This window comes from Variovorax sp. GW821-FHT10B04, assembly GCF_059415645.1.
Map to the genome: position 1 here is coordinate 280,755 of NZ_JBWKNQ010000006.1, position 56,117 is coordinate 336,871.

Sequence of the window (56,117 nt, forward strand, 5' to 3'; positions counted from 1 at the left end):
GCAGGATGTACTGGTGCGGCGACTTGCCCATCGCATCGCGGAACACCCGGCAGAAATGGAACTGGCTCATGCCGGCGATCGCGGCCAGGTCCGCGAGCAGCAGAGGCGACGCCAGGTTCGCCTCGATGTGGCATTGAACGGCGGCCACGGCGTCGGGCTCGGCGGCTGGCTGTGGCGATGCGCTCAGCTGCCTGGCGATGCGTGCCAGCAAGGCCTTCGCCAGGAACTCCGTTTCTCCCGCGCCATCGGGGCTGCCGTCGCCCAGGTCCGCCAGCAGCGCCTGCGCCAGCGACAGCAGCGCGCCGTTGGGCGGAATCGCCTGGTGCGCCATCAGCAGGTCGCGGCTGCGGATGCCGCGCTCGGCGCAGCAGGCGGCCAGCAACTCCAGCGAAATCACGAACACGACGAGCCTTGCGGTCGGCGGCACGCGCGGGACGCCCGCGATGTGCGCGGGCGCATGCCTGTGCCGCAGCGCGAGGTCCGGCGGCGTGATCAGCAGATCGTTCTGGCGGCAGAGCACGGCGCCGTTCGCGCCCGGGCCGTCCGTCTCGGTGCTGAACGCCGGCCCGATGTTGAGGCAGATGCGCAGGCTTTCCATGGGCGCCACCGCGTACTCGGCGCCCGCGATGTTCAGGATCGACAGCCGCACGTGCGGCGACGCCGATGGCACCCGGTGCGCGGCGCCAGGCGCGGCCAGCGGCTGCGTCACGGCCGTGCACCCGCGCACGATTGCGAAAGCCGTCGCACCGCACCGCACGATCGAAAGAGACGGCGCAGGCGATGGATCGAACAATTCATTCTCCGATTCCCCACTTGAAGTTCCTCCATGAGATTCATGCAACTACACAGCGCCGTCGGCGCGTTCGCCATCGTGCTCACCGGCGCGATACCCTTGCTCGCCCACGCCGACAAGCTGGACGACGTGCTCAAGCGCGGCTACCTGATCGTCGGCACGACCAGCGCCACGCCGCCCTTCGGATGGAAGGACGAGACGGGCGAGCTCAAGGGCTTCGACGTCGACATGAGCCGGCTCATCGCCAAGGCGCTGTTCGGCGACCCGAACAAGATCAAGTTCGAGCTCGTCAGCAACGACACCCGCTGGCCCGCGCTGCAGAACGACCAGGTCGACCTGCTCGCGCATTCGGCCACCATCACGCCGTCGCGGCTGGTGCGCGTCGGCTTCACGCCGCGCTACTTCGACACCGGCATCACCGTCGTCGTCAAGAGCGATTCGAAGATCAAGGCGCTGGCCGACCTGAACAATCCGGCCGTGACCATCGCGACGCTGACGGTTCCCGAGCAGATCGACCTGGTCAAGCGCATGGCGCCGAAGGCGACGGTGTCGAGCTTCGGCTCGGTCGACCAGCAGTCGCTGGCACTGCGTTCCGGCCGCGTGCAGGCGCTGTTCGTCGACCTGCCGATCGGCATGTGGTACGCCGCCACCAACCCCGACCTGAAGGTCGTGCCCGAGGTCTACGGCGGCTACCAGAACTACGGCCTGGTCTACAAGCTCGGCGAGCTGCGCTGGAAGCAGTTCCTCGATGGCTTCGTCACCGACCTGACGACGGGCTATTCGTACATCGAGTACTCGGCCATCTACAAGAAGTACTTCAAGATGGATCCGCCGCCGCAGCGCAGCTACAAGATCCCCGGCGCGAGCTGATCGATGTGATGGCGAGGGGGCGGGCATTCGCGGGTTCCGTTGGGTTCGCGAAGCCCGCCCGGCTCACGCCATCATGGAGATGGTCTTCGTCGACAGGAAGGCTTCCATCGCTTCGGGTCCGCCTTCGGAGCCGTAGCCCGAGTCCTTCACGCCGCCGAAGGGCATTTCCGGAAACGGCGTGGGCGGCTGGTTGATCCACACCATGCCCGCCTCGAGTCCCTGCGAGATCCGGCGCGCGTTGGCGATCGATCGCGTGAACGCATAGGCGCCGAGGCCATAGGGCAGCCGGTTCGCTTCGGCGATGGCCTCGTCGAGATCGTCGAAGCCGCGGATCGCCGCGATGGGGCCGAACGGTTCGTTGTTGAAGACGTCCGCCGTCAGCGGCACGTCGGTCAGCACCGTGGGTTCGAAGAAGTTGCCTTCCGTGCCGAGCCGTTGTCCGCCGGTGGCCAGGGTGGAGCCGCAGCGCAATGCGTCCTCGACGATGCGCTCCATGGCCGACACGCGGCGCGCGTTGGCCAGCGGCCCGAGCGTCGTGCCTTCGGCCAGCCCGTCGCCGGGCTTGAGGCTTCTTGCATAGCCCACCATGGCGCCTTCGAAGGTCTTGCGCAGGCTGTTGTGCACGAGGAAGCGCGTGGGCGATATGCAGGCCTGGCCGGCGTTGTGGAACTTGGTGCCCGCCAGGAAGCGCGTCGCGAGCACCACGTCGGCATCGCTCGCGACGATCACGGGCGCGTGGCCGCCGAGTTCCATGCTGGCGCGCTTCATGTGCTGCCCCGCGAGTGCCGCCAACTGCTTGCCGACGGTGGTCGATCCGGTGAAGGTGATCTTGCGGATCAGCGGGTGGGCGATCAGGAATTCGGAGATCCTCGCCGGGTCGCCGAACACCAGGCCGACCGTGCCGGCCGGCACGCCGGCATCGACGAAGGCGCGCAGCAGGGCCGCCGGCGACGCCGGCGTTTCTTCCGGTGCCTTCACCAGCAGCGAACAGCCGCATGCCAGCGCCGCCGCCAGCTTGCGCACGACCTGGTTCATCGGGTAGTTCCAGGGCGTGAACGCAGCGACCGGGCCGACCGGCTCCTTCGTCACCAGCTGCTGCATCGCGGGGTTGCGCGGCGGCACGATGCGCCCGTACACCCGCATGCCCTCGTCGGCGAACCAGTCGATGATGTCGGCCGACGAATGCACCTCCATCGTCGCTTCGGACAGCGGCTTGCCCTGCTCGGCCGTGAGCACCCTGGCGATCGACACGGCACGCTCGCGCAGCAGCGAAGCCGCCTTGCGCATGACGATGGCCCGCTGCACGGCGGGCACGGCGCGCCAGAGTTCGAAGCCCTTGCGTGCGGCCAGCGCCGCCTGTTCCAGGTCGTTGGGGCTGGCACAGGCGACCTGGCCGATCGTGCGGCCGGTGGCCGGGTTGAGCACCGGCATGACCTGGCCGTCGGCGGACGCGCGCCAGACGCCGTCGATCAGCAGCAGGGTGTCGGGGTAGTCGAGAAATTCCATGGATATGCGCCTGTTCAATTGCTCGCGCCACGCGCGGAGATGGGCCAGATGGCTTCGACGCGCCCGTTGCGGACGCAGACGTAGGCGTCATGCAGGTTCACCGTCGGGTCGCAATGCGAGGGGATCAGCTTGAGCTTGGTGCCCAGCGCAATCCGGGCGTCCGGCGCGAGCAGGGCGATCGTGCCGTGCTCGTCCGATGCGGCCACCAGTCGCGCCTCGGGATGGCCTTCGATGGTCGGCAGGCCCTTTTCCAGCGTGTACGACTTGAGCCCGGCATCGGCGATGACGCGGCCCTTGCCCGCGGTGCTCATCACCTCCGACAGCACGAACAGGCTGTGCTCGAATTCGGCATACGGCTTGCCGTCGCTCCCTTCGATGGCCGCGTATTCGCCATCCATGAAGACGTAGGAGCCGCATTGCAGTTCGGTCCACAGCTTCGACGCGCCTTCGAACATGAAGGTGCCGGTACCGCCACCGCCGATCACCTGACATTCGAGCCCGGCCTGGCGGATGGCGTCGATGCTGCGCTGCACCGCGTCCGATGCCACTCGGATGGCTTCGGCGCGTTCCTCGTGGGTCTTCAGGTGCTGCGCCTTGCCTTCGTAGGCCTGCAGTCCGTCGAAGCGCAGCCCCGGCGCATCGGCGATGTGCCGCGCCAGCACGGCAGCCGGTTCGCCGGGCGGCACGCCGCAGCGCCACATGCCCATGTCGATCTCGACCAGTGCGCCGAGCTCGACGCCGAATTCCTGCGCGGCGCGCGAGGCCGCGTCCACCTGCTCGACGGCATCGAAGCACAGCGAGATCCTCGCCTCCCTGGCCAGCCCCGCCAGGCGACGCAGCTTCTGGATGTCGAGCACCTGGTTGCTGACCAGCACGTCGCGCACGCCGCCGCGCACCAGCGCTTCGGCCTCGCCGACCTTCTGGCAGCACTGGCCGACGGCGCCCAGTTCGATCTGCCGGATGGCGATGGTGGCGCAGCGGTGCGTCTTGGCATGCGGGCGCAGGCGGATGCCCGCGGCCCGGGCGAAGTCCGCCATCTTCTTCATGTTCCGCTCGAAGGCATCGAGCTCGAGGATGAGTGCGGGCGTGTCGATCGCGCCCAGGTGATCGCCGACGCGTGTCGCGACATTGTTCATGTGGATTCCGGGAGAGGGGAGTGAAGCGGCATCGCGGATGCAGCCAGGGGAACGCGCCGGCCGCGGGCCGGTCGCCTGAGGCGATCAGCTCGCGGTCTGGATCTTGTAGCTGCGCTGCGGCGGCGGCGCGATCTTGAAGTACTTCTTGTAGATGGCCGTGTACTCGATGTACGAGTAGCCGGTCGTCAGGTCGGTGACGAAGCCATCAAGGAACTGGCTCCACGGCAGCTCGCCCATCTTGTAGGCGATGCCGTAGTTCTGGAAGCCGCCGAACACCTCGGGGATGACCTTCATCTCGGCGTTGGTGGCGCCGTACCACATGCCGATCGGCAGATCGACCAGGAAGGCCTGCGCGCGGCCGGAGCGCAGCGCCAGCGCCTGCTGGTCCACGCTGCTGAAGCTCACGATCTGTGCCTTGGGCGCCATGCGCTTGGCCAGGTCGATCTGCTCCGGCACGGTCAGCGTGGCGAAGGTGATGCTCGGGTCGTTGAGGTCGGCCAGCGTCTTGATCTTCGAATCCTTCAGCACGGCGGCCGTCATGCCGGTGTCGAAGTAGCGCGGCGTGAAGGCGACGCGCACCAGCCGCGACGGCGAGATGGTGGCGAACTGCGCCACCATGTCGACCTGGTCGTTCTGCAGCGCGGGCCAGCGCGCCTCGTTGGTCAACAGCTCGAACTTGATCTTGGTCGGGTCGCCGAACAGCGCCTTGGCCACGAGCCGGCTCATGTCGATGTCGAAGCCCTGCAGCTCGCCCTTGTCGTCCTTGAAACCGAAGGGCGGTGTGGAGCTGGTAGTGCCCACGATCAGATAGCCGCGCTTCAGGATGTCCTGGAGCTTGTCGGCATGGGCGGCCGGCGCGACGCAGGCCGCCAGCACGGTGGCTGCGATGGCGAGCCATTGACGAAATACGTGGAACTTCATGATGAACCTTGGTTGGTCGATGGAACGGAAGGAAGGGTGATCTGTCGGCTCGGCCGGTCTCAGGCCGGTGCGCGGCTGCTGCGGTTCTGGGCGTGGAAGCGTGTGAGGAACTTGCGCAGGCGCTCGGTGCGCGGGTTGGCCAGGATGTCCTCGGGCGCGCCTTCCTCGACGACCAGGCCTTCCTCCATGAAGATGACCTGGTCGGCCACGTCCTCGGCGAAATGGATCTCGTGCGTCACGCAGACCATGGTCAGCCCCCGGCGCTTCAGGTCGCGCACCACCTCCAGCACTTCGCCCACGAGTTCGGGGTCGAGCGCCGACGTGATCTCGTCGAGCAGCAGCACCGTGGGCTCCATCGCGAGTGCGCGCGCGATGGCCACGCGCTGCTGTTGGCCGCCCGACAGGAAGCCGGGGTAGGCGCTCTGCTTTTCCACCAGGCCGACCTGGTCGAGCAGTTCGAGGGCGATCTTCTTCGAGCTGGCCTCGTCCTTGCCGAGGATGCGCTTCGGGCCGCACATGACGTTCTGCAGCACGGTCATGTGGGGGAACAGGTTGAACTGCTGGAAGACCATGCCGATACGCTGGCGCGCCTCGGCCTCCTCGCGCGAGTTCCAGCGCCGCCAGTCGCCATTGGGCGTCCTGGCGCGGCCCAGCGCGGCGCCGTCGATCTCGACGTCGCCGCTGTCCCAGTGCTCGAGCAGGTTCAGGCAGCGCAGCATGGTGCTCTTGCCCGATCCGCTCTTGCCGAGCAGGACGGCGGTCTTGCCCTTGGCGACGTCGAAGGACAGGTCCTTCAGCACGGCGTTGGCGCCGAAGGACTTGGAAAGGTTGCGAACGGAGATCATGGTGTGGAGTGAATGAGTCAGGACCGTTGGGATCTGTTCAGGCGCTTCGAGAGCAGGGCGGCGCATCGCACGGTGCCGTAGCAAAGGACGAAGTACATGGCGAGCGCGGCGATGAAGAAGGTGAAGGGCGCCAGCGTGCGCATCACGGCCTCGTTGGTGGCGAGCGTGAGTTCCCACACGCCGATGATCGAGACCACGGAGGTCGCCTTGATCACGATGGCCGCGAGGTTCATCAGCGCCGGCAGCGCGATGCGCAGGGCCTGGGGCAGCAGCACGACGATCTGGATCTTCCAGTGGCCCATGCCGAGCGCCTTGCCGGCTTCGGTCTGCACCTTGGGGATCGTGCGGAACGCGCCGCGCAGGATCTCCGCGACATAGGTGGCGAAGAACAGCGCCAAGGCCACGCAGCCCGAATAGAAGGTGTCGATGAAGATGCCGAGCCTGGGCAGCAGGTAGTAGATGAGGAAGACGAACACCAGCAGCGGAATGCCGCGGATGCCTTCGATGACGCAGCGCAGCACGAAGGCCACCGCACGGCCGCCGACGATGCTGGCCTCGGCGATCAGGAAGCCGAGCACCAGGGCGAGCAGGGTCGTCACCAGCGCGAGGATCAGGGTCTGGCCGAGTGCCTGCAGGAGCAGCGGCGCAGCCTTTGCGAGAAGAGTCAGTTCCATGGCGTCGTTACCTCGCGATGCCGCTGCGGCGCTCGAAGAAGCCGCCCGCGCGGCTCAGCAGCCAGGACAGGATCGAATAGCAGACCGCGATGGCGACGAAGGGCTCGAAGCTGGCCGCGGTGCGTTGCGAGATCACCTTGGCGGCCATCGTCAGGTCGACCAGCGAAATGGCGGCGCCCAGCGACGTGTCGTGGATCAGCAGCACCAGCACCGACATCAACGCCGGCACCGATGCCGACCAGGCCTGCGGGAACTGCACGATGCGGAAGATCGCGAGTGGCCGCATGCCGAGCGCGCGGCCCGCTTCGATCTGCGCGAGCGGAACCGACAGGAACCCGCCGCGCAGCACTTCCGACACGAACACGCTGTGCTGCATGACCAGCACCACGACGACGCAGGTGAAGGTGGGAATCTGGAAACCCACCATCGGCAGCCCGAAGTAGATGAGATACAGCGTGATGAGCAGCGGCGTGTTGCGCATCAGCTCGACATAGGCCGTCAGCACCCAGGCGACGGGCCCGCGTGCCTTGAGCCGCGCCGCGCACAGCAGCAGGCCGCCGACGAGGCTGATCGCGCCGGCCAGGCACGCGAGCATCACCGTCAGGGTGAAGCCGTTGAGCAGGTCCTCGCGACTGCGGGCGATCACGGTCCAGTCAAACATGGGCGTGCCTCCGTGTGCAGGGGTGCCGTGGCAGCGGCCGTCGGCCGCGCAGGGAGTTCAATGACCATCGATTCACGGGGCTCGCTCTCTGAAACAACTGAATTACTGTACCGTCTGGACTGTACGGTAAACTATTTCCGAAGTAAACCCCTGAGAACCTTGGAGCAAGCCGATGGAGAGCGAGAACAACAAGCCAAAGCGCGGACGGCCCAGCGCGAGAGACAAGATCCTCGACGCTGCGCTTGCGCTGGTGCAGGAGGTCGGTGCGCCCGCGCTGACGCTCGATGCCGTGGCGGAGCGGGCCGGTGTCAGCAAGGGCGGCCTGCTGTATCACTTTCCCTTCAAGGAGGAGTTGCTCACCGCTGCGAACGAAGCCATTGCGCGGAGGCTGGCGGATGCGCGCCATGCCGAAGCGGCGCGCCTGCCCGACTCGCCGAACCGCGCGTTGAAGGCCTATGTGCTGGCCTCGGTCTACAACAGCGGAGACAACGACAAGATCACCACCAAGCTGCTCGCCGCCGGTTCGATGCTGAAGGAGTCCGCCGATCCCATCCGGGCCTACTGGAAGCAGCGCTTCCCCGAGATCGCGAAGGATTCGGGCTTCGATCGCGCCGCGCTGGTGCACGCGGCCACCGAAGGCCTGTGGTTCATGGAGATGCTGAAGCTGTCGCCGTTCTCGACCGAGCAGCGTGCGCGCCTGGTCGAGATCATCCTGGCGATCGCCGACGACACGTCGGCGATGCCGAGTGCCGACACCGCTGCGGCTGCGGTGCCGGCAGAAGCCCCGGCCCAGGGCGCACCCGCGGCCCGGAAGACGAGGCGCAAGGCCCGTTCCGGCGAATGAACCGGCCCGTGCCGGCTAGGCGTCGCCGAGCTGCAGGAACACGCGGCCGCCTTCCACGCGCACCGGGTAGCTGCGCACGTCGGCCGTGATCGGCGCGCAGGTGCCGCGGCCGTCGCGCACGTCGAACTTGCCCTGGTGCAGCGGGCACTCGATCTCGTAGCCGTCGAGAAAGCCGTCGCACAGGCGGGCATGGCCGTGCGTGCAGGTGTTGTCGGTGGCGAAGACGCTGCCGTCGACCTTGTACAGCGCGATGTCGCGGCCCGCGACCTGCACGCCGATCACGTCGTCATCGGGCACGCCGTCTTCCCCGGCGGCCTCGGTCCATTGGGTTTCGCTCATGGGATCAGATCGGATAGATGATGGAGTTCGGGATCATTTCGCTGTCGAACACGCACAGGCGCGACGCGAACTTCAGGCCTTCGGGCGTGCGCACGATGGTGTCGATGTAGCGGCCGACGTTGAACACCGTCGACGCCTTCGACAGCTTGGTGCGGAACACCGCGTAGTTGGCCTCGGTCTCGAAGCGGTCGGTGCCGGCGCTGTGGATCAGCGGCGCGCCGACCACGTGGCGCTGGTAGTACGGGTCGTGGAACAGCGTCTCCTGGATGCCGTAGACGCGGTCCTTCAGCATGCCCTTGCTCTCGAAGAACAGCGTGGCCAGCGGAAAGCCGCGCTCGTGGTTCTCGCGCGGGATCAGCTTGTAGATGCAGTCCTCGGTGAAGAACTCGGGCCACAGGTCCCAGTTGCCCGAATCCACGGCCTGGGCGTAGTCGGCGTACAGCCGCGTGATCGCGAAATAGTCCTCGAAGCCGACCTGCGGCGCGGTTGCTTTCATCCTGGTTGTCTCGGCCATGTCGTTCATCTCATTTCTCCATCACTTCGCGCCAGTATTCGTACATGCCGCGGATCAGCGTCTCCGTCACCATGTGGTCGGTGTCGCCCACCTCGCGCCCGCCGAGTTCGGCCAGCGTGCGGTGATAGGGCTTCTGCTCGAAGCCCTGCTGCGAGAACTCGATGACCTCGCCGTCGTCGGCCGACACGAAGCCGGCCGGGCCGAACAGGTTGGCCTGGCGCAGCCGGCGCTGCGTCATCTCCTCGGTGTCGTCCTCGAAGCCGAAGTGCGTCCACACGAAGTCGAACGCGCCATGGCCATCGGGCTGGATGTGCCGGGTCGACACGCTGTTGACCTGCTGCTGAAGGATCACGCTCGGGAACAGCGTCATCAGCACCGCGGTCGGTCCTTTCCACCAGGCCTCGGGCACGATGTCGAGAAAGCGCGGGTCGTGCAGCGCCATGCTTTCCTTGAAGCTCGACACCTGCGTCACCTGGTCGGCCTTGCCCGACTGGCCGCGCGTCGAGATCATGGCCGCGTGGCGGTGCCTCGCGTCCATCTTCAGTTCGCTCTTGTTGTCGGCACGCCAGAGCCCGAAGGTCACGAACCAGGTGTGCAGCAGGCCAGGGTGGTAGGGGTCCTTGATGTTCTCCTGCATCAGCTTCCAGTTGCCCGGAATGCGCTGTCGGTTGTAGCCGAGGATCTTCAGCTTGCGGCCGTCGAAGAGCCGGTCGAAGTAATGCAGGATCTCCGGCCCGAAGAAGTCCTCCAGCGCTTCGACCTCGTGGTCGAAGCTCGCGAACACCACGCCGCCGCGCACCGCGACCTTCAGCTTGTTGAGCCCGTGGTCGGCCGTCTTGAAGTCGGCCGGCATGCCGCCGTTGACCTTGCCGTCCTGCTTCACGCCGCGGCGGAAGGGCACGCCCTGCAGGTCGCCGTTCAGCGCGTAGCTCCACTGGTGGTACGGGCAGACGAAGTCCTTCTTGTTGCCATGGCGCTCGCGGCAGAACTGCATGCCGCGATGGGCACAGACGTTCTCGACCACGCCGATGCCGCCGTCGGCATCGCGCACCAGCAGCACCGAGCGCTCGCCGACCACGGTGCGCTTGAAGTCGCCGGGCTCGGGGATCTCGGCTTCCAGGCCGACATAGTTCCAGTGCCCGGTATAGAAGAAGCGCTCCAGCTCCTTCCTGTGTTGCTCGACGTCGGTGTACGCCATGAAGGGAATCCGGCTGGTGCCGTCGGACTCCCACTGCAGGTGGACGGGAAAGGTGGTCGCGGGGTTGCTCATCGTTCGTTTCCTTGCTCTCTTCTGTTGTCCTCAGGTGCCGCTCGCGTAGAAGGCGTCGGCGTAGATCTGCTCGGCATGGACGCCCATCCGGCGTATCAGCAGCGTGGTCGCTTCGACCATCGGCGGCGCGCCGCACAGGTAGGCGCGAAAGCCGTCGAGCCGCGGCCAGTCGTGCGCGATCGCCTCCGTCACCAGGCCCTGTCGCGCGTCGGCGGCCATGCCCGATCGGCCCGAGGCCACGATCACGTGCACATGCAGCTGCGGGTGCTGGCGCTGCAGTTCGGCCAGCCAGTCGCGGCCGTAGATGTCGCGTTCCGAGCGCACGCCGAAGTACAGGTGGATCGGGTTCGTCATGCGCTCGGCGATCACGCCGCGGATGATCGACAGGATCGGCGCAAGCCCGGTGCCGCCGGCCACGCAGAGCATCGGCCCTTCGTGGCGGCGCCGCAGGTACGCCGAGCCGAGCGGGCCGGTCACGCGCACCGCGTCGCCCACCTTCAGCGTGCCGGCGACGTAGCCGGTCACGCGGCCCTCGGGCACCAGGCGCACATGGAACTCCAGTTCGTCGTCGCCGGCCAGGCCGGCCATCGAATACGGGCGGATGTGCTCGGGCGTGAACTGCAGTTGCGCGTACTGGCCCGGCGAGAAGGCGATCGGCTTGGCCGGCTTCAGGCGAAGGCGCTTGATGTCGTGGGTCTGGTCCTCGATGGCGAGCACCGTGGCCTTGATGATCCGCGCCGGATGCACGACGACCTCGTCCGGCTCGGGTATCTCGATGGTGCAGGACTCGGTGAGATAGGTCTGGCAGGCGAGGACGTCTTCACCCTCGGCGGCCGGTGCGTGGCTGGCCATCACCTTGCAGCGGCAGGTGCCGCAGCGCCCCGCGAGGCAGCTGTACGACACCGGGATGTCGTTGGCCCGCAAGGCATCGAGCAGGTTGACGCCGGCCGCAACGCTGAGCGTGCGCTGCAGGGGTCGCACATGGATTTCCATCTTCTTTTTCGTCTTCTTGTCTCTCGTGGGGAACACCGCTTGCCGATGCGGGCAGTGCGATGGCGACGGGACCGATGGTCGAAGGATGGTGAAAATCAGTCAATACAATGATGTCAATGCTCTACATCACTGAGATCAATAGTCATCGGCGGCATGCATGGAGCTGAAGGACATCGACCTGAACCTGCTGGTCGTCTTCAACCAGCTGCTCACCGAGCGCAAGGTGTCGAAGGTCGCGGAAAACCTCGGCCTCGGCCAGCCGGCCGTGAGCAATGCGCTCGCGCGGCTGCGCAAGCTCTTCGGCGACGAGCTGTTCCTGCGCACCTCGAACGGCATGCAGCCCACGCCCTTCGCGGACCAGCTGGCGGAGTCGATCGGCTATGCGCTCGGCATGATCCACGGCGCGGTCAACGCGCGCAGTTCCTTCGATCCGCCCAGCAGCCGGCGCAGCTTCTCGATCGGCATGACCGACATCGGCGAGATCTACTTCCTGCCGCGGCTCATGCAGCGCATCCAGGAGGTCGCGCCCTCGGTGTCGATCAGCACGGTGCGCAACACCGCCGTGAACCTGAAGGACGCGATGGAAGCCGGCCACGTCGACCTGGCCATCGGACTGCTGCCGCAGCTGAAGGGCGGCTTCTTCCAGCGGCGGCTGTTCATGCAGAAGTACGTGTGCATGTTCCGCAGCGGACATGCGCTCGACAAGAAGAAGCTGTCGAGCGCCGACTTCTTTTCAGCCGACCACGTGGCCATCGTCTCGGCCGGCACCGGCCACGGGCAGGTCGACGAGATTCTCGACAAGCATTCGCCGCAGCGCAGGGTCAGGCTGAAGGTGCCGCACTTCGTGGCGATCGGCCACATCCTGCAGTCGACCGACCTGCTGGCCACCGTGCCGGAGCGGCTGGCCGAGCGCATGGCCGAACCCTTCGGCCTGCGCCACGTCGCGCATCCGGTGAAGCTGCCACCGATCGCCATCAACCTGTTCTGGCACGCCAAGTACCACAAGGACCCGGCCAACCAGTGGCTGCGCGGCCTGGTGTTCGAGATGCACGCTGACGCCGGCGCGGCGGCCTGAGCGCGCTGCGGTTCGCGCGCCAGCCTCAGCGCGCCTGGTATTGCGTCTTGCCGAACAGCACCTCGCGCTCGCTTGCGTCGTGCACCGGCTTGCGCAGATCGGCCATGAGCTTGACGGCGCGCTGCGTGGCCGGGCGTTCGGCGATGGTCTCGAACCAGCGCTTGAGTGCGGGGAAGTCGTCGAGCTGGATGCCCTGGCCCTGCCAGTTGCGCAGCCACGGAAAGATCGCCATGTCGGCCACCGTGTAGTCGTCGCCCGCAATCCAGCGCTTCGTGCCGAGCTGGCGGTCTATCACGCCATACAGCCGCTTCGCCTCGTTCGAATAGCGATCGATCGCATACGGGATCTTCTCGGCCGCGTACAGGCGGAAGTGGTGCGCCTGGCCGAGCATCGGCCCGACGCCGCCGACCTGGAACATCAGCCACTGCAGCACGGTGAAGCGGTCGCGGTCGGACGCCGGCAGAAAGCGGCCGGTCTTGCCGGCCAGGTACAGCAGGATCGCGCCGGACTCGAACAGCGAGATCGGCTGGCCGTCCGGCCCGTCGGGGTCGGTGATCGCCGGGATCTTGTTGTTCGGGCTGATCGCGAGGAAGTCCGGCGCGAACTGGTCGCCCTTGCCGATGTTCACCGGATGCAGCCGGTACGGCAGGCCGCATTCCTCCAGCATCAGGTGGACCTTGTGGCCGTTGGGCGTGGGCCAGGAATAGACGTCGATGGGTGCTGGTTTCATGGGGGTTCCGACAGGGCTAGCGACCGGTGAATTGTGGCGCCCGCTTCGCGGCCCATGCCGCCTGGCCTTCGCGGATGTCGCTCGATGCCGCGGCGCGCGCCATGTCGGCCTGGAGGTCGGCCGCGTCGAGCGTGCCGCGCGCGATGCGGTTCAGGTGGCGCTTCATGCCCAGCATGGCGATCGGTGCCATCGCGGCGCAGGTCGCGCTCAGTCGTTCGACCGCCGCGTCGAGTCCGTCGGCCTCCACCAGTTGCGTGAGAAAGCCGATCGCCTTCATCTCCTGCGCGCCGATGCGCTCGGCCGTGAGGAACAGGCGCTTCGCGTTGTCCAGGCCGAGCCGGCTCACGTAGCGTTCCAGGCCGCGGCGGTAGAAGTGCAGGCCGAGCCGCGCGGCGGGCATGAACATGTCGATGCACGGCCCGCCGAGCCTGAAGTCGCAGGCCAGCGCGAAGTCGGTGGCACCGCCGTACACGCTGCCGTGCAGCACCGCGATCGTGACCGGCCGCGCCTCTTCGAACGCGTCGACCACGCTCTCGAACCTCACGGCGCGCGCATCGCCGATCTGCGTGATGTCGTAGCCGCTGCAGAAGTACTTGCCGCGGCCGCGCAGCTGCAGCACCAGCACCTCGGGCATGGCGTTGATCTCGGCGATCTGGCCGGCCAGCGTGGCCAGGTCTTCCGGCGTGAGCCGGTTGGCCTGGTCGGGCCGGCGCAGGGTGATGGTGGCGACGGCGCCCGCCACGGTGAGTTCGGGTGTCTGCATGGTCATCGTCCCTGGAACATCGGCGTGCGTTTCTCGAGGAAGGCGGTGCGGCCTTCGCGGTAGTCCTCGCTGTCGAAGCAGCGGTCGACCATGGTTGCGACCTCGGCGTCGTCGGCCGCGCTGTAGCGCTCGAACAGCCGCACCGCCGCCTTGGCGGCGCGCACGGTGAGCGGCGCATTGCGCGCGACCTGGGCCGCGTACGCGCGCACGTGGGCTTCGAGTGCGGCGGCGTCCTCCGTGGCGTTGACCAGGCCGATGCGCAGCGCCTCGCCGGTGTCCACGAAGCGGGCACTGAACATCAGGTCCTTCGCGGCGGATGGCCCGACCAGCCGTGCGAGTGCGGCCAGCCCTTCGTACTCGTAGCCCAGGCCGAGCTTCGCCGCCGGAATGCCGAAGCGCGAATCGGGCGTGGCAAAGCGCAGGTCCGCGCTGAGCGCGAGCGCCAGCCCGCCGCCGATGCAGAAGCCCTCGATCATCGCGATCAACGGCTTGCCGCAGCGCGCCAGGCCATGGTGCGCACGCGCCGCGATCTCGCCGTAGCGCTGCTTCTGCTGCGCGTTGGCGCGGTGTTCGTCGAACTCCGAGATGTCCGCGCCGGACACGAAGGCCTTGCCGCCGGCGCCGCGCATCACGACCACGCGGACCGTCGCATCGGCCTCGAAGGCCTCGATCGCATCGCCCAGGCCGGTCCACATCTCGAGCGACATCGCATTGCGCCGCTCGGGATGGTTGAAGGTGATCCAGCCGATGCCGTCCTCGACGGTCGCGATGATCTTCGTGGTGCCCAGCGGCAAGCTGCGCACGCCTGCTTCGGTTGGCCGGGCGGCGCTCATTCGACCGCTCCTTCGCGCTTCATCGCGGCGATGTCGTCGGCGCCGTAGCCCAGCTCTTCGAGCAGCGCATCGGTCTGTTCGCCGGGGTCGGGCGCCGCGTGGTGGAAGTACGCGGGATGCGGGAAGGCCGACAGGTTGATCGGCGAGCGGATCAGGTTCACGTCGCCGAGCACCGGATGCCGTGCCGGGCGCGTCATGCGCAGGTGCCGGACCTGGGGGTCCTCGAAGGCCTGGCCGATGTCGTAGACAGGCCCGCACGGCACGCCCGCCGGGTTGAGCCGGGCCACCAGCTCGGCGACCGTGAAGCGCCGCGTGACCGCGTTGACCTCGGCGTCGAGCGCGCGGCGGTTGGCCACGCGCGCCTCGAAGGTGGCGTAGTCGGCGTTGGCATGCAGTGCCGGTGCATCGAGCGCCTCGCAGAAGCCGGCCCACATGTACTGCGTGCTGGCGCAGATGTTGACCTGGCCATCGCTGGCGTCGAAGGTGCTCATCGGCACCTGCGTCGGATGCGCGTTGCCTTCCTGCACCGGGACCTCGCCCGCCACCGTGTAGCGCGCGCCCTGGAAGTCGAGCTTGTTGAGCATGCCCTCGATCAGCGAGGTGTGGACCCACTGGCCTTCGCCGGTGCGCTCGCGGTGCAGCAGCGCCAGCAGGATGCCCTGGCCGAGGAACATGCCGGCGGTGGTGTCGGAAATGGCGATGCCGGTGCGCACCGCGCCGCGGCCCGGCTCGCCGGTGACCGAGCTCAGGCCGGACATGCCCTGCACGATCTGGTCGACGCCCGGCCGGTCGCTGTACGGGCCGTCCTGGCCGAAGCCCGAGATGCTGGCCAGGATGATGCGGGGGTTGATCTCCTTCAACTGCGCGTAGGTCAGGCCGAGGCGCGCCTTCACGTCGGAGCGGAAGTTCTCGGCCACCACGTCGCTGCGTTCGATGAGCCGCCGCAGCACGGCCGCGCCTCGCGGCGTCTTGAGGTCGAGGCACAGGCTGCGCTTGTTGCGGTGCAGGTTCTGTTCGTCGGAGCCGCGGCGGCGGCCGGTGACGGAGCCGCGGTCCTTCTTCGCGGGTGGTTCGACGCGCGTCACGTCGGCGCCCCAGTCCGCCAGCAGGCGCACCGCGGTCGGGCCGGCACGGGCGATGGTCAGGTCCAGGACCTTGAAGGAAGCGAGCGGCGCAGGATGGATGTCGGACATGGTCATGGGTCTTCAGTGATCGGTGATGGCGGTGGGCAGCCGGCGGGCGTCAGCGCGCGGCCCAGTAGGTGCGGAAGGCCTTGCGCGGGTCGTCCTGCGACTGCGTGCGGCTGCTGTCGCCTTCGAAGACGAGCGTGCCGCGCTGCGCCACCGTGTAGGCGGGCCAGCGCGGTGTGCGTGCGCTGTTCGGGTCGCCGGTGGCGGCGAAGGCGACCCACGCGCCGGCCAGCTGGTCGGCCAGCCGCAGGCTCTCCGCGCTCGGGCCGTTCAGGCCATGGCGGATGTCGTGCAGGCTCGGCCCGATGTCGGTGCCGTGCGGCGCGCCGTAGCGTGCGCCATAGGCCGGACTCGGAATCTTCCAGAGATAGGCATACGCGGGGGCCGCGCCCGCCGCGCTGGCCGCTGCCTTGCGCGCAGCCTGCACGTGGGCCACCCGGCGGAAGGTCATGTCGGTGTCGATGCGTGCCTGCAGCACGTAGGGCGATGCGGACGGGTCTTCGTCGCGGTACATCGCGATCACCTGGCCGGCATCGCCGCCCGCGCGGGATTCCACGAAGCGCCGCAGGCCCGCCTCGTCGAGATCGAAATTGACCATGCGGTAGGCGCGCTCGTCGAGCACGGTGCTCACGATCATCGGCACGTCGGCCGAGACCGCGGGCGCGTCGGGGTCGAACGGATGGCGCGCGATGGCGGTGCCGTCCAGCACGGGCGAGAACGAGCGAGGCGCCTCGCCCTTGGCGCGGTCGGCGTCCTCCAGCGTGACCTGCGCGGCCAGCAGCGTCTGCATGGGCAGCGCCTGCAACTGGCGCAGCGGGTCCTTGCCGAGACCGAGCAGGGCGACGAACTCGCTGGCGGCCTGGTGCGCATCGGCCTGCGTCGTCACGCGCAGGGCCGAACCGCTCATCACGCCCGCGCGATGGAACAGCCCACGCGCCGAAGGCATGGCCATCAGCACGCTGGTCTTGAGTCCGCCGCCGGACTGCCCGAACACCAGCACGCGCGACGGGTCGCCGCCGAAGGCCGCGATGTTCTCGCGGATCCAGCCGAGCGCCGCCACGATGTCGAGCATGCCGGCCGCGCCGGACTGCGCGGCGGGCGTACCCGCCAGCGCCGACAGGTCGAGGAAGCCGAAGGCACCGAGGCGGTGGTTGAGCGTGACCACCACCGCATCGCCGAAGCGCGCGAGCATCTCGCCGTCGAACTGCGGCGAGTTGCCCGAGCCCGCGTAGTAGCCGCCGCCGTGCAGGTGCACCATCACCGGCCGCCTGGCCGTGCCCGACGGCGACACGGACGGCGTCCAGATGTTCATCACCAGGCAGTCCTCGCCCATGCCGCCGGGCTGCAGGTCGTACATGATCAGGTCGGCATAGGCGCGACGGCGGTCGGCCGGCATCTGCGGTGCGTAGTTGCCGTAGGCCGTGGCGTCGCGCACGCCGGCCCAGCGCGCGACCGGCGCGGGCGGCATGAAGCGGTTGGCGCCCGCGGTGTCGGCGCCGTAGTGCACGCCCTTGAACGCCGCGATGCCGCCCGACATCAGCCCGCGCAGGCGGCCGTTGGCGGTCTCGACGACGGGAAAGATCTCGCTCTCCGTCATGGCGCGCGCGCCCGGCGTGAACCACAGCGCGCCCGTCGCGGCCGTGGCGCCCAGCAGGCGGCGGCGATTCAGTTCAGGTGGGTCTCGACGCATCGATGTCTTCTCCATGTTGTTGTTCAGTGCATCAGCTCATCAGCTCATCAGCTCACGAGTGCGACGCCGCGCGGATCGATCGACAGCAGCGACTCGTGGCCCACGTCGAGCACGCTCGACGGCGGTGCGTGCACCTTGAGCGCGTCGCCGCCGGCCGTGGAACGCACCACGTAGTCCCAGTACTCGCCGAGGTAGGTGCGCGAGAGCACCGACACCGTTCCCATCGGCAACGCACCGTTGCTCTGGGCGCCGAGGAACATCGACTGCGGGCGGATCGAGATGCGCATGCCGTCGACCGGCGGGGCCGCACGTCCATCCGTCCGGCCTTCGACCGGCAGCGCGCCGTCGAAGCCGCGCAACCGGATGCGGCCGTCGTGCACATGGCCTTCCACCAGGTTGGTCTGCCCGATGAAACTCGCGACGAACTGCGTGCGCGGCCGGTTGTAGAGGTTCCACGGCGTGTCGATCTGTTCGAGCCGGCCGAGGTTGAGCACGGCGATGCGGTCCGAGATGGTCATCGCCTCGGTCTGGTCGTGCGTGACGTAGACGGTCGTGAAGTGGAACTCGTCGTGCAGCCGGCGGATTTCGCCGGCCATCTCCTCGCGCAGGTTGGCGTCGAGGTTCGACAGCGGCTCGTCGAGCAGCAGCACCTCCGGCCGCACGACCATCGCGCGCGCCAGCGCCACGCGCTGCTGCTGGCCGCCCGACAGCTCGGCCGGGTAGCGCTGCGCGAGCGCGCCGAGCTTCACCACGTCGAGCATCTCGGCCACGCGGCGCTTGTTCTCGGCCGCCGGCACGCGGCGCACATCGAGCCCGAAGGCGACGTTCTCGGCCACCGTCATGTTCGGCCAGATCGCATAGCTCTGGAAGATCATCGACATGCCGCGCTGCTCGGGCGGCAGCGTGCGGCCGGTGCCCGAGATCTGCAGGCCGTCCACGGCGATCGAGCCGCCGCTCAGGTCGACGAAGCCCGCGATCATGCGCAGCGTCGTCGTCTTGCCGCAGCCCGAGGGGCCGAGCAGCGTGACGAGTTCGCCGCGTTCGAGCTGCAGGCTCAGGTCGTCGACCACCGGTTGTGCGCCGTAGGTCTTGCGCACGTTCTTCAATTCGAGTCTGGACATCGGCAAAGCCTTTCAGGAACGGCGCAACATGAAATCCCGGCCGGCAATGCGCATGCCGATGCCGACCACCAGCGTGACCACCACGACCAGCACCACGCCCATGGTCGCGAGCACTTCGTAATTGCCCTGTTCGCTCAGGTCGAGCGTGAGCACCGACACCACGCGCGAGGCGGGCCCGGTCAGGAAGACGGCGGTCGACAGCTCCTTGGTGCAGATCACGAAGACCAGCACGAAGGCGCCGACCAGCGTCTTGCTCAGCAGCGGCGCGACCACTTTCGTCAGTGCCGTGATCCGGCCGCCGCCGAGGATGCGCACGGCTTCTTCCAGCTCGGGGTTGAGCGAGCGGATGCCCGCGCCGCAGGCCGTGACGGCTATCGGCAGGAAGCGCGTGGTGAACGCGACCACGATCAGCGCCCCGGTGCCGTAGAGCGAGAAGGGCGGCCCGGCGTAGGCGGCATAGAGACCGATGGCCAGGATCAGCCCCGGCACCGCGACCGGTGCCAGCGCCAGGAACTGGACCAGCGTCGGGAAGGGCGTGAGCCGGCGCTGCGTCGCATAGGCCACGCACATGCCCATGCCCACGCAGATCAGTGCCGTGGCGCCGGAATACAGCACCGTGTTGAGCAGCGCCGAACGCACGGTGAGCTGCTCGAAGAACACGGTGTGGAAGTTGGCGAAGGTGAGGTTGCCGCCGGTGAAGCCGCGGCCCCAGGCCTTGGACAGCGAGGCCAGCACCAGGATCACCAGCGGCAGCACGACGCTGAGCACCGACACCAGCACCGAATAGCCCAGCAGCGGCCACTTCCAGGCGCCGATGTCGAAGGGCCGGCGCTCGCCGCCCTTGCCCGACACCGACACGAAGCCCTTGCGCGACAGCAGGCGGCGCTGCAGGTAGAGCATCACGATGGTCAGCGCGAGGATCGGCATCGAGAACGCGGCCGCCTGCTCCACCCGCAGCGGGTATTCGAAGAAGGACACGATCTGCGTCGTCGCGAGGTTGATGCCCGCGGGAATGGCGATCAGCGCCGGCGTGCCGTAGAGCGCGATCGACTCCAGGAAGATCAGGATCGACGCGCCGATGATCGACGGCAGCACCAGCGGCAGCGTGACGCGCGTGAGCGTGCGCAGCTTGCCGGCGCCGTGGATGGCGGCGGCGTCTTCCAGCTCGGTCGACACCAGGTCCAGCGCGGACTTGGTGAACACGTAGATCAGCGGGTAGGTGTAGAGCGCGATGACGAAGGCCAGACCCCAGAAGCTGAAGATGTTGAGCGGCCCCTTGTCGGTCGCGAACAGCGCCGTCCAGAGCCGGTTGAGCCAGCCCGCGTTCGGCCCGGCCAGCAGGATCCAGGCGATCGCGCCGAGGAAGTTCGGCATCACGAAGGCGGCCAGCACGCTCACGTGCGTGAAGGTGCGCCCCGGCATGTTGGTGCGCGACACCGCCAGCGCCAGCGGCACGCCCAGCGCCAGCGCGACGGCCGTCACCGCCAGCCCCAGGTAGAGCGAATTGAGCAGCGCCTGCAGGTTGCGCATCTTGCCCAGCGCCGCGGCGTAGCTGCTGAACGACAGCGCGCCGCCAGCGGTGTGGAAGCTGTCCCAGAGCAGCCGCAGGATCGGGTTGGCGACCAGCAGCACGAGCAGCACGATCAGCGAGCCGAACAGCCAGACCGACGGATCGGCCAGCCGGCTGCGGCTCGGCAGGCGCGGGCGCGTCAGCGGCGCGGCGATGGCGGTCGTCTCAGACACCGAACGCGTCTTTCCACAGCTCGATGATCTCGGGCAGCTGCTTCACCGACTCCTGCGCGGTCGGCCGCAGCACGGTCTTCACGTCGCCCAGGCCGAGCACACCCTGGCGCGGCCTGGCGCCCGCGCGCTTCGGAATGCCGTACAGCTCGCTTGCGATGCGGTCGGTGTCCTCGCTGACCAGCAGCCATTCCATGAACAGCTTCGACGCGTTCGGATGCGGCGCGTTGGCCATGATCCCCGAGGGCGACATGATCAGCACCGGCCCTTCCTTCGGCGCGACGATCGCCAGCGGGTTGCCCTTGGCCGCGACCGCCGCCGCCAGGTTGATCGGGCCGCCGGAGATCGAGCGCTCGCCCGAGTTGACCGTCGTCACCGTGTCGATGGTCGAGCGGCCGACCTGCGGCTTGTTGTCCGCCAGCTTCTTGAACCAGCCGTCGCCGTAGAGCTTGCGCATCTCGATCGCCCAGGCGCCGACGAAGCCGCTGAAGCCCGGGTGCGCGACCGACACCAGCCCGCGCCATTTCGGGTCGGTCAGGTCGTTCCAGCTGGCCGGGGCGTCGGCCGGCTTGACCTTGGCGGTGTTGTAGATCAGGCCAATCATCGCGACGCTCGCCACGTGGTAGTAGCCGTCGGGGTCGATGTTCTGCAGGCGCGGGTCCATCAGCGCGGCCGAGGCCGGCGTGAACTTCGCGAGCAGCTTGCGCGCCTTCAGATCGACGTAGTGCCCGATGTCCGAGGACGAATAGACGTCGCAGTTCGCGGTGCCCGCCTTCAGGTCCTGGTTGAGCCGCTGGAACGCGACCTGGGCCGTGGTGCGCACCACGTTCACCTTGATGCCCGGGTAGCGCGCGCTGAAGGCGCGGGCCATCATTTCCGCGTCCTCGGAGGGCAGGAAGACGATGTACCAGGTCATCTCTCCTTCCTTCTTCGCGGCCTCGTGCAGGGCGGCCAACGGTGCCGCGGCCTGCGCCTGGGCCCGCGCCCACGGGGCGGCCGCGGCAACGGCCATGAACGCGCTGAACTGTCGTCTGTCGATGGGCATGTCGCTTGTCTCCGTATGTTGTTCGCGGCACCTTGGCCGGCGCGGCGTAGTGTACGGACGATGTCTTAATAAATTTAGATAGTGTTTATCCGTATATTTATGAATCACGAAAAAACACGATGAAACCTAGAATCGGCGCATGAAAAGCACCGCCATCCACATCCACAGCCACGGCGACCCGGACGTGCTCCAGGTCGTCGAGGTCGACGTGCCGCCGCCCGCACCGGGCGAAGTGCAGATCCGCCAGACCGCGATCGGGCTCAACTTCGCCGATGTCTACGAACGCAAGGGCGCGCACGGGCCGCACAGCGCGCATGGCGCCGCCGCGTTTCCGATCACGCTCGGTGCGCAGGGCGCGGGCGTGGTGGCGGCGCTGGGCGAGGGCGTGGCGGGCCTGCGCGTGGGGCAGCCGGTGGCGTACCTGCAGCCGGGCGCCTACCAGGTGACGCGCAACGTGCAGGCCGGCCGCGTGATTCCGCTGCCCGACGGCTTCTCGCAGGAGATGGCGGGCGCCAACCTGCTGCGCGGGCTCACGGCCGAATACCTGCTGCGCCGGCTGTACGTGGTGCGCCCCGGCGACGCGGTGCTGGTGCATGCGGCCGCGGGCGGCATGGGCGTGATCCTGTCGCAGTGGGCGCGGGCGCTCGGCGCGACCGTGATCGGCACCGTCGGGTCCGACGACAAGGCGGCCGTGGCGCTCGCGCACGGCTGCCATCACGTCATCCACTACCGTCGCGAGGACTTCGTCGCGCGCACGCTCGAGTTCACCTGTGGCGCCGGCGTCGCGGTGGTCTACGACGCGGTCGGCAAGGACGTCTTCGTGCCGTCGCTGGCCTGCCTGAAGACGCGCGGCATCGCGATCAACTACGGCACGGCCTCGGGCGACGTCGAGGGCTTCGACCTGCAGCGGCTCCACGCGAAGTCGCTGAGCGTGTGCCGTCCGACGCTGCGCAGCTTCATCGCCGAACCGGCCGAGCTGCGGGCCGCCGCGGCGGCGTTGTTCGGCGCGGTGGCCGAGGGCACGGTGCGCCTCGACGTGAAGCACCGCTACGCGCTGACCGATGTGCGCCGCGCGCACCGCGAGCTCGAAGGCCGCGCCACCACCGGCGCGCCCGTGCTCATCCCATGAACGCAACGGATCGCCGCACCATGAAACTCTTCCACGGCTGGCTGTCCAGCGCCTCGCGCCGCGTGCGGCTCTGCCTCGCCGAAAAGGGCCTGGCCTACGAGAGCGTGCCGATCGACATGGGCAGGCAGGAGCAGCATTCGCCGGCCTTCCTTGCGCTGAACCCGAACGGCGTGGTGCCGGCGCTGCTGCTCGAACCGGGCCGCTCGCTGTACGAAAGCTCGACGATCTGCGAGTACCTCGACGATGTGCATCCCGAGCCGCCTTTGCGGCCGGCCGACCCCTACGCGCGCGCCGTGATGCGCAACTTCGTGCGCTGGACCGACGAGAAGTGCCTGCCCAACCTGCTGATCCTGAACTGGAGCCTGGCGCTGCAGCCCAGTGCCAGCCAGTGGAGCGACGCGCAGCTGCAGGAGAAGCTGGCGCGCATTCCGACGGCCGAGCGGCGCGAGGCCTGGGCCCGCATCGCTCGGCGGCCGTACACCGACGAAGAGAAGGCCGCGGCGCTGCAGAAGCTGCTGCTGATCGTGGACCGGATGGAAGCGATGCTTGCCGACGACGGCAGTGGCTGGCTGGTCGGCGGGCGCTATTCGCTGGCCGACATCGCGGCGGCGCCCTTCATCGCGCGCATCGACGAACTCGCACCGCAGGCGCTCATGTCCGATGTGCCGGGGGTGGCCGATGCGCATCCGCGCGTGGCCGCATGGTGGCGCGCGATGCGGCAGCGGCCGGCCTTCGTGGCGGCACGCTTCGACCGGTTCGACGACACGATGCGCGCCCATGCGGGCGCCGCCGCGGCCGAAGCTGCGGCCGGCGGCGCGGCGCACTGACCAGAGCCCGTCCGCCGCCGCCATGTCGCTCGATAAAATCCAGTGAGGAGTTCCACATGCCTCGTTCCCCCCGTATCAACCTGAGCGACAAGATTCGCGAGGCGCTGGAAAGCGAGATCACCTCCGGCAAGCTGAACCCTGGCTCCCGCATCGACGAGCAGGAACTGATGGACCGCTTCGAGGTGTCCCGCACGCCGGCCCGCGAGGCGATCCTCCAGCTGGTGTCGGCCGGCCTCGTCATCACGCTGCCGCGGCAGGGCGCGGTGGTGGCCAGCCTCTCGCTGCCCGAATACATCGCGATGCTCGAGATCCTGATGGAGCTCGAAGGGCTGGCCGCGCGCCTGTCGGCACGGCGGATGCCCGCGGCCCAGCGCAAGCAGCTGGCCGACGCCCACGAAGCCTGCGGCCGTGCGGCCGAGAAGGACGACGCCGAGGCCTATGGGCAGGCCAACCGCGTCTTCCACGAGATCATCTACGACGGCAGCCTCAACGACGTGCTGGCGCGCCAGCTGCGCGCCATGCGCATCCGCATGCGGCACCCGCAGCGCGCGCTGTTCGACCGGCCCAACCGCATCCGCAACTCGCTGGCCGAACACCAGATCCTGCTGCAGGCGATCGTCGCGGGCGACGAGGACGCCGCCTATCGCGCCATGACCGGCCACATCTCCAGCGGCGGCAACGTGTATGCCGATGCGATCGCGAGCATGCCGCTGGGGCAGGCGGTGCTGCCGGTGCCCGCAGCCGCGCTGGCCTCCGCGGTCGAGGTCGAGGACGCGCCGCCAGTGGCCGCGGCGAAGAAGGCCGGTCGGCGCGCGCAGGCCGAAAAAGCCTGAAGGGCGCCGGCAGGCCCGGGGCCGCCGCTCAGTCCGGCAGCGAATCCAGCCGCGAAGGTTCCTGCACGGGCGTCTTGTTCGCCAGCGCCCGGAAGCGCGCGCTGGCCTCATACACCGCCCGGCGCACCCGCATGACCGACCCGAGCGGCCGGTGCGCAGCCAGCGAATGCCACGGGGTGAACGACAGGCCATCGTCCACAGCTGCGGAACGCGCCGGGCTCCACGACACCTGCGGTAGCGCGGTGATGCGCGCGACCGTCACGTACGGGCTCCGGTCTTCCGGCCAGACCACCGACGCATCCTCGATCGGCATGGCCTCGAGGTCGGTGCACAGCTGGACACGGACTTCCCAGACACCGCCGCTGCGCGCGAAATGCGCGAGGACGTCGTCGCGCAGCGCATCGGGCCGGTCGTCCATGTCGACGGGCGCATCGGTGAGCGCCACCAGTTCGGGCGAGACCGGAGCGACCGACAGCTTGGCCATGTACGGGCCGTACAGCAGCGGCACCTGCGTGTAGAAGGTCTCCCCGAGGATGTTCGTCTCGGGATGCCCGCCGAGCGACTTGAGCGTCGCGCTCTCTCCGCCGACCTTTTCGACCAGCGACTCCAGGCCGCGGAAGGTGGCCGACAGGACCCGCTTCAGGCCGGGTGCCTTGTCGGTCGTCGCGGCCAGCAGCTTCAGATTGGTGAGGAACTTCTTGGGCGTGCCCACGCTGAAGGCCGGGCCGTTGATCATCACGAAGTCCTGCGTCACGTCCCCTTCGGTGCCCGGGAGACGTTCGCCCGTCACGCCGACGATCTTGACGGCCAGCCCGCGCGGCGTCGACACGCGGTCGTCCAGCAGATCGCCGGGCGGCGTCGACAGGCGCATCACGACCGGCCAGCGGCCGGGCTGGGCGAAAGCGCCCTGCGCAAGATGCGCGGGCAGGCCCGGCAGCACCTCGAGCGTGCCCAGCAGCAGGCCGTGGCTCTTGGCATGCACGCTGCGGAAGGCGTGCCCCTCGTCCTTGGCGACCGTCTCGGCGATCTTGTGCATCTGCTTCATCAGTTCGCTGGCCGTCTCGGCCTCGTCGTCTTCCGGCGTCTCGAAGGACGGCTGGTAGCGCAGCGGCGCGGCGCCCGAGCTCAGCGGTGGCGGCGTGTGGGTTTCATTCATGGGGAGCTCCTTGTGGTGATGCGATGCGAAGGCGCACGGGTATCGACTTGGCGGCCGGCACCTGGCTTTGTTCCGCGTGGTGCGACAGCGGCAGCAGCGGATTGCATTCGGGGTAGTAGCCGGCCACGCAGCCGCGCGGGATGTCGAAAGGCGTGACCCGCAGGCCCGCCACCTCGCGCAGATGGCCGTCGTCGACATCGGTGGTGGCCACCACCATGTCGCCTTCGGCGAAACCGAGCCTTTCGATGTCGTCCGCATGCATGAACAGCACGCGGCGCGTGCCGTAAACGCCGCGAAAGCGGTCGTCCAGGCTGTAGATGGTGGTGTTGAACTGGTCGTCGCTGCGCACCGTCATGAGCCGCAGCGCGTCCGCGCTGCGCTCGGGCGTGTCGGGGTCGGCCACCAGGCTGTCGATCGGCATGAAGGTGGCCTTGCCGGACTTCGTCTTCCAGACCCGATCGCGCGCCGGTATGGGGCGATGAAAGCCGCCCGGCTGGCGAAAGCGCGTCTCGAAGTCGCGGAAGATGGCCGGGAAGGTCGCTTCGATGGCGGCACGGACCTGCGCGTAGTCGCCGGCCCAGTCGGACCACGGCACCTTCGGGTTCGGCGGCAGCGTGGCCTGGGCGATGCCCGCGATGATCGCGGCCTCGGACCGCAGCGTGGGTGCCGCGGGCTCCGCAACGCCGACCGACGCGTGCATGAAGCCGGTCGAGTCCTCGATGGCCACGGTCTGTTCTCCGCCGGCCTGCCGGTCGACCTCGATGCGCCCGAGGCATGGCAGCAGATAGGCGACTTCGCCATGCACCAGATGGCTGCGGTTGAGCTTCGTGGCGATCTGCACGGTCAGCCGCAAGTCGCGCCATGCGGCTTCCATCCGCGCGGTTTCCGGCACCGCACGGATGAAGTTGCCGCCCAGGCCGACGAAGCCGCGCACGCTGCCGTCGAGCACGCCCTGGCAGGTCTCGACCGTGTTGAGCCCCTTCTTGCGCGGCGGCTCGAAGGCATAGAGCTCGGCCAGCTTGTCCAGCGGCGCCAGCTCCGGCTTCTCGGTGATGCCGACGGTGCGCTGCCCCTGCACGTTCGAATGGCCGCGCACCGGACAGATCCCCGCGCCGGGCTTGCCGATGTTGCCGCGCATCAGCAGCAGGTTGGACACCATCTGCACGTTGTGAACGCCCTTGCGATGCTGGGTCAGCCCCATGCCGTAGACGGCGATCACGGCCCGTGCCTTGGCGTACGTCGCTGCGGCGGCTTCGATCTCTTCTCGCGGCAGGCCGGACTCCGCCTCGATGCCGGCCCATGGGGTGTTCCGCACGATGTCGGCGAAGGCGTCGAAGCCGCTGGTGTGCTGCGCGATGAAGTCGGCGTCCAGCACGCGCTCGCCGCCGTCGCGCAGCGCCGCGTCGTCCCATTCGAGCAGCAGCTTGCACATGCCCGTGATAGCTGCGAGATCGCCGCCGATCCGCAACTGCAGGTACTGCGTGCTGACGGTGGTCTGTGCGGGCGTGAGCATCTCCACTGGCGACTGCGGGTTCGCGAAGCTCACCAGGCCGCGCTCCCGCAGCGGATTGAAGGTGACGATCGGCACGTCGCGGCGGCGCGCGTCCTGCAGCTGATGCAGCATGCGCGGGCTGTTCACGCCGGGGTTCTGGCCGAAGAAGAAGATCGCATCGGTGTGATCGAAATCGTCGAGCGTCACCGTGCCCACCGGCACGCCGATGGTCTGGGGCAGGCCGACCGAGGTGCTCTCGTGGCACATGTTCGAACTGTCCGGCAGGTTGTTGTTGCCATACAGCCGTGCGAGCAGCTGGTACATGTAGCTGGCCTCGAGCGATGCGCGGCCCGACGCATAGAACACGACGCTGTCGGGGTCGCCGGCCTGCAGGGCCTTCAGTTCCGCGCCGATGCCCGCGAAGGCCTCGTCCCAACCCAGCTCGACATAGCGGTCGGTGGCGGCGTCCCAGCGCATCGGCACGGTCAGGCGGCCCGCCTCTTCGAGCGCGTGGTCGCTCCAGCCTTCCAGTTCGGCGAGCGTGTGCGACGCAAAGAAGTCGGCGGCAGCGCGGTGGCTGGTCAGTTCCCACGCGGTGGCCTTGGCGCCGTTCTCGCAGAACTCCGCCACGTGCGGCTTGCCGGGCTTGGCCCATGCGCAACTCACGCAGGAGAAGCCGCCTGGCTTGTTCTGGACGGCCAGCGCGCGACTTCCTCGCACGGTGACGCCCTCGCGCAGCAGGTAGGTGGCGACCGCCTTGATCGAACCCCATCCACCAGCGGGATGGGTATCGGGCTCGAAGCGGGGGTGGTCATTCATGGCAATGGCGCCAGGCCGCGGCGGCGGCGCGTGAACGGGCAGTCGCTGTGGCGACGCGGGAAATCGGCATGGGCATCGGGGGCATCCTGGCGACCAGACAACGTGGTCGATGCTGCTTGTACGAAACCGGTGCAGGTCCACAGGCGGCGCGAGGCCGCATGTCCGTGTCAGCCAAGAACCCGCCTCTGCCCAGCCAACGACCACGGCGCCGAAATCGTGTCGCGCGCTTGTCCCACAAGTGCGGCATCTCCGGCACCCGAAGGTCCAACCCAACCACCACGACGTTCCACCCCAACGAAGGGCCTCGCATGCATGCCGACCTGCCTCCAGCGCAGACGATTCCCGTCTATCCGCTCCACCTCGACGTCAACGGAACGCCCCACACCCTGCAGGTCGCGGCATGGGTCACGCTGCTCGACCTGCTGCGAGATCGCCTGGCGCTGACTGGCACGAAGAAAGGCTGCGACCACGGCCAATGCGGCGCCTGCACGGTGCTGGTCGATGGCAGGCGGATCAACGCCTGCCTGACGCTGGCCGTGATGCAGAACGGCCGCAGCGTGACGACGGTCGAAGGGCTCGCGAATGGCGACGCACTGCATCCGCTGCAGCAGGCCTTCATCGACGAGGACGCGTTTCAGTGCGGCTACTGCACACCGGGCCAGCTCTGTTCGGCCGTGGGCCTGATGCGCGAAGGGCAGGCGAGCTGCGCCGCCGACGTGCGCGAACTGATGAGCGGCAACGTGTGCCGCTGCGGGGCGTATCCGCAGATCGTCCAGGCCGTGACGCGCGTGATGGGCATCGAGCCGGGCGACGCGCGACGCGCACCCGTCATCGTCGGGACGGTGCCGGCATGACGCCCGTTGCCTACGTCGCCGCGACCGACACGCGGTCGGCCTTGCTGGCGCTCGACGCGGATGCCGCGGCGCCGCGGCCCGACACCCGGTTCATTGCCGGTGGCACCAATCTCATCGACCTGATGAAGGAGCGCGTCGCACTGCCCGCGCGGCTGGTCGACCTCAATGGGTTGCCGCTCGCCGGGATCGGCGTGAGTGCCGAAGGCGGCCTGCGCATCGGCGCGCTCGCACGCAATGCCGACACGGCCTACCACCCGGTCGTCCGCAGCCGTTATCCATTGCTGAGCGCCGCGATCCTGGCGGGCGCATCGCCTCAGATCCGCAACATGGCGAGCAACGGCGGCAACCTCCTGCAGCGCACGCGCTGCCATTACTTCTACGACGTCGGCGTGCCCTGCAACAAGCGGGTGCCCGGCAGCGGGTGCCCCGCCTTCGGTGGCCTGACCCGCCAGCACGCGATCCTCGGCGCGAGCGACCATTGCATCGCCGTGCATCCGTCGGACATGTGCGTGGGCCTCGCCGCGCTCGATGCCGTCGTGCATGTCGAGTCCACGGGCGGCACGCGCCGCATCCCGTTCGCCGACTTCCACCGGCTGCCCGGTGATCGACCCGATCTCGACACGCACCTGGCGCCGGACGAACTGATCACCCACATCGAACTGCCCGATGCCGACCGCTTCGTTGCGCACTCGGCTTACCTGAAGCTGCGCGACCGTGCGTCCTATGCCTTCGCGCTGGTGTCGGTGGCCGCCGCGCTGGACCTGGCCGACGACGGCACGGTGAGCGAGGTCAGGGTGGCACTCGGCGGCGTCGCGCACAAGCCATGGCGCCTGCCCGAGGCCGAGGCGCTGCTCGTCGGCGCGCGGACCACGCCCGAGAACTTCGCCATGCTCGCCGATGCGCTGCTGCGCGGCGCGAAGGGTCAGGGCGCCAACGACTTCAAGATCCCGCTGGCGCGCCGCGCCATCGTGCGCGCGCTGGAGCTCGCATCGGCCGGCACCGTCACCAACACCGGCCTGCACATCGACGCATCCACCGACGCGCACCCAGAGGAGAACCCGCGATGACCGACCTGATCGAAGCGCTGCGCGCGCCCGTGGCCGATGAGGGAACCGGCGCCGTCCATATCGGCATGCCCGTCTCGCGCATCGACGGGCGCGACAAGGTGACGGGCAGGGCGCGCTATGCCGCCGAGCATCCGGCCGACGACTTGGCCCACGGCGTCGTGGTGAACAGCACCATCGCCAAGGGCCGCATCCTCGACTTCGACCTGCATGACGCGCTGGCCGTGCCCGGCGTTCTGTCCATCCTGACGCACCTCGACAAGCCGAAGACCCGGTCGCTGGGCATCTTCTACAAGGACATGACCGCGCCCGGCGGCACGCCCTTCCGGGTCCTGCACGATGAGAAGATCCTCTACAGCGGGCAACCCGTCGCGCTTGTGGTTGCGGAAAGCTTCGAAGCTGCGCGCCACGCCGCGGCGCTGGTCAAGGTGCACTACGCGACGGAGCCGCACGATACCCAACTGATGCAGAACCTCGACCGGGGGCGCAAGCCGAGCCGGCTGAAGGCGGGCTACTCGCCGCCACCCGATGAGAAGGGCGATGCCGAAGCAGCCTTTGCCGCCGCGCCGGTGAAGATCGAGGCCGAGTACTACAGCGGGGTGGAACACCACAACCCGATGGAGCTGTTCGCCTCGACGGTGATCGTCGAGCCCGATGGCCACCTCACGATCTACGACAAGACGCAGAGCTCGCAGAACAGCCGCTGGTATGTGTCGCACATGTTCGGCATCTCGAAGGACAAGGTGACGGTGCGCAACCCTTATGTTGGCGGCGCCTTCGGTTCCGGGCTGCGGCCGCAGTATCAGCTGCCGCTCGCGGTGATGGCCGCGCTGCGGTTGAAGCGCTCGGTGCGCGTGGTGCTCACGCGCCAGCAGATGTTCACCTTCGGGCATCGGCCCGAAACCGTGCAGCGCCTGAAGCTGGCTGCCGACACCGACGGCACGCTGCGCGCCATTTCGCACCACGCCATCGCCGAGACCTCGCGCTTCGAGGACTACGTCGAGGTCGTGGTCAACTGGTCCGGGCAGCTCTATGCGTGCGACGACATCCAGCTCGGCTACAAGGTGGTGGAGCTCGACCAGTACAGCCCGATCGACATGCGCGCACCCGGTGCAGCGCACGGCGTGCATGCGCTCGAAGTCGCAATGGACGAGCTGGCCCATGCGCTGCACATGGATCCGCTGGCGCTGCGCCTGAAGAACTATGCCGAGCGCAATCCGATGGACGACCTGCCGTACTCCACCAAGGAATTGCGCGCCTGCTATGCGCAGGGCGCGGAGCGTTTCGGCTGGTCGCGGCGGCCGCTCGAGCCCCGCTCGATGCGCGAGGGCACCGAGCTCGTGGGCTGGGGCATGGCCACCGGCACCTGGGACGCGATGCAGATGTTCGCGCGCGCGAGCGCCGTGCTCCATGCGGACGGGCGCCTGGTCGTGAGCAGCGCCGCGACCGACATCGGCACCGGCACGTACACCGTCATGGCGACCATCGCCGCGGCGGCCATGGGGCTGCCGCTGGAGCGCGTGACCTTCCAGCTCGGCGACTCGACCTTGCCGGTGGCGCCGATCGAAGGGGGCTCGTCGCATGTCACGACAGTCGGCTCGGCCGTGGAGGGCGTCTGCGAGAAGCTGAAAAAGCGTCTGCTGAAGATGGCGCGGCAGATCAAGGGCTCACCCTTCGCGCGTGCGAAATTCGACGAGGTCGAATTCGCGGAGGGTTGCCTCGTGCGCAGGGCGGACCGCACGATCAGGCTGCGGCTCGTCGACCTCCTCGCGACAGCCGGCGAGGCGCGTGTGGAAGAGAAGTACCTGATGCTGCCGGCCGTGCTGGAGCAGAAGAAATACGTGCGGGCCACCCACTCGGCGGTGTTCTGCGAGGTCAGGGTCGACGAGGCGCTCGGCACCGTGCGGGTGACCCGCGTGGTCAGCGCGATCGGCGCCGGCCGGATCATCAATGCCAAGACCGCGCGCAGCCAGGTCACCGGCGCCGTGGTCTGGGGCATCAGCCAGGCGCTGCATGAAGAGACCTTGTCCGACCACCAGCTGGGCCGCTTCATGAATCACAACCTGAGCGAATACCACGTGGCGGTCAACGCCGACATCCACGACATCGACGTGATCTTCGTCAACGAGGACGACCGTGTCGTGAGCCGTCTGGGCGCCAAGGGCGTGGGCGAGATCGGCATCGTCGGCGTGGCGGCCGCGGTGTCCAACGCGATCTTCCATGCCACCGGGCGCCGCGTGCGCAGCACGCCGATGACGCTCGACAAGGTGATGAGCGCCTAGCGAGCCAGGGCGCTCACCAGGACCGCCGGAAGTCCTACATCGCGCGCTGCGGGAGCGCACTGCACTTGCCGTTTCACGAACCCACTGGCACCCACACAAAGGACATCAGCCATGAACAGAGCGACCTTTCTTGTCGAGGACGACGTCGAAGCGAGGCGAGGCCTGGGTCTCGCGCTCGAAGAACTCGCCGGCGTCCAGGTCATCGGCATGGCCGATTCGGAGTCCGATGCGGTTGCCTGGCTCACGCAGGCGGGCAATCCCTGGGACCTGGCCGTGGTGGACGTCGATCTGCGGGAGGGCTCGGGCTTCGGCGTCCTGCAGTCCATCAATGCCCGTTCATCGGCGCAGCGGGTCGTCGTGCTGTCCAACCATGCCGAGCCCGACATCCGGCGCGTGTGCCTTGCGCTCGGCGCCGAACAGGTCTTCCACAAGACGCTCGAACTCGAACGCTTCTTCGAATACTGCCGCGGCGACCAGGCCGAATACCGCGTCAGCTGAGGTGCCAGGCCGGCATCGCGCGGCAGGCGCCCGGGAATGCGTCGGTGGACGAGTGCGCGCGCTGCCCTCCTACAGAAGGACAGCGCCATGGCGCCCGCGAAGCCTCCCATCGACGCCCCACCGTGGCCGCTACGTACTCATCTCTCGCATTCCCGCGGTGGTCAAACGTCTTTCCCAGGAATCGTTGTCATGCCTTATCCGCCTTCCGCTGCAGCCCTTCGTCCACAGATCGATCTCGTCAGCGGCGATCTGGAAGCCCTTGCGACCCACATGCGCCATTGCGCGACGGCGCGTGGCCGATGGTTCGCGATGCGCAGCAACCTGCATGACTTCCGTGCCATGGCCGCCGGGCGCATCGTCACGATCGCCTGCCTCGCGCTCGCCGTGGGTGCCGGCCTGCTCGCCGTCGCCTGACGGTGGGCCCCGATTCCGTTGCAGAGCGCCTGCCGGCGCTCAGTGAATACGCACGCCGTCTGCTGCTTGCGCCGCACGAGCCGGTCGACGTTCCGATCCGGGCCGACCTGTTCGGCATCCAGCGCTTCGAGGAACACGGACGCAGCCTGGCCCGCGCGCAGGTCGTGCAGGAGCGCGGCGCCGATCACCGGACGCCACCGTTCTTCCCGCGCGTCGAAACCAACCTGGCCTCCTTGCGCGATGCCTTCGACTATGTCGCGCTGATCTCGCAGAGCGGGCGCTACGTGTCGCCCGCCGCCGAATGGCTGCTCGACAACTTCCACCTGGTCGAGGCCCAGCTCCAGCAGATCCGCGAAGGGGTTCCGCGCAGCTACTACGCGCGCCTGCCCAAGCTGGCCGTGGCACCGCTGGCCGGCCTGCCCCGCGTGTACGGCATCGCGTGGGCCTATGTGGCGCACACCGACAGCGTGTTGAACAAGGATCTGCTGACCGCGTTTCTCGATGCCTACCAGGAGGTGGACGAGCTCACGCTCGGCGAACTGTGGGCGCTGCCGACGACCCTGCGGGTGGTGCTGCTGGAGAACCTGCGGCGCGTGGCTGAAAGCATTGCGCAGAACAAGGTCGCGCGCGAGATCGCCCATGCGGTCTGGGACGCGGCCGACACGCTCAGCGCCGAAGACCTCGACCAGCTGCACCAGACGCTGGCCCGGCGCGGGCTCGACAGCAGTTACCGCATGCAGCTCTGGCAGCGGCTGCCGGTCGAACGCGGCCCCCATTCGCCCGCGCTCGTGCAATGGACCGAGACCTGGTGCCCCGACGGCCCGGCGCTGATCGAGGAGGCCCAGGCCACGCAGGCCAGTGCCAACCTCACGGTCGGCAACATCATCACGACGCTGCGCCTGATCGGGCAGGTCGAGTGGCCCGCCTGGATCGAACCGGTGAGCCGGTCGCTGCGCGTGCTGTGCGCGTTGCCCAGCTACGCGCTGGAGAGCGAGCTCACCCGGCAGCACATCACGCACGCGATGGAGCAGGTGGCGCGGTCGAGCCGGCGCTCGGAGCGCGCCGTCGCCGAAGCCGTGTTCACGCTGGCGAGCGGCGCAGCGGAAGGGACCGATGCGCCAGCGGTGCGCACCGCCGGCTATTACCTGTTCGGCGAAGGCCGGCCGCGGCTCATCGCCGCGTTGCATCCGGTGAACGTGGGCGGCCCGGTGGTCGAAGACTCGCGCAACCGCGCGGCAACGCGCAGCGTGCGGTTGCCGGTGTACCTCGGCTGCGTCCTCGGCGGCACGGCGCTGCTGCTGGCCGCCACGGTGCAAGGCTGGCACCGGCTCGGGCAACCGCTCGGCTGGCCGGTGATCGCCATGCTCGCGCTGCTGGCGTGGCCGCTGTCGGAAGCCATGATCTCGCTGGTCCACCGCATCCTGGCCGAGTCGACGCGCGTGCATCCCTTGCCGCGGCTGGATTTCGCGCAGGGCATCCCCGCCGAGCACCGGGTGCTGGTGGTGATTCCCACGCTGCTGAGTTCGACGCACGGGACGGCGCAGCTCGTGCGCCGGCTCGAACTCCATTGGCTCGCCAACCGGGAGGCGAATGCGCAATTCGCCTTGCTGACCGACTGGGCCGACGCACCGGCGCAGACGCTGCCCGGCGACGCCGCGCTGCTGGACGACGCGCTGCAGCGCATCGCCGCGCTGAACGCGCGCCAACCGAGCCCGGCCGGCGCGGCACCGCGGTTCCTGCTGCTGCATCGGCCGCGCACCTGGAGCGAGGGCGAACGCTGCTGGATGGGCTGGGAACGCAAGCGCGGCAAGCTCGAGATGCTGCTGCGGCTGCTGGTGGACGGCGATGCGGCCGGCTTCCTTCCGCTGGCACCGGGCCTGGCGCTGGCAGGCTCGACGCCTTACGTCGTCACGCTCGACAGCGACACCGGCCTGCCGCCGGGCAGCCTGCGCGAGCTCGTGGCGATCGCGGCGCATCCGCTCAACGCGCCGCGCATCGACCCGGCCAGCCGCCGGGTGGTGGCGGGTTTCGGCATCCTGCAGCCGCGCGTGGTCACGCCGCTGCCCGAGCGCCATGAGCGCTCGTTCTTCCACTGGCTGTTCGCCGGGCAATGCGGGCTCGACCCCTACAGCAGCGGCGCGTCCGACATCTACCAGGACGTGTTCGGCGCAGGCTCCTTCGTCGGCAAGGGACTGCTCAACGTCCATGCCGTCCATGCCACGCTGGACCGCCGGTTGCCGGACGGTGCGGTGCTCAGCCACGACCTTCTCGAAGGCAGCGTGGCGCGCTGCGCGGTGGTGAGCGACCTGTCGCTGATCGAGGACCATCCGCACCATGCCGGCGTTGCCGCTTCGCGCGTGCATCGCTGGACCCGTGGCGACTGGCAATTGCTGCCCCTGATGTGGCGAGCGCGCCGCTTCGGCATCGACGCGCTCGGTCTCTGGAAGATGGCCGACAACCTGCGCCGCGTGCTGGTGGTTCCGGCATCGACGCTGCTGCTGGCCTGGGCCGTGTTCGCGCCCGCGTTGCCGCTGCACTGGGCGTTGGCCGCGGTGGCGGCGGCATTGGCGCTCGGCCCGATGCTGGGCGCGCTGGCCGGGCTGGTGCCGACCCGGCGCGGCATCGAGCTGCGCCACTTCTTCGATGTCGGCTCCATCGAACTGCTGCGCGCGCTGGCGGGTGCGGCGTGGCAATTCACCCAGCTCGCGGCACAGACCCGCCTGCTGCTCGACGCCACGCTGCGGGCGCTCTGGCGGCTGGCGATCAGCCGTCGCCGCCTGCTGCAATGGACGACCGCGGCGCAGGCGCAGGCGCAGGCCCGCTACGACCTGCCGGCGTTCCTGCGTGGCGGCGCGCTCACCAGCGCGGTCTGCGTGCTGCTCGCCTTCGCCTCGCTCGCGAGTCCGCATCCATGGCAGGGCTTCGTGCTCTTCATGCTGTGGGCTTGCGCGCCGGTGGTCGCCTGGTGGAGCAGTCGCGTGCCGGCGGCCGACAGCGGGCCGGACGCCGATCGCCGCGCCTATCTCGATGCGTTGGCACAGGACACCTGGCGCTTCTTCGATCATGTCGTCGGCGCCGACGACAACCACCTGCCGCCCGACAACCTGCAGCTGGAGCCGGAGCCGACCGTGGCGCACCGCACATCGCCGACCAACATCGGCATGTACCTGCTGGCCTGCTGCTGCGCACGCGAGTTCGGCTGGATCGACCCCCGCGCGCTGGTCACCCGGCTCGGCGCCACGCTCGACACGGTCGACCGCCTCGACAAGCACCAGGGCCATCTCTACAACTGGTACGACACGCAGACGCTGCGCATGCTGCCGCCGGCCTATGTGTCGAGCGTCGACAGCGGCAACTTCGCGGGCCACCTGATCGCGGTCGCGCAGGCGTGCCGGTCGTTCGCGCAGGCCGAAGACACGTCCGTCCAGGACGCAGAGGCGCTGGTGGCGGTCGCCGGCCGGTGCGAGGCGCTCTGCGCGGTGATGGACTTCAGCGGCCTCTACGACGCCAAGCGCCACCTGTTCCACATCGGCCTGCGGGTCGACGAGAACCTGCTCGACGCCAGCTACTACGACCTGCTCGCGTCCGAGTCGCGGCTGCTGAGCTTCCTGGCGATCGCGAAAGGCGACGTGCCCCGCCGGCACTGGGTCGCGCTGGGCCGGCCCTTCGTGTCGGTCGGTGTCCGGCCGGGGCTGAAGTCGTGGTCCGGCTCGATGTTCGAGTACCTGATGCCGGCACTGGTGATGGGCGAGCCCGAGAACGGCCTGCTGCACGTCGCCAACCTGGCGGCCATCCACGAACAGCAGGCCTTCGGCCAGGCGCTGAATCTTCCGTGGGGCGTGTCCGAGTCCGCGTACCTGGCGCAGGACCATTCGCTGGCCTACCAGTATTCGCCCTTCGGCGTGCCGCGGCTCGCGCTGCGCCGGACGCCGCCGACCGACCGCGTGGTGGCGCCCTATGCCAGCGCGATGGCCGCGCTGCTGATGCCGCACGACGCGGTGCGCAACCTGCGCTGGCTGGAGACGATCGGTGCGCGCGGCGAGTTCGGCTTCTTCGACGCGGTCGACTTCACCGTCGCACGCCAGCCGGCGGGCCAACCCTTCACCGTGGTGCGCAACTTCATGGCGCACCACCAGGGCATGTCGCTGGTGTCGCTGTGCAACGTGCTGCGCACGGGCGCGCCGCGCCGCTGGTTCGGCGCCGCGCCACTGGTGCAGGCGCACGTGTCGCTGCTGCATGAACGCACGCCGCGCCAGATCATCGGCAGCGCCGACCCGCGCTCGCCGCCCGAGCCCACCAGTGGCGATCTGCCGCCGGTGTTCCAGCCGCGCATGGTCGACGGCGCCGCACCGGGCTTCCAGCCGACGCACCTGCTGTCCAACGGCCGCTACACCGTCGCACTGCGTGCCAATGGCGCGGGCGTGAGCCGCTGGCGTTCGTTCAACGTGAGCCGCTGGCGCGACGATCCGCTGCGCGACGGCTACGGCACCTTCTTCTTCCTGCGCGACATCGCGGGGAACGCCGCGGCATCGCCGCTCAGCTCGCTCACGGCGCTGCCCGCGCCGGGCAGCGGCTGGACCTACCGCGCCCGCTTCCTGGCGGACCAGGTGCAGTTCGAGGCGGACGGCCCCGGGCTGCAGTCGCGCATGACGGTGCTGATCAGCCCGGAAGACGACACCGAGCTGCGCACCATCGCGCTGCACAACAGCGGCGCGCACGGCCGGACGATCGAGCTGGTGTCGTACTTCGAGCCGGTGCTGTCCAACCCGAAGGCGGACGAGGCGCATCCGGCCTTCGCCAACCTGTTCGTCGAGACGCGCTGGGAACCCCGCTGGCGCGCCCTGCTGATGGCGCGCAAGCCACGGCTGCACGGCGACCCGGTGATCGCCGCGGCGCACTTCCTGGCGTCGACCGATGCCACCGTGCTGTCGGTCGAATGCACGGCCGACCGGCGTGCCTTCATCGGCCGCAACGGCTCGCTGGCGGCGCCGGCGCTCGACGCGCAACCGTTCGATGCCAACGGTGCGCCGATCAACGGGCTCGACCCGGTCGCCTGCCTGCGCGTGCGGCTCGAGATTCCGGCGGGCGCCACGGCGCGGCTGACCTTCGCCACCGCGGCCGACGAGCATCTCGATGCGCTCATTCCGCGCATCGACCGCTACATGCAGCAGATGCACGTCGACCGTGCCATGCGCATGGCGGCCACGCTGGCGCAGGTGCGGCTGCGCGACCTGAGCATCGACCCGGCCAAGACCCAGGCGCTGCAGGACCTGACGACGATCCTCACCTACACCACGCCGCGCGTGATGAGCGACCGCGGCCTGATCGACCTTCGCCAGATCTGGCGCTTCGGCATCTCGGGCGACAAGCCGATCGTGCTGGTCCACATCCATTCGACCAGCGGCATGGGCCTGCTCAACACCTTGTTGCGCGCACAGCCCTGGTGGGGCTTCGGTGGTGTCGCCTGCGACCTGGTGGTGCTCAACAGCGAGCCCGGCTCGTACCTGATGCCGCTGCAGCGCGAGATCGAAGCCCTGCGCACGCGGGTCGGGCACGAGACGCGCAACAGCTTTCCGCGCAACGACGCGGCGGGTTTCTACCTGCTGCGCGACCAGGAGGTCGCGCCTTCGGAAAAGGCGGCGCTGTCGAGCCTGGCCCGCGCGGTGTTCACGGCCGACGGCCGCGCGCTCGAAGTGCAGGTGGCCGCATTGCGCGATGCAGCGACCACGGCGGCGGGCCTGTCCGCCGAACGCCGCAAGCCGATCGGCCTGCTGCCGCAGATCGCCCGCAACGCGCCGCCGGTGACGGCGCCCGTCGGCAGCTTCGACGCGGAGAGCGGCGAGTTCCGTTTCGAGGTCGCCCAGGACCGCCGCACGCCCAAGCCCTGGGTGAACGTGATCGCGAATGCGTCCTTCGGCTTCCAGGTGTCGGAGGCCGGCACCGGCTACACCTGGTCGGTCAACAGCCGCATGCACCAGGTCACGCCATGGTCGAACGACCCGGTGCAGGACCCGGCCTTCGAGCACTACCTGCTGCAGGACCTCGACACGCGCGAACTGCTGCCCCTGACGCCGGCCAGCCGCGGTGCGCAGGTGGTGCGGCATCGCGTGCAGCACGGTCAGGGCTACACGCGCTTCGAATGCCGGCACGGCGGCCTGACGCTGGAGACGGTGTTCTTCGCCGACCGGGACGATCGCATGAAGGTCGTGCGCGTGACGGTGCGCAACGACGGCGCGGGCGTCCGTCGGCTTCGCGCCGCCGCGATGGTCGAGTGGCAGCTCGGCGCCGCGCGCGGCGACCGGCGCACGGTGCACACCTGGAAGACGGCCGATCTGCCGGCCGTGTTCGGCCAGCAGCGCGAGTCGAGCGGCGGCTTCGGCGGCAGCACCGGCTTCGTGCAACTGGCCGGCGTGGACGGGCCGCTGCAATGGACCTGCGACCGCAGCGAATTCTTCGCCGGACGTGGATGCGTCGAGCTGCCCGACACGTTGCGCGAGCGCGCCGGCAACGGGCTCGACGCCTGCGCGGCCGTGGCCGGTGAACTGCGCATCGCGCCGGGTCAGCAGGCCGGCTTCAGCTTCCTGCTCGGCCATGCGGACGATGCCGACGCCGCGCAGCAACTGGCGCGCCGCTGGACGGGGCGCGACACCGCCGAGGCGCTGGTGCAGGCGCGCAGCTTCTGGGACGACCTGCTGGGCCGCGTGCAGGTCCGCACGCCCGACCCCCTGTTCGACGCGATGGTCAATCGCTGGCTGGTCTACCAGACGCTGGTCTGCCGGCTGTGGTCGAAGGCCGGCTTCTATCAGGCGGGCGGCGCCTTCGGTTTCCGCGACCAGTTGCAGGACGCGATGGCCTTTGCGCTGACCGACCCGGCGCGGCTGCGCGAGCAGATCCTGGTGAATGCCGCGCGGCAGTTTCCCGAAGGCGACGTGCAGCACTGGTGGCACATGCCCGGCGGCGCGGGCGTGCGCACGCATTTCTCGGACGACCTGCTGTGGCTGCCTTACGCCGCGGCCCACTACATCGAGGTCACGGGCGACGTGTCCTTGCTGGAGGCCAGCGTGCCCTTCATCGACGGGCCGCCGATCCCGGCCGGCGCCGAGGACGCCTATTACCCGCCCCATGTGAGCGACAAGAGCGCGAGCCTCTACGAACACGGCGCGCGTGCCATCGACCACAGCCTGGCGGTGGGCGTGCACGGCCTGCCGCTGATGGGCACCGGCGACTGGAACGACGGCATGAACCGCGTGGGACACGAGGGCCGTGGCGAATCGGTGTGGCTCGCCTGGTTCCTGTGCAGCGTGGTCGAGGGCTATGCGCCGCTGGCCGAGAAGCGCGGCGACACCGAACGCGCAACGCGTTGGCGCGACGCGCGGCGGGGCTGGATCGCCGCGCTCCACGACGCCGGCTGGGACGGCGCCTGGTTCCGCCGGGCCTTCTTCGACAACGGCGCGCCGCTGGGCTCCGCCGCCAACGACGAGTGCCGCATCGATCTCATCGCGCAGGCCTGGTCGGTGCTGTCCGGCGCCTCGGATGCGGCACACACCGTGCCGGCCATGGCTTCGCTCAAGTCGCTGCTGCATGACGACGCGGCGGGCCTGCTGTGCCTGCTCGACCCGCCGCTGGCGCATTCGGCCAACAGCCCGGGCTACATCCAGGCCTATCCGCCGGGTGTGCGCGAGAACGGCGGCCAGTACTCGCACGCGGGCGTGTGGGCCATGATGGCGCAGGCGCTGTCCGGCGACGCCGCGGCGGCGTGGGACAGCTTCGAAGGGCTGAGCCCCGCCCACCGTGCGCAGCATCCGTTGCGCGGGCCTGCCTACGAACTCGAGCCCTACGTGATGGCGGGCGACGTCTACAGCGCGGCGCCCTATGTCGGTCGCGGCGGCTGGAGCTGGTACACCGGCTCCGCCGCATGGCTGCACCGCGCCGCGATCGAGACGCTGCTCGGGCTGTCGGTGAAGGGCGATGTCCTGTCGCTGACGCCGCGTATACCAGCGCAGTGGCCAGGCTTCGAGCTGCGCTTGCGGCTGGAGGGCAAGACCCTGACCTTGCGCCATGTGGCGGGGCAGGCGTCGGCCGGAACCCTGCCGGCCGGAAGCCCGATCCGCTGGCGCGAACTGGCGGACGGGACGGTGCTCGACCTGTCGTGACCTCGGGCTTGGCCGAGGCCGCCTTCAGGCGGCAGCGCGCCGAAGGAAGAGCGCGTCGAGTGCCGGTGCGATCTCGTGCAGCAGCAGGATCTGCTCGGGGTCGTCGTTCAGGATGGCGTGCCGCAGGATGCTCTTCGCGGGCGCATCGGCAGGGCTCTGGACCAGCCGCGCACCGCTGCATTCGGTCACCGAGATGAGGCCGGCCGTTCCATCGTTGCCCGAACCGCTGAGCAGCAGCGCGGCCGTGGCCGCGCGCCACTGCCGGGCCGCGCCGATGAACAGGGCGTCGATCGGATGGCCGGTCGCGCTGCCGACCTTCAGCTTCGCATCGGCCCCGATCGTCATGGTGTGGCCAGCCGGACAAAGCCGCAGGCCGTGGGGCGTCTCGCCCTCGCGCGCATAGGCGGCATCCCACCGATGCCGCTGAAGCGTGCGGACCAGCAGGTCCAGCGTCCGCGTGTCTTCGACCAGGGTGGCGAGAAGCGGAACTTCAGGCACGGGTGCGAGTGCCAGGAGAACCCGCAGCAGGGCGTCCGCGCTGCCGGACTCCCCGCCGATGACCAGCACTTCGAACCGCGAACGCGCCATGGTTTGTCTCCCTGGACCGGCCTCAGCCGTGCCGGCCTGCGTATCGACGATGCAATGCGGCCCTCGCAGCCGCCGCGTTCGGCCGCGAGGGGGCGGACTCAGGCGCCGACCGGCGATGCGGCGACCAGGTGCTCGGTCAGGAACCAGACCTGCAGTTCGTTGGTGCGCAGCACGTTGCTCACGAAGACGTCGTTGCTGCCGTCGTCGCCGGCCTCGTCCACCGCCTTGGCGGCTTTCCGGGCCTCGATGATGATCAGCTCGTGCGCCTCCGCCAGGCGGCGGATCTGCACGGCGGCAGGTTCGCGGCCACGCGGCGGGCGCTTGATCTTGGTGGTCTCGGCGATGTCGGCCGCCATGGCGAGCGCGATGCCGCCGAGCAGCTGGATGCGTTCGGCCAGGATGTCGACGAGCAGCACCTGCGCTTCGAAGTGCTGGTCGTACATGAGGTGCAGCTGGTTGAACGTCGGGCCGACGACTTGCCAGTGATGCTTCTTGTACATGTCGCGCAGCGTGATCGTGTCGGCGAGGCACTGGTTGAGCAGCGCCACGCTGTCCTTGCAGACCTTCTCTGACAGGCCGTTGGGCAGCTTGACGATCTCGCCGTACTTCTGCGTCTCGTGGCTCTTCTGATCGAGATCGGGCGCGACCTCGCTGTTGGCGCTGATCGGCGACTTGCCGGTGGTGGATGCGGGTTTCTTGCTGAGAGGGCCTGTCGCCATGGAGAGCTCCGTTGAATTTGAGGGTGGCGTTCTTTCTAGGCCGCTGCCCCGGCCACCCATGTAGGGAAGCTCGATCGCTGTTGTAGGGAAGAAGCCTGATCGATTGCGCCGGGAACGCCGGATGGTGGTCCTACGTATTTGCGCTGCAGTGCCTGACGCGGCCGGCCGGGCGCAACGGCAGAAATTGCTTTGGCGGACCGGACGAGCCCCTGTGCCACGCCCGGGCCGTCGACCCTGCAGAAGCCCCCGACACACCACCCACGAAAAGGAAATCATCATGAGCAAAGCACCCCCGAAGAAGCACGACGCGGTCGACCTGCTGGATGCGGACCACATCAAGGTGAAGAAGCTGTTCCAGGAATTCAACAAGCTGGCCGACGCCAAGGCGCCCGCCGACGCCCGCAAGGCGCTGGCCGATCAGATCTGCATGGAACTCACCGTGCACGCGCAGATCGAGGAAGAGATCTTCTATCCCGCAGCGCGGGCCGCGATCCATGACGATCCGTTGCTGGACGAGGCCACGGTCGAGCACGCCAGTGCCAAGGAGTTGATCGCGCAGATCGAATCGATGGGCGCCGACGAGCCGCTGTTCGACGCGAAGGTCATCGTGCTCGGCGAGTACATCGACCACCACGTCACGGAGGAGCGCGAGGACATGTTCGAAAAGGCGCGCAAGTCGAAGATGGACCTCGTCGGCCTGCGCGATCAGCTTGCAGCGCGCAAGACCGAACTGATGGCGGAGCACGACGCCACGGTCTGAGCGGACAGGGCGGAGGGGCTGCGCCGCTCAGCGCTCAGCGCTCAGCGCGCACCCTCCGTCTTGAACAGTCCGCGCACATTGAGCGCCGCCAGGCAGACCTGGAGCGCGATCAGGGCGTAGGCACTCGTGTGCGCGCCCCAGACGATCCACAGCACATTGCTGGCCAGGAAGATCCAGAAGCCGATGTTCCGGCGCCCCTGGGCGTTGGACGCGACCAGCCAGGCGGCCGCGACGGACGCGGCAAACGCTGGCCATTGAATGAGGTCGAGCAGCTCCACCGGCGTCGCGCGGTCCGGAGATCCGGTTCAGGCGCCGCGCTGGGCCACCGACGGATCGGCGGGCGCAGTGGACGGTGGCGGCTGGGTGTCGACCGTCAGCTCCGGTCCGTCGTTCGGACCGTTGGGCGCATTGCCGTCGGACTCGGCTTCGGTCTTCGCGGACTGCTTCATCGCCTTCTCGGAAGCCGGCGCCGGGTCATCGCGATGCGGGTCGCGGTCGGATTCGTTCAGGGTGGCTTGCGTCATGTCGGGCTCACATGTGGGCCAGCTCATGGGCATGCTGCAGATGGCCATCGACCACCGGCAGCATCTTGGTCGCGAGCGCCTTGAGGTCGGCGTCCTTGGCCTTGGCCTGCGTCTTCTTCAACAGCTTCTCGGTCGCTTCATGGTCGCCGACGCCCGCCTGCTTGACGTATCGGCTGTCGAAGGTCGAACCTTTCAACGCCTTGAACTCGACGGCGACCGCCTTGTGCTTCATGTCGGGTTCGGTCGGGAGCGTGACCCCCTTCGTCGACGCCAGCGCCTGCACGTCGGTCAGGGCCTTGCCGTGGTCGTCGACCATCATCTGCGCGAACTTCTTGATGCCGTCGTTCGAGGACTTGTCGAGTGCGAGCTTTCCGGACTCGATCTCTGCGATGTTGGCCTGCGCGATGTCCTTGAGCAGCGTCTGGTCGCCCTTGGTCATAGCGCTCGACTGTGCCGCCGCAGGCAACGCCGAGAACGCGACCAAACCGAGTGCCACGGCACCGACGGCGGTGCGAAGAGTCAGGCGAGCTTTCATTTCCGATCTCCTTGATGTTCAACTGGAAGACCGTCACGCTGGCGCTGCGACTGGCGCAGTTCTGTCAGCAGATGCCGCGCCTGCACGCCATCGACATCGGCGTGCGCCATAAGGCAACCGATGGGGCCGGATGCGCGCCAATCGTTCCGGCACCCGCACTTCGAACATCGGCTCCGTCGAAAGCGGTGTGAACGTCCTACATCGATCGCTCGATGTCAGCCCTAGGTTGCTCCTTCCCGCACCCACCACCGAGAAGACACACCAGGACCCCACACCATGACCAAGAAACCACCTTCGCAAACTGCGTTCGAAATCGATGCCGCACACGCAGCGGCAAGAAACACGGACAGTGCACCGGCGCACCCGGCACCCGTTCCCGCCGGTGCAGGCGATCCGCCCACCCAGCGGGCCATCGACACGCAGAGCCTGGTGAGCGCCATGCCGCTCAATACCAACAAGCCGCTGGAACATGGCGAGGCCAACGCGTCGTCGCCACCAACGGGGCTGAGCGCCACGCCGCCGTCGCGCCTGCCGACCGGCAGCACGCTGTCGGAAGCCAACACGTCGCTCAAGACAGGGACCGTGGCCGACGAGGGCGTCAATTCCACCATCGACACGCTGGACCGCGCGCGCGTCGATTCCACCGGCCAACGGCTGACCACGAACCAGGGCGTGCCGGTCGCCGACAACCAGAACTCGCTCAAGGCCGGCGCACGCGGCCCGGTGCTGCTCGAGGACTTCATCCTTCGCGAGAAGCTCACCCACTTCGACCACGAACGCATTCCCGAGCGCATCGTGCATGCGCGCGGCTCGGGTGCGCATGGCTACTTCGAGTGCTACGAGCCGATGACGCAGTACACCAAGGCGGCACCCTTCAAGGAGGCCGGCAAGATCACGCCGGTCTTCGTGCGCTTCTCGACCGTGGCCGGCGAGCGCGGCTCCAAGGACACGGCGCGCGACGTGCGCGGCTTCGCCGTCAAGTTCTATACCGACGAAGGCAACTGGGACCTGGTCGGCAACAACATCCCCGTCTTCTTCATCCAGGACGCGATCAAGTTCCCGGACCTCGTCCATGCCGTCAAGCCCGAACCGCACCATGGCATGCCGCAGGCCGCTTCGGCCCACGACACCTTCTGGGACTTCGTCTCCCTCATGCCCGAGTCGACCCACATGCTGATGTGGCAGATGAGCGACCGCGCCATTCCGCGCAGCTACCGGATGATGCAGGGCTTCGGCGTGCACACCTTCCGGCTGGTCAACGAGGCGGGCGAATCGGTGTTCGTCAAGTTCCACTGGCAGCCGAAGCTGGGTACGCATTCGCTGGTCTGGGAGGAGGCCGTCAAGATCTCGGGCGCGGACCCGGACTTCCACCGGCGCGACTTGTGGGAGGCGATCGATGCGGGCGACTACCCCGAATGGGAGCTCGGCCTGCAGATCTTCACTGAAGCGCAGGCCGAGCAATTCAGCTTCGACATCCTGGACGCGACCAAGCTGGTGCCGGAAGAACTGGTGCCCATCCGCGTGGTCGGGCGCATGGTGCTCAACCGCAATCCCGACAACTTCTTCGCCGAGACGGAACAGGTCGCGTTCTGCACGGCCCACATCGTGCCGGGCCTGGACTTCACCAACGATCCGCTGCTGGCGGGGCGCATCCATTCGTACGTCGACACGCAGATCAGCCGGCTCGGTGGTCCCAACTTCCATGAGCTGCCGATCAACGCGCCGATCGCGCCGGTGCACAACAATCAGCGCGACGGCATGCATCGCCAGGCGATCCACCGCGGACGCGTCGCCTACGAGCCCAACTCGCTGGCCGGCGGCTGCCCGTTCCAGGCCGGCGCCGCGCAAGGCTTCGTGAGCGTCGCCAAGCGGATCGACGCGAAGGAGTCGAGCGACAAGGTGCGCATCAAGCCCGAGAAGTTCGCCGACCACTACACGCAGGCGGCGCTGTTCTTCGACAGCCAGACGGGGGACGAACAAGCGCACATCGCCAATGCCTTCCGCTTCGAGCTGTCGAAGGTGACCGTTCCGGCGATCCGCGAGCGCGTGGTTGCGAGCCTGGCGAACGCATCGCCTGCGTTGGCCGCGCATGTCGCTGCAGATCTCGGCATGGCCATGCCGCTGCCCTTGGCCAAGGCGCTGGAGAACCCCATGGCGCCAGAGGTCACGGTCTCGCCCGCCTTGTCGCTCCTGGCCCGGCCAGGCGATGGGGGCGTGCGCAGTCGCAAGGTGGCGATCCTGATCGCCGATGGTGTGGAAGGAGCCTCCATCGGCAAGCTGGTGACGGCATTGGTAGCGGCCGGCGCGGTGCCTCGCCTGGTGGCCTCCCGGCTGGGCTCCTATGTCGGCCTCGGCGGCGAGAAGCTGGAAGCCGACGCGACAATGGAGAACAGCCCCGGCTTCCTGTTCGACGCGCTCGTGCTGCCGGATGGTGAGGCAGGTGTCGAGTCACTCGATGCGGATGCGCACACGCTGGAGTTCCTGAGAGCCCAGTACTGGCACTGCAAGCCGATCCTCGCGTTCGGCGCGTCGCAAGCATTGCTCGCCGAGGCTCAGATCCCGATGGCGCTTCCGGATGGCAGCGCAGACGACGGCTTGATCCTTGCCGATGTCACGGAGGCGGACGAGGCCATCGCCGCATTCACCACGGCGATCGGCATGCCGCGTTCGTTCGCGCGCGAGAACAACCCGTTGATGAAACGAAGCAGCAAGGTGTAAGGCTACGGATCGAAAAAACGCCGGACGAACACCGGCGGGAACCGCCTACACGGGCGCGATCTCGACCGGTTGGCCGCCTGGGTCTTTAGCGACGGACCCGAACGATCAAGACGCGTTCTTTCGTCGCACAGCCAGGGCCACGATCGCCGCGCCTGCGGCGACGATCAAGGCGTCTTCGATCAACCCGCTGCGGGTCTGGCCGATGCGCGCCATCGCGCGTTTGCGTCCGGCCAAGGTCAGGTAGGCCAGGGGAACGGCGGTGGCGACCGCCGTGGCAGCGCCCAACCGCTCCTGATCCCGCGGCGCCAGCGCAGCGCCTGCGATGCCCGCGCTCATCACGCGCGCCAGCAGCCCCAGAAAGACGGTGCGGTCGGGCGCGGTCTTCATCTTGTCTCCGAGCAGTTCCCCGGCCCCCAAGGCAAGGGCCCCGATCTTGAAGACGGGACGATCGAGCAGGACGAGCCGCCCCGGCGTGCGATCGCCGAGAAGACGAGCCACGGCGATGCTGGCCATCGGTGTCATCGAACGCGCACTGGCGACGGCACCGATCAGCGCCGAGAAGAGCAGGCTGGGAGCTTTCATTTGAGCGGGGGGTGTTCAGGAATATGAAGGCCCCGAGCCTGTTGGGTGGTGCTGCGCACGGCCGGGGGCGAAGCACCCGAATGGCTGTAGGAGGCCGTCAGGCCGCTGTCACGCCGTTCTCAGACCGGCAGGAACGGATGCAGGCGCCGACCCACGGCCTGCATCAGTTCGAGTTCCTCGTCGGCCAAGGGCCGGGACTCGACGTCGAAGTGGCAGAGCGTGCCGAGCAGCCCGCCCTCGCTGTCCATGATGGGCACGCCGTGGTAGGCCATCATCACACCCTTGTACGGATGCCCGTCGAGCCGCGAGTCGAGCGATGAATCGCTGGTCACGAACTTCCCCTGGCGCAGCACGAACTGGCAGAAGCTTTCCGCGAGCGGCACTTCGGCCAGGAATTCCGGACGGACCTCGCCGGCCTTGTCGATCAATTCGACGTTGCGCAGCCGCTGGCCGTCCAGCCGATAGGCCGCGGTGTAGCGATGCGGCACCCGGCGGTTCAAGGCCAGCAGCGCGGCGACAAGGCCGTGCGCCTCGCACAGGGCCACATAGCCCGGCGCGCCTTCCAGATCCCGCCCTTCGTCGGGCAACTGCTGCGCCAGGAACTCCACGTACCGCTTGTCAACGTCCTGCTCCCACGCGGTGCCGGCGGCCAGCAACTGCGCGTCCTGCTCGGGCGTCGTGATGCCGGCCGCGGCGGTCGGGTAGGGCGCGAGGTCGATGCCGGCGCGGCGCAGGATCTGTTCCCTGCGGAAACGGGAGATGGGGGAGTTCGGCATGTTTCGGCACGAGGAGAAGATCCGTCGTTGCCGACCCATTCTTGCACGGCACGGCCCATGGAAGCGGGCAATTCCTACAGCACGCGACGGGCGACAGCCCTAACTTCACGGGCCATGAAAGCCGATCGAAGTCGCCAGAAGCCGCTCGCGTTGCCGGACACGCCCCGACGCGCCGCGAGACAGCCGTCCAGGGCCGAGCCCCGCTCGCTGCGCAAGCCCTTGCTGATCGACTACCAAAGCTGGATGGCGCTGACGAACAGCATCGCAAAGGCCGCTGCCGCCGCCGATCGGACATCCTGAGGGGCGTGGCGTGCGGATCGCCACCTACAACGTCAACGATGTCCGCAAGCGCATGGCGCCGCTGCGTGCCTGGCTCGACGTCACCGCGCCCGACGTCGTCTGCCTGCAGGAACTCAAGTGCACGCAGGCGGAGTTTCCTTACGACGCGGTCCGCGCCATGGGCTACGAGGCGCTGGTGCACGGCCAGAAGAGCTGGAACGGCGTGGCGATCCTGGCGCGTGGCCAGCGGCCGATCGAAGTCCGCCGGATGGTGCCCGGGCTGGCATCCGACAAGCAGGCCCGGTACCTGGAGGCCGCGGTGCACGGTGTGCTGATCGGCTGCCTCTACATGCCCAACGGCAATCCGCAGCCCGGTCCCAAGTTCGCCTACAAGCTCGAATGGTTCGAGCGCTTCAGCGCGCACGCGGCAACGCTGCTCGCGTCGGGCCATCCGGTTGTCCTGGCGGGCGACTACAACGTGGTGCCGACCGACGCTGACATCTACGCGACGAAGTCCTGGAAGAACGATGCGCTGCTTCAACCCGCGCCGCGGGCTGCCTATGCTGCGTTGCTGCGCGAAGGATGGGTCGACGCACTGGTTGCCGGTTCGGACGGGAAGCCGGGCTACACCTTCTGGAGCTACCTGCGCAATCGCTGGCCGCGCGATGCGGGCCTGCGCATCGACCATCTGCTGCTCAGCCCCTCGGTGGCGCCCCGGCTGCATGCGGCCGGCGTGGACCGCGCGGTGCGCGGGCTCGAGGGCGCGAGCGACCATGCACCGGTGTGGGTCACGCTGCGCTAGCGCACTGGCGCGCTTATGCGTGAAGCAAGGAAGCCAGCACGTTTTTCTTCGTTCCCCGGCGCGCCGCGGCGCCGAAGAATCCGCAGCTTCCCCGTTTCTCCGGAGTGCTTCCCATGCTGCGCCATCAATTCCTTCGCTTCGCGGCCGCCCTGCTGCTGGCGCCCGCCATCGCCTCCGCCGCGCCCGCGGCCGGCGAGCCCGTCTGGTTCGGCGTCAGCGGTCCGCTGACCGGGCAGAACGCCCAGTACGGCGCGCAGTGGAAGGCCGGCTTCGACCTCGCCATCGACCAGATCAATGCAGATGGCGGCATCCAGGGCCGGCCGCTCGCCTATGTGTTCGAAGACAGCCAGAGCGACCCGCGACAGGCGGTGGCGCTGGCGCAGAAGTTCGTCGGCGACAAGCGCATCCGCATCGAACTGGGCGACTTCTCGAGCCCCGCGTCGATGGCCGCGTCGCCCATCTACCAGCGCGCCGGCCTCGTGCAGCTCGGCTTCACCAACTCGCACCCCGACTTCACCAAGGGCGGCGACTTCATCTGGAGCCCGTCGATCAGCCAGGCCGATGCGCAGCCGCTGCTGGCCGACCTGGCGGTGAGCACGCTCGGCTTCAAGCGCGTGGCGGTGCTGTTCCTCAACACGGACTGGGGCCGCACCAGCCGCGACGTCTTCGTGAAGGCGGCCGAGGCGCGCGGCGCGCAGGTGGTCGTGGCCGAGGGCTACCAACCCGACGAAAAGGACTTCCGCTCGACGCTGGTGCGCGTGCGTGACGCCAACCCCGACGGGCTGGTGCTGATCTCCTACTACCCCGACGGTGCGCTGATCGCGGGCCAGGTCCGCAACGTCGGGCTGAAGCAGCCGATCGCGGCCAGCGGCTCGGTCTATTCGCCCAAGTTCATCGAACTCGGCGGCAGCGCCGTGGACGGCATCCAGACCAACACGTCCTTCTTCCCCGACGAGCCGCGCGCCGAGGTGCAGGACTTCGTCACGCGCTTCCGCGCGAAGTACGGCAAGGAGCCCGACGCGTTCAACGCCTACGCCTACGACGCGGTCGTGATCGCCGCCGCCGCGTTGCGCCAGGCCGGCCCCGACGCCGACCGCAAGGCGGTGCGCGATGCGTTCTACAAGATCCACGACGTGTCGAGCGTGGTCTTCGGCAAGGCCAACTTCGACCCGCAGACGCGCCGCGTGATCGGCGTGAAGAGCGTCAACCTGATCGTGACCGGCGGCAAGTGGACGGTGGCGCCCGCCCCGGCGAAGGCCTCGGTCGCGTCCTCGCGCTGAGCATGAACTTCTCGTTCACGTCGTTCTTCGATTACACGGTCAACGGCCTGATCATCGGCAACATCTATGCGTTGCTGGCGGTCGGGCTGGCGCTGATCTTCGGCGTCTCGCATCTGATCAATTTCGCGCACGGCTCGGTCTACACGGTGGGCGCCTATGTCGGCTGGGCGGCCATCACCTTCCTGCACACGCCGCTGCCGGTCACCATCCTGCTGGTGGTGCTGGGCACCGGCGCGTTGGGCATGCTGATCGAGCGCGTCGGGCTGCGGCCGCTGCAGGGGGCGGCGCGCATCGCGCCGCTGCTGGCCACCATCGGCATCAGCTTCGTGCTCGACATCGTGGTGCAGCTGGTCGCCAGCCCCGACCCGCGCGCGCTGCCCACGCAGCTGCCCGACTGGCGGCTGCAGGTCGGCACCGGCACCATCGGCGCGCTCGACCTGCTGATCGCCGGCATCGGCCTGGTGAGTGCGGCGCTGCTGTTCGGCTTCCTGCGCTTCACCCGGCTCGGCTGGGCGGTGCGCGCGACCGCGCAGGACCGCGACGCCGCGCAGCAGATGGGTGTCGACGTGAACCGGGTCAACCAGAGCGTGTTCGCCATCGCATCCGCGCTCGGCGGGCTGGCCGGCCTGCTGGTGGGCATGTACTACAACAACATCAGCCCGGCGATGAGCTTCCAGGCCACGCTCAAGGGCGTGGTCGCCACGGTGGTGGGTGGCGTCGGCAGCGTGCCGGGCGCGATCCTCGGCAGCATGCTGCTCGGCCTGATCGAGAGCTACGGCGTGGCGCTGTTCGGAACGCCCTACCGCAACCTGTTCGCCTTCGCGCTGCTGCTGGCGATCCTGCTGTGGAAGCCCAACGGCCTGCTGGGCCGGCGCCGCGCGCTGCCGCCGGAGCCGCTGACCGGCACCTTCATCGCGCCGAGCAAGCCGTGGCACGTGCCGCCGTGGCTGCTGGCCGCGCTGTTCGGGGCGGCCGCGGTGCTGCCGCTGTTCGACCCCTCGCCGTACCTGTTGCAGACGCTGACCAACGCGTGGCTCTATGCCTCGCTGGCACTCGGCCTCACGCTGGTCGCGGGCACGATCGGGCAGATCTCGCTCGGCCACGCGGGGCTGCTGGCCATCGGCGCCTACGCCTCGTCGCTGCTGGTGCTCGACCTGCACCTGCCGGTGGGCACGAGCATCGTGCTGGCCGGCGTGCTGACCTCGGTGATCGGCACGGCGCTGATCTTTCCGGCGTTCCGGCTGCGCGGGCACTACGTGTCGATCGCGACGCTGGGCATCGGCGAGATCGTGGCGCTGACCATCCTCAACTGGGAGAGCCTCACGCACGGGCCGATCGGCGTGTCGGGCATTCCGCCGCTGTCGCTGTTCGGCCAGGACGCGTCGTCGAACCAGGCCTTCTACTGGGCCGCGCTCGGCGCGATGGTGCTGCTGGCGCTGCTGCAGTGGCGCCTGCTGCGATCGCACCTGGGTCGCACCTTCCGCGCGGTGCGCGAGGACGAGGTGGCCGCGCGCGCCTATGGCGTGCACCCCGACCGCTACAAGGCGCTGGCCTTCGGCTTCGGCGGCTTCGCCGCGGGCATCAGCGGCGCCTTCACCGCGCACCTGTACTCGTACATCAACCACGAGACCTTCACCTCGCAGATCTCGATCCTCGCGCTGACGATGGTCATCCTGGGCGGGCTCGGAAACATCAGCGGCGCGCTGCTCGGCGCGGTCGCGCTGGTCAGCCTGCCCGAGCTGTTCCGCGTGACGACCGAGTACCGGATGCTGATCTACGGCGTCGCGCTGCTGCTGCTGATCCGCTTCCGGCCACAGGGCCTGCTGGGCACGGTGTGAACCCGCCGCCAGGCCATCGACGAACAACACACCGACAAAGGACATCACCATGAGCAACCTGAACGACTACCTTGCCGAGAAGCGCGCCGCCGTGCTGGCGCGCACCGCCGCCGTCGAGGCCGGCACCGCACAGGCCGCCGAGCTGCGCGCCAACGTGCGCGTCGAAGGGCGCAGCGGCGTGCGGCGCCTGCGCATCCGCGAGCACCAGGTCATCAGCGACAGCCCACCGGACTTCGCCGGCTACAACCTCGGGCCGAGTTCGCCCGAGCTGCAGCTCGGCGTGCTCGGCACCTGCGTGAGCCACATCTTCCTGATCCAGGCGGCGCAGTTGCAGGTGCCGCTGGAGAGCCTGGAGGTCGAGGTCACCGGCGTGATCGATCCGCGCGCCGGCAAGCCGGGCCACGAGTCGACGCCGATCTGGCCGCACGACATCGCCTACACGGTGCACATCGACTCGCCCGCCTCGCGCGAAGTCATCGACGCGCTGTTCGTGGCGGTGGAGCGCAACTGCCCGATCCTCAACCTGCTGCGCAATCCGCAGACCATCGGTGCGCAGGTCGTGCTGGTCAATTCGAAGGCCGCCAGCGCGAATTCGCCCGCGCCGCGCGCGCAGGCGGAGGCACCGGATGTCCAGGCTGCTTGAGGTCACCGGCCTCACGCGCCGCTTCGGCGGCCTGACGGCGGTCGACGGCGTCGACCTGGCGCTGGCGCAGGGCGAACTGGTCAGCGTGATCGGGCCGAACGGTGCGGGCAAGACGACCTTCTTCAATCTGGTCACCGGCCTCGACCGGCCCGATGGCGGCAAGGTGCTGTTCGACGGCGAGGACATCACCGGCCGGCCCGCCGAACAGCTGGCGCAGCGCGGCCTGGCGCGCACCTTCCAGCACGGCCGGGTGTTCGCGAACCTCAGCGTGCTCGACAACGTGCTGGTCGGCGCCCACACGCGATTGCGCGCCGTGCGCCCGCGTGCCGGCGGCATCCCCGGCGCGGGTGCGCTGGCCGAGCTGGCGCTCGCGCTGCTGCAGCCGCCCGCGGTGACGCGCGAGGAACGGCAACTGCGTGAAGAAGCGCTCGAGATCATCGCGCTGTTCGGCGAGCGGCTGGCGCCCCGCATCGACCATCCGGCGTACAGCCTGTCGTATGCCAACCGGCGGCGCGTCGAGATCGCGCGTGCGCTGGCCTTGCGCCCGCGGCTGCTGCTGCTCGACGAGCCCACGGCCGGCATGAACGAGAGCGAAACGGTCGAGATGCTGGAGATCATCCGCACGTTGAAATCGCGCGGCCAGAGCATCCTGCTGATCGAACACAAGCTCGACCTGGTGATGCAGCTGTCGGACCGCGTGGTCGTGCTCGACGATGGCCGCAAGATCGCCGAAGGCCTGCCCGGCGACGTGCGCAACGACCCGGGCGTGATCGAGGCCTACCTCGGCCACCGGCAGGTCGGCGAGGCACGGCGCGCGGAGGCGGTGACATGAATTCCCTCTCGACGGTCGCACGCACCGGCCTGCCGCCCGCCGCCGGATGGACGCTGGACGACGAGTTGCCGGCCGGCCACGCGCGCGCGTCCGCGCCGACGCCAGGCGGCAACGACGGTGAAGGCGGCGCGCCGGCCGACCGCAACGACGTGCTGCTGTCGCTGCGCGGCATCAACAGCTTCTACGGTCCGGTGCAGGCGCACTTCGACCTCGACATCGAGGTGCGCCGCGGCCAGATCGTGAGCCTGCTCGGCGGCAACGCGAGTGGCAAGTCGACCACCATGAAGGTGGTGCTCGGCCTGCTCAAGCCGCGCTCCGGCGAGGTGCGTTTCGACGGCCGGCCGATCACCGGCCTGCCGACGCCGCAGGTCATTCGGCGCGGCATCGGCTCGGTGCCCGAGGCGCGCCGCCTGTTCCCCGCGATGACGGTGCGCGAGAACCTGCTGATGGGCGCCTACGCGCGGCGTGACCGCGACGCCGTGGCCGAAGACCTCGAACGGATGCTGGAACTCTTTCCGCGCGTGGCCGAGCGCCTGGCCTTCCAGGCCGGCACGCTGTCGGGCGGCGAGCAGCAGATGGTCGCCATGGCGCGCGCGCTCATGGGCCGGCCCAAGCTGCTGTGCATGGACGAGCCGACCATGGGCCTGTCTCCGCTCTACGTCGACAAGGTGCTCGAGCTCATCTCGCGCATCAACGCGCAGGGCGTGTCGGTCTTCATGGTCGAGCAGAACGCGAGCCTCGCGCTGCAGATCGCGCACCACGGCTACGTGCTGCAGACCGGCCGCATCGTGCTCAGCGGTCCTGCGAAGACGCTGCTGGCCGACACCCGCATCCGCGACGCCTACCTGGGCGGCAGCGATGCCGCCCGCACCGCATCCTGATACCGAAAGAGAACCCCGTGACCCTGACCCTCGATCACATCGTGATCGCCGTGAACGACCTCGACAGTGCCGTGGCCGACTACACGGCGCTCGGCTTCAACGTGCTGCGTGGCGGCGCCCATCCAGGCCGCACCACGCACAACGCGCTCGTGGTGTTCGGCGACGGCAGCTACTTCGAGCTGATCGCCTGGACCGCGCCCGCGCCGCACGAACGCTGGTGGCAATGGCTGCAGCAGCATGGCGAAGGCCTGGTCGACTTCGCCTTGCTGCCGGCCGACACCGCTGCCACCGTGGCCGACGCCGCGCGCCGCGGGCTCGCGCTCAAAGGCCCGCTGGACGGCGGCCGGGTGCGCCCCGACGGCGAGCGCCTGCGCTGGCAGACTGCGCGCCCGCCGTCGACCGACCTGCCCTTCCTGTGCGGCGACATCAGCCCGCGCGCGCTGCGCGTGCCGGAAGGCGACGCGCGCATCCATCCGAATGGCGTGGAAGGCGTCGCCAGCCTGTCGATCGCCGTGCGCGACATCGATGCCTCGCTGGCCCGCTATCGCGCGCTGCTCGGCGAGGCTGGCGCGTCGGCCGTCGGGCCGGCCGTCTCGCTGCCGGACGCGAGCGCGCGCGTCGCGTCGATCGCCCTGGGCCGCAGCACGCTGTTGCTGGTGTCGCCGCTGCCGCAGGAAGGCGACGCGAGCGACATCCTCGCCAACCGGCTGGCGGCGCATGGCGACGGGCCATTCGGCGTGTTCCTGCGGTCGGCCGGCACAGACGGCCGGAACGGATTCGACACCCGCCTGACGCACGGCGCGGCGTTGCGCACGGAACTTGCGGCGGGCGCTGGCGCGTCCATCTCCGTGCCATCGAAAGAAATCCCATCGTGACTGCGACACCTTCCACGCCGCCCGCACGGCGGCGCCTCGGCTTCTTCAGCCGCCTGCTCGATGCGGTGCCCGCCGCCGAGCGCTATCGCCTCGTGATCGAACAGATCGTTCATGCCGAGGCGGCCGGCTTCGACAGCGCCTGGGTGGCGCAACATCATTTCCATGAGTCCGAAGGCGGCTTGCCGTCGCCCTTCGTGTTCCTGGCCGCGGTGGCCGCACGCACGCGGCGCATCCGGCTCGGCACCGGCATCGTCACGCTGCCGATGGAGAACGCGGTGCGCGTGGCCGAAGATGCCGCGGTGTTCGACCTGCTGTCCGGCGGGCGGCTCGAATTCGGTGTCGGTACCGGCGGCACGCCGGCCTCGTTCACCGCCTTCGGCCTGGCGAGCGAGCGGCGCGCCGAGATCTTCG

At 68.8% G+C, this 56,117-nt stretch carries 52 protein-coding genes (2 of these 52 cut by a window edge); 24 read left to right on the top strand and 28 right to left on the bottom strand.

What is annotated here, in order from left to right; genetic code table 11:
- Positions 1–709, bottom strand: partial view of a helix-turn-helix transcriptional regulator gene (locus AC07PZ_RS17505; protein WP_495296389.1) — the 5' portion only. It extends 179 nt beyond the left edge of the window; 709 of the gene's 888 nt are visible here — the first part of the coding sequence; its start codon is at positions 707–709; its stop codon lies beyond the left edge, outside the window.
- A 117-nt stretch (positions 710–826) separates the two neighbouring features.
- On the opposite strand from AC07PZ_RS17505, the gene AC07PZ_RS17510 reads away from it, so the two are divergent.
- Positions 827–1,663 (top strand): transporter substrate-binding domain-containing protein, encoded by an 837-nt coding sequence (locus AC07PZ_RS17510; RefSeq protein ID WP_495296390.1) that lies wholly within the window; start codon positions 827–829, stop codon positions 1,661–1,663.
- A gap of 63 nt (positions 1,664–1,726) precedes the next feature.
- Here AC07PZ_RS17510 and AC07PZ_RS17515 read toward each other — a convergent pair whose 3' ends face one another.
- From AC07PZ_RS17515 to AC07PZ_RS17540, 6 genes are all read right to left on the bottom strand, one after another.
- A complete protein-coding gene (locus tag AC07PZ_RS17515; protein ID WP_495296391.1) occupies positions 1,727–3,169 on the bottom strand; it encodes an NAD-dependent succinate-semialdehyde dehydrogenase in 1,443 nt (480 codons plus the stop codon).
- Between the two features lie 14 nt (positions 3,170–3,183).
- Complete coding sequence (locus tag AC07PZ_RS17520; RefSeq protein ID WP_495296392.1) at positions 3,184–4,305, bottom strand: DSD1 family PLP-dependent enzyme; 1,122 nt, start codon at positions 4,303–4,305, stop codon at positions 3,184–3,186.
- Between the two features lie 84 nt (positions 4,306–4,389).
- Positions 4,390–5,226, bottom strand: coding sequence for a transporter substrate-binding domain-containing protein (locus AC07PZ_RS17525; RefSeq protein ID WP_495296393.1), 837 nt, complete (start codon positions 5,224–5,226; stop codon positions 4,390–4,392).
- Between the two features lie 59 nt (positions 5,227–5,285).
- Positions 5,286–6,071, bottom strand: coding sequence for an amino acid ABC transporter ATP-binding protein (locus AC07PZ_RS17530; protein ID WP_495296394.1), 786 nt, complete (start codon positions 6,069–6,071; stop codon positions 5,286–5,288).
- A 17-nt stretch (positions 6,072–6,088) separates the two neighbouring features.
- Positions 6,089–6,745 carry an amino acid ABC transporter permease gene (locus AC07PZ_RS17535; protein ID WP_495296395.1) on the bottom strand — a complete coding sequence of 219 codons (657 nt, stop codon included), beginning with the start codon at positions 6,743–6,745 and terminating at the stop codon, positions 6,089–6,091.
- 7 nt (positions 6,746–6,752) lie between these two features.
- Entirely contained in the window at positions 6,753–7,406 is a 654-nt protein-coding gene (locus tag AC07PZ_RS17540) for an amino acid ABC transporter permease (RefSeq protein ID WP_495296396.1), read from the bottom strand.
- Positions 7,407–7,578: 172 nt separating this feature from the next.
- Between AC07PZ_RS17540 and AC07PZ_RS17545 the strand changes: the two genes are divergently transcribed.
- Complete coding sequence (locus AC07PZ_RS17545; RefSeq protein ID WP_495296397.1) at positions 7,579–8,250, top strand: TetR/AcrR family transcriptional regulator; 672 nt, start codon at positions 7,579–7,581, stop codon at positions 8,248–8,250.
- A 15-nt stretch (positions 8,251–8,265) separates the two neighbouring features.
- Here AC07PZ_RS17545 and AC07PZ_RS17550 read toward each other — a convergent pair whose 3' ends face one another.
- The 4 genes from AC07PZ_RS17550 to AC07PZ_RS17565 are packed head-to-tail and all read right to left on the bottom strand — an operon-like array spanning position 8,266 to position 11,366.
- On the bottom strand, positions 8,266–8,589 hold the full coding sequence (locus AC07PZ_RS17550) for a non-heme iron oxygenase ferredoxin subunit (RefSeq protein ID WP_495296398.1): 324 nt from the start codon (positions 8,587–8,589) through the stop codon (positions 8,266–8,268).
- 4 nt (positions 8,590–8,593) lie between these two features.
- Complete coding sequence (locus tag AC07PZ_RS17555) at positions 8,594–9,085, bottom strand: aromatic-ring-hydroxylating dioxygenase subunit beta (protein WP_495296399.1); 492 nt, start codon at positions 9,083–9,085, stop codon at positions 8,594–8,596.
- A 28-nt stretch (positions 9,086–9,113) separates the two neighbouring features.
- The gene (locus AC07PZ_RS17560) at positions 9,114–10,373 is read right to left on the bottom strand and encodes an aromatic ring-hydroxylating dioxygenase subunit alpha (protein WP_495296400.1); all 1,260 of its coding nucleotides are present in this window, start codon (positions 10,371–10,373) and stop codon (positions 9,114–9,116) included.
- A gap of 30 nt (positions 10,374–10,403) precedes the next feature.
- Positions 10,404–11,366: a 2Fe-2S iron-sulfur cluster-binding protein gene (locus AC07PZ_RS17565; RefSeq protein ID WP_495296401.1), complete on the bottom strand. Its 963-nt coding sequence runs from the start codon at positions 11,364–11,366 to the stop codon at positions 10,404–10,406.
- Between the two features lie 157 nt (positions 11,367–11,523).
- Between AC07PZ_RS17565 and AC07PZ_RS17570 the strand changes: the two genes are divergently transcribed.
- Positions 11,524–12,441: a LysR family transcriptional regulator gene (locus AC07PZ_RS17570; protein ID WP_495296402.1), complete on the top strand. Its 918-nt coding sequence runs from the start codon at positions 11,524–11,526 to the stop codon at positions 12,439–12,441.
- A gap of 25 nt (positions 12,442–12,466) precedes the next feature.
- Here AC07PZ_RS17570 and AC07PZ_RS17575 read toward each other — a convergent pair whose 3' ends face one another.
- From AC07PZ_RS17575 to AC07PZ_RS17610, 8 genes are read right to left on the bottom strand one after another with little or no spacing between them, the layout of a single operon-like run.
- Positions 12,467–13,171 (bottom strand): glutathione binding-like protein, encoded by a 705-nt coding sequence (locus tag AC07PZ_RS17575; RefSeq protein WP_495296403.1) that lies wholly within the window; start codon positions 13,169–13,171, stop codon positions 12,467–12,469.
- Positions 13,172–13,187: 16 nt separating this feature from the next.
- Positions 13,188–13,934, bottom strand: a complete 747-nt coding sequence (locus tag AC07PZ_RS17580) for an enoyl-CoA hydratase/isomerase family protein (RefSeq protein WP_495296404.1) — start codon at positions 13,932–13,934, stop codon at positions 13,188–13,190.
- 2 nt (positions 13,935–13,936) lie between these two features.
- Complete coding sequence (locus tag AC07PZ_RS17585; RefSeq protein ID WP_495296405.1) at positions 13,937–14,767, bottom strand: enoyl-CoA hydratase; 831 nt, start codon at positions 14,765–14,767, stop codon at positions 13,937–13,939.
- Positions 14,764–15,960 (bottom strand): CaiB/BaiF CoA transferase family protein, encoded by a 1,197-nt coding sequence (locus AC07PZ_RS17590; protein ID WP_495296406.1) that lies wholly within the window; start codon positions 15,958–15,960, stop codon positions 14,764–14,766. The genes AC07PZ_RS17585 and AC07PZ_RS17590 overlap by 4 nt, the downstream gene beginning before the upstream one ends.
- 49 nt (positions 15,961–16,009) lie before the next feature.
- On the bottom strand, positions 16,010–17,647 hold the full coding sequence (locus AC07PZ_RS17595; protein ID WP_495296407.1) for a carboxylesterase/lipase family protein: 1,638 nt from the start codon (positions 17,645–17,647) through the stop codon (positions 16,010–16,012).
- Between the two features lie 47 nt (positions 17,648–17,694).
- Positions 17,695–18,768 (bottom strand): ABC transporter ATP-binding protein, encoded by a 1,074-nt coding sequence (locus AC07PZ_RS17600; protein ID WP_495296408.1) that lies wholly within the window; start codon positions 18,766–18,768, stop codon positions 17,695–17,697.
- A gap of 12 nt (positions 18,769–18,780) precedes the next feature.
- Complete coding sequence (locus AC07PZ_RS17605; protein WP_495296409.1) at positions 18,781–20,511, bottom strand: ABC transporter permease; 1,731 nt, start codon at positions 20,509–20,511, stop codon at positions 18,781–18,783.
- Positions 20,504–21,553, bottom strand: coding sequence for an ABC transporter substrate-binding protein (locus AC07PZ_RS17610; RefSeq protein WP_495296410.1), 1,050 nt, complete (start codon positions 21,551–21,553; stop codon positions 20,504–20,506). The genes AC07PZ_RS17605 and AC07PZ_RS17610 overlap by 8 nt, the downstream gene beginning before the upstream one ends.
- Before the next feature lie 139 nt (positions 21,554–21,692).
- On the opposite strand from AC07PZ_RS17610, the gene AC07PZ_RS17615 reads away from it, so the two are divergent.
- From AC07PZ_RS17615 to AC07PZ_RS17625, 3 genes are read left to right on the top strand one after another with little or no spacing between them, the layout of a single operon-like run.
- Positions 21,693–22,682, top strand: coding sequence for a quinone oxidoreductase family protein (locus tag AC07PZ_RS17615; RefSeq protein WP_495296411.1), 990 nt, complete (start codon positions 21,693–21,695; stop codon positions 22,680–22,682).
- A 20-nt stretch (positions 22,683–22,702) separates the two neighbouring features.
- A complete protein-coding gene (locus tag AC07PZ_RS17620) occupies positions 22,703–23,509 on the top strand; it encodes a glutathione S-transferase family protein (RefSeq protein WP_495296412.1) in 807 nt (268 codons plus the stop codon).
- Positions 23,510–23,565: 56 nt separating this feature from the next.
- Entirely contained in the window at positions 23,566–24,342 is a 777-nt protein-coding gene (locus AC07PZ_RS17625; protein ID WP_495296413.1) for a GntR family transcriptional regulator, read from the top strand.
- A gap of 28 nt (positions 24,343–24,370) precedes the next feature.
- On the opposite strand, the gene AC07PZ_RS17630 is transcribed toward AC07PZ_RS17625, so the two are convergent.
- Entirely contained in the window at positions 24,371–25,498 is a 1,128-nt protein-coding gene (locus AC07PZ_RS17630) for a catalase family protein (protein ID WP_495296414.1), read from the bottom strand.
- Positions 25,491–27,809 carry an FdhF/YdeP family oxidoreductase gene (locus tag AC07PZ_RS17635; RefSeq protein WP_495296415.1) on the bottom strand — a complete coding sequence of 773 codons (2,319 nt, stop codon included), beginning with the start codon at positions 27,807–27,809 and terminating at the stop codon, positions 25,491–25,493. The genes AC07PZ_RS17630 and AC07PZ_RS17635 overlap by 8 nt, the downstream gene beginning before the upstream one ends.
- A 308-nt stretch (positions 27,810–28,117) precedes the next feature.
- On the opposite strand from AC07PZ_RS17635, the gene AC07PZ_RS17640 reads away from it, so the two are divergent.
- The 6 genes from AC07PZ_RS17640 (at position 28,118) to AC07PZ_RS17665 (ending at position 41,074) form a co-directional block, all read left to right on the top strand.
- The gene (locus tag AC07PZ_RS17640) at positions 28,118–28,663 is read left to right on the top strand and encodes a (2Fe-2S)-binding protein (RefSeq protein ID WP_495296416.1); all 546 of its coding nucleotides are present in this window, start codon (positions 28,118–28,120) and stop codon (positions 28,661–28,663) included.
- The gene (locus tag AC07PZ_RS17645) at positions 28,660–29,730 is read left to right on the top strand and encodes an FAD binding domain-containing protein (protein ID WP_495296417.1); all 1,071 of its coding nucleotides are present in this window, start codon (positions 28,660–28,662) and stop codon (positions 29,728–29,730) included. Before AC07PZ_RS17640 ends, AC07PZ_RS17645 begins: the two co-directional genes overlap by 4 nt.
- Positions 29,727–32,009 (top strand): xanthine dehydrogenase family protein molybdopterin-binding subunit, encoded by a 2,283-nt coding sequence (locus AC07PZ_RS17650; protein ID WP_495296418.1) that lies wholly within the window; start codon positions 29,727–29,729, stop codon positions 32,007–32,009. Before AC07PZ_RS17645 ends, AC07PZ_RS17650 begins: the two co-directional genes overlap by 4 nt.
- 111 nt (positions 32,010–32,120) lie before the next feature.
- Positions 32,121–32,507 (top strand): response regulator, encoded by a 387-nt coding sequence (locus AC07PZ_RS17655; RefSeq protein WP_495296419.1) that lies wholly within the window; start codon positions 32,121–32,123, stop codon positions 32,505–32,507.
- A gap of 189 nt (positions 32,508–32,696) precedes the next feature.
- Positions 32,697–32,921, top strand: coding sequence for a hypothetical protein (locus tag AC07PZ_RS17660; protein WP_495296420.1), 225 nt, complete (start codon positions 32,697–32,699; stop codon positions 32,919–32,921).
- Positions 32,922–32,923: 2 nt separating this feature from the next.
- The gene (locus AC07PZ_RS17665; RefSeq protein WP_495296421.1) at positions 32,924–41,074 is read left to right on the top strand and encodes a glycoside hydrolase family 94 protein; all 8,151 of its coding nucleotides are present in this window, start codon (positions 32,924–32,926) and stop codon (positions 41,072–41,074) included.
- Positions 41,075–41,098: 24 nt separating this feature from the next.
- Here the strand turns inward: AC07PZ_RS17665 and AC07PZ_RS17670 are convergent, their stop codons facing one another.
- Positions 41,099–41,662: a chemotaxis protein CheB gene (locus AC07PZ_RS17670; RefSeq protein WP_495296422.1), complete on the bottom strand. Its 564-nt coding sequence runs from the start codon at positions 41,660–41,662 to the stop codon at positions 41,099–41,101.
- 98 nt (positions 41,663–41,760) lie between these two features.
- The gene (locus AC07PZ_RS17675) at positions 41,761–42,381 is read right to left on the bottom strand and encodes a Dps family protein (protein ID WP_495296423.1); all 621 of its coding nucleotides are present in this window, start codon (positions 42,379–42,381) and stop codon (positions 41,761–41,763) included.
- Between the two features lie 277 nt (positions 42,382–42,658).
- On the opposite strand from AC07PZ_RS17675, the gene AC07PZ_RS17680 reads away from it, so the two are divergent.
- Complete coding sequence (locus AC07PZ_RS17680; protein ID WP_495296424.1) at positions 42,659–43,141, top strand: hemerythrin domain-containing protein; 483 nt, start codon at positions 42,659–42,661, stop codon at positions 43,139–43,141.
- A 41-nt stretch (positions 43,142–43,182) separates the two neighbouring features.
- Here the strand turns inward: AC07PZ_RS17680 and AC07PZ_RS17685 are convergent, their stop codons facing one another.
- The 3 genes from AC07PZ_RS17685 to AC07PZ_RS17695 are packed head-to-tail and all read right to left on the bottom strand — an operon-like array spanning position 43,183 to position 44,200.
- Positions 43,183–43,419, bottom strand: coding sequence for a hypothetical protein (locus AC07PZ_RS17685; protein ID WP_495296425.1), 237 nt, complete (start codon positions 43,417–43,419; stop codon positions 43,183–43,185).
- Between the two features lie 27 nt (positions 43,420–43,446).
- Entirely contained in the window at positions 43,447–43,665 is a 219-nt protein-coding gene (locus AC07PZ_RS17690) for a hypothetical protein (protein WP_495296426.1), read from the bottom strand.
- Positions 43,666–43,672: 7 nt separating this feature from the next.
- Positions 43,673–44,200: a DUF4142 domain-containing protein gene (locus AC07PZ_RS17695; RefSeq protein WP_495296427.1), complete on the bottom strand. Its 528-nt coding sequence runs from the start codon at positions 44,198–44,200 to the stop codon at positions 43,673–43,675.
- Between the two features lie 14 nt (positions 44,201–44,214).
- On the opposite strand from AC07PZ_RS17695, the gene AC07PZ_RS17700 reads away from it, so the two are divergent.
- Positions 44,215–44,391: a hypothetical protein gene (locus AC07PZ_RS17700; RefSeq protein WP_495296428.1), complete on the top strand. Its 177-nt coding sequence runs from the start codon at positions 44,215–44,217 to the stop codon at positions 44,389–44,391.
- An 85-nt stretch (positions 44,392–44,476) separates the two neighbouring features.
- Positions 44,477–46,918 (top strand): catalase, encoded by a 2,442-nt coding sequence (locus AC07PZ_RS17705; RefSeq protein ID WP_495296429.1) that lies wholly within the window; start codon positions 44,477–44,479, stop codon positions 46,916–46,918.
- 105 nt (positions 46,919–47,023) lie between these two features.
- On the opposite strand, the gene AC07PZ_RS17710 is transcribed toward AC07PZ_RS17705, so the two are convergent.
- Both AC07PZ_RS17710 and AC07PZ_RS17715 read right to left on the bottom strand, forming a co-directional pair.
- Positions 47,024–47,431: a hypothetical protein gene (locus AC07PZ_RS17710; protein ID WP_495296430.1), complete on the bottom strand. Its 408-nt coding sequence runs from the start codon at positions 47,429–47,431 to the stop codon at positions 47,024–47,026.
- Positions 47,432–47,619: 188 nt separating this feature from the next.
- Positions 47,620–48,276 carry a GAF domain-containing protein gene (locus AC07PZ_RS17715; protein WP_495296431.1) on the bottom strand — a complete coding sequence of 219 codons (657 nt, stop codon included), beginning with the start codon at positions 48,274–48,276 and terminating at the stop codon, positions 47,620–47,622.
- Positions 48,277–48,390: 114 nt separating this feature from the next.
- Between AC07PZ_RS17715 and AC07PZ_RS17720 the strand changes: the two genes are divergently transcribed.
- The 9 genes from AC07PZ_RS17720 to AC07PZ_RS17760 all read left to right on the top strand — a co-directional run.
- Positions 48,391–48,576: a hypothetical protein gene (locus tag AC07PZ_RS17720; protein WP_495296432.1), complete on the top strand. Its 186-nt coding sequence runs from the start codon at positions 48,391–48,393 to the stop codon at positions 48,574–48,576.
- Positions 48,577–48,586: 10 nt separating this feature from the next.
- The gene (locus AC07PZ_RS17725; protein WP_495296433.1) at positions 48,587–49,357 is read left to right on the top strand and encodes an exodeoxyribonuclease III; all 771 of its coding nucleotides are present in this window, start codon (positions 48,587–48,589) and stop codon (positions 49,355–49,357) included.
- A 113-nt stretch (positions 49,358–49,470) separates the two neighbouring features.
- Complete coding sequence (locus AC07PZ_RS17730) at positions 49,471–50,637, top strand: ABC transporter substrate-binding protein (RefSeq protein ID WP_495296434.1); 1,167 nt, start codon at positions 49,471–49,473, stop codon at positions 50,635–50,637.
- Between the two features lie 2 nt (positions 50,638–50,639).
- Entirely contained in the window at positions 50,640–52,475 is a 1,836-nt protein-coding gene (locus AC07PZ_RS17735; protein ID WP_495296435.1) for an ABC transporter permease, read from the top strand.
- A gap of 49 nt (positions 52,476–52,524) precedes the next feature.
- A complete protein-coding gene (locus AC07PZ_RS17740) occupies positions 52,525–53,118 on the top strand; it encodes an OsmC family protein (RefSeq protein WP_495296436.1) in 594 nt (197 codons plus the stop codon).
- Complete coding sequence (locus AC07PZ_RS17745) at positions 53,102–53,950, top strand: ABC transporter ATP-binding protein (protein ID WP_495296437.1); 849 nt, start codon at positions 53,102–53,104, stop codon at positions 53,948–53,950. The genes AC07PZ_RS17740 and AC07PZ_RS17745 overlap by 17 nt, the downstream gene beginning before the upstream one ends.
- Positions 53,947–54,831, top strand: a complete 885-nt coding sequence (locus AC07PZ_RS17750) for an ABC transporter ATP-binding protein (RefSeq protein WP_495296438.1) — start codon at positions 53,947–53,949, stop codon at positions 54,829–54,831. Before AC07PZ_RS17745 ends, AC07PZ_RS17750 begins: the two co-directional genes overlap by 4 nt.
- Before the next feature lie 17 nt (positions 54,832–54,848).
- Positions 54,849–55,706 carry a VOC family protein gene (locus tag AC07PZ_RS17755; RefSeq protein WP_495296439.1) on the top strand — a complete coding sequence of 286 codons (858 nt, stop codon included), beginning with the start codon at positions 54,849–54,851 and terminating at the stop codon, positions 55,704–55,706.
- Positions 55,703–56,117, top strand: partial view of a putative FMN-dependent luciferase-like monooxygenase gene (locus AC07PZ_RS17760; protein WP_495296440.1) — the 5' end (the start) only. 629 nt of this gene lie beyond the right edge of the window; the window shows 415 of its 1,044 coding nt (coding positions 1–415); it begins with the start codon at positions 55,703–55,705; the stop codon falls past the right edge of the window. Before AC07PZ_RS17755 ends, AC07PZ_RS17760 begins: the two co-directional genes overlap by 4 nt.

Bases quoted from the DNA above. Each gene is read 5' to 3' on its own strand.
- AC07PZ_RS17705 (WP_495296429.1), top strand. From the start codon at position 44,477: ATGACCAAGAAACCACCTTCGCAAACTGCGTTCGAAATCGATGCCGCA.
- AC07PZ_RS17595 (WP_495296407.1), bottom strand. From the start codon at position 17,647: ATGCGTCGAGACCCACCTGAACTGAATCGCCGCCGCCTGCTGGGCGCC.
- AC07PZ_RS17570 (WP_495296402.1), top strand. From the start codon at position 11,524: ATGGAGCTGAAGGACATCGACCTGAACCTGCTGGTCGTCTTCAACCAG.
- AC07PZ_RS17635 (WP_495296415.1), bottom strand. From the start codon at position 27,809: ATGAATGACCACCCCCGCTTCGAGCCCGATACCCATCCCGCTGGTGGA.
- AC07PZ_RS17520 (WP_495296392.1), bottom strand. From the start codon at position 4,305: ATGAACAATGTCGCGACACGCGTCGGCGATCACCTGGGCGCGATCGAC.
- AC07PZ_RS17710 (WP_495296430.1), bottom strand. From the start codon at position 47,431: ATGGCCAGCATCGCCGTGGCTCGTCTTCTCGGCGATCGCACGCCGGGG.
- AC07PZ_RS17575 (WP_495296403.1), bottom strand. From the start codon at position 13,171: ATGAAACCAGCACCCATCGACGTCTATTCCTGGCCCACGCCCAACGGC.
- AC07PZ_RS17600 (WP_495296408.1), bottom strand. From the start codon at position 18,768: ATGTCCAGACTCGAATTGAAGAACGTGCGCAAGACCTACGGCGCACAA.
- AC07PZ_RS17535 (WP_495296395.1), bottom strand. From the start codon at position 6,745: ATGGAACTGACTCTTCTCGCAAAGGCTGCGCCGCTGCTCCTGCAGGCA.
- AC07PZ_RS17640 (WP_495296416.1), top strand. From the start codon at position 28,118: ATGCATGCCGACCTGCCTCCAGCGCAGACGATTCCCGTCTATCCGCTC.
- AC07PZ_RS17715 (WP_495296431.1), bottom strand. From the start codon at position 48,276: ATGCCGAACTCCCCCATCTCCCGTTTCCGCAGGGAACAGATCCTGCGC.
- AC07PZ_RS17695 (WP_495296427.1), bottom strand. From the start codon at position 44,200: ATGAAAGCTCGCCTGACTCTTCGCACCGCCGTCGGTGCCGTGGCACTC.
- AC07PZ_RS17740 (WP_495296436.1), top strand. From the start codon at position 52,525: ATGAGCAACCTGAACGACTACCTTGCCGAGAAGCGCGCCGCCGTGCTG.
- AC07PZ_RS17680 (WP_495296424.1), top strand. From the start codon at position 42,659: ATGAGCAAAGCACCCCCGAAGAAGCACGACGCGGTCGACCTGCTGGAT.
- AC07PZ_RS17540 (WP_495296396.1), bottom strand. From the start codon at position 7,406: ATGTTTGACTGGACCGTGATCGCCCGCAGTCGCGAGGACCTGCTCAAC.
- AC07PZ_RS17630 (WP_495296414.1), bottom strand. From the start codon at position 25,498: ATGAATGAAACCCACACGCCGCCACCGCTGAGCTCGGGCGCCGCGCCG.
- AC07PZ_RS17565 (WP_495296401.1), bottom strand. From the start codon at position 11,366: ATGGAAATCCATGTGCGACCCCTGCAGCGCACGCTCAGCGTTGCGGCC.
- AC07PZ_RS17655 (WP_495296419.1), top strand. From the start codon at position 32,121: ATGAACAGAGCGACCTTTCTTGTCGAGGACGACGTCGAAGCGAGGCGA.
- AC07PZ_RS17555 (WP_495296399.1), bottom strand. From the start codon at position 9,085: ATGAAAGCAACCGCGCCGCAGGTCGGCTTCGAGGACTATTTCGCGATC.
- AC07PZ_RS17700 (WP_495296428.1), top strand. From the start codon at position 44,215: ATGTTCAACTGGAAGACCGTCACGCTGGCGCTGCGACTGGCGCAGTTC.
- AC07PZ_RS17650 (WP_495296418.1), top strand. From the start codon at position 29,727: ATGACCGACCTGATCGAAGCGCTGCGCGCGCCCGTGGCCGATGAGGGA.
- AC07PZ_RS17675 (WP_495296423.1), bottom strand. From the start codon at position 42,381: ATGGCGACAGGCCCTCTCAGCAAGAAACCCGCATCCACCACCGGCAAG.
- AC07PZ_RS17550 (WP_495296398.1), bottom strand. From the start codon at position 8,589: ATGAGCGAAACCCAATGGACCGAGGCCGCCGGGGAAGACGGCGTGCCC.
- AC07PZ_RS17560 (WP_495296400.1), bottom strand. From the start codon at position 10,373: ATGAGCAACCCCGCGACCACCTTTCCCGTCCACCTGCAGTGGGAGTCC.
- AC07PZ_RS17525 (WP_495296393.1), bottom strand. From the start codon at position 5,226: ATGAAGTTCCACGTATTTCGTCAATGGCTCGCCATCGCAGCCACCGTG.
- AC07PZ_RS17730 (WP_495296434.1), top strand. From the start codon at position 49,471: ATGCTGCGCCATCAATTCCTTCGCTTCGCGGCCGCCCTGCTGCTGGCG.
- AC07PZ_RS17590 (WP_495296406.1), bottom strand. From the start codon at position 15,960: ATGTCCGACATCCATCCTGCGCCGCTCGCTTCCTTCAAGGTCCTGGAC.
- AC07PZ_RS17625 (WP_495296413.1), top strand. From the start codon at position 23,566: ATGCCTCGTTCCCCCCGTATCAACCTGAGCGACAAGATTCGCGAGGCG.
- AC07PZ_RS17585 (WP_495296405.1), bottom strand. From the start codon at position 14,767: ATGAGCGCCGCCCGGCCAACCGAAGCAGGCGTGCGCAGCTTGCCGCTG.
- AC07PZ_RS17670 (WP_495296422.1), bottom strand. From the start codon at position 41,662: ATGGCGCGTTCGCGGTTCGAAGTGCTGGTCATCGGCGGGGAGTCCGGC.
- AC07PZ_RS17510 (WP_495296390.1), top strand. From the start codon at position 827: ATGAGATTCATGCAACTACACAGCGCCGTCGGCGCGTTCGCCATCGTG.
- AC07PZ_RS17690 (WP_495296426.1), bottom strand. From the start codon at position 43,665: ATGACGCAAGCCACCCTGAACGAATCCGACCGCGACCCGCATCGCGAT.
- AC07PZ_RS17545 (WP_495296397.1), top strand. From the start codon at position 7,579: ATGGAGAGCGAGAACAACAAGCCAAAGCGCGGACGGCCCAGCGCGAGA.
- AC07PZ_RS17745 (WP_495296437.1), top strand. From the start codon at position 53,102: ATGTCCAGGCTGCTTGAGGTCACCGGCCTCACGCGCCGCTTCGGCGGC.
- AC07PZ_RS17610 (WP_495296410.1), bottom strand. From the start codon at position 21,553: ATGCCCATCGACAGACGACAGTTCAGCGCGTTCATGGCCGTTGCCGCG.
- AC07PZ_RS17750 (WP_495296438.1), top strand. From the start codon at position 53,947: ATGAATTCCCTCTCGACGGTCGCACGCACCGGCCTGCCGCCCGCCGCC.
- AC07PZ_RS17645 (WP_495296417.1), top strand. From the start codon at position 28,660: ATGACGCCCGTTGCCTACGTCGCCGCGACCGACACGCGGTCGGCCTTG.
- AC07PZ_RS17615 (WP_495296411.1), top strand. From the start codon at position 21,693: ATGAAAAGCACCGCCATCCACATCCACAGCCACGGCGACCCGGACGTG.
- AC07PZ_RS17580 (WP_495296404.1), bottom strand. From the start codon at position 13,934: ATGCAGACACCCGAACTCACCGTGGCGGGCGCCGTCGCCACCATCACC.
- AC07PZ_RS17620 (WP_495296412.1), top strand. From the start codon at position 22,703: ATGAAACTCTTCCACGGCTGGCTGTCCAGCGCCTCGCGCCGCGTGCGG.
- AC07PZ_RS17735 (WP_495296435.1), top strand. From the start codon at position 50,640: ATGAACTTCTCGTTCACGTCGTTCTTCGATTACACGGTCAACGGCCTG.
- AC07PZ_RS17660 (WP_495296420.1), top strand. From the start codon at position 32,697: ATGCCTTATCCGCCTTCCGCTGCAGCCCTTCGTCCACAGATCGATCTC.
- AC07PZ_RS17515 (WP_495296391.1), bottom strand. From the start codon at position 3,169: ATGGAATTTCTCGACTACCCCGACACCCTGCTGCTGATCGACGGCGTC.
- AC07PZ_RS17720 (WP_495296432.1), top strand. From the start codon at position 48,391: ATGAAAGCCGATCGAAGTCGCCAGAAGCCGCTCGCGTTGCCGGACACG.
- AC07PZ_RS17530 (WP_495296394.1), bottom strand. From the start codon at position 6,071: ATGATCTCCGTTCGCAACCTTTCCAAGTCCTTCGGCGCCAACGCCGTG.